Source organism: Lysinibacillus zambalensis, assembly GCF_040183165.1.
Classification (GTDB): Bacteria; Bacillota; Bacilli; order Bacillales_A; family Planococcaceae; genus Lysinibacillus; species Lysinibacillus zambalensis.
On sequence record NZ_JBEGDG010000015.1, the window covers coordinates 57,672 to 115,342 of the forward strand.

The 57,671-nt window shown below is 34.2% G+C and carries 49 protein-coding genes, 1 tRNA gene and 1 pseudogene (2 of these 51 cut by a window edge); 37 read left to right on the top strand and 14 right to left on the bottom strand.

The features are described 5' to 3' along the window. The 14 genes and pseudogenes from ABNX05_RS18005 to ABNX05_RS18065 form a co-directional block, all read right to left on the bottom strand. Positions 1-205, bottom strand: the 5' portion of a protein-coding gene (locus tag ABNX05_RS18005; protein ID WP_349660969.1) for a hypothetical protein. The gene continues 908 nt to the left of window position 1, outside the view; the window shows 205 of its 1,113 coding nt (coding positions 1-205); its start codon is at positions 203-205; the stop codon falls past the left edge of the window. 9 nt (positions 206-214) lie between these two features. Continuing rightward, complete coding sequence (locus tag ABNX05_RS18010; protein ID WP_349660970.1) at positions 215-1,879, bottom strand: DnaB-like helicase C-terminal domain-containing protein; 1,665 nt, start codon at positions 1,877-1,879, stop codon at positions 215-217. A gap of 12 nt (positions 1,880-1,891) precedes the next feature. Next, a complete protein-coding gene (locus ABNX05_RS18015) occupies positions 1,892-2,623 on the bottom strand; it encodes an RING finger protein (protein WP_349660971.1) in 732 nt (243 codons plus the stop codon). A gap of 75 nt (positions 2,624-2,698) precedes the next feature. Continuing rightward, positions 2,699-3,679 (bottom strand): ATP-binding protein, encoded by a 981-nt coding sequence (locus tag ABNX05_RS18020; RefSeq protein WP_349660972.1) that lies wholly within the window; start codon positions 3,677-3,679, stop codon positions 2,699-2,701. 138 nt (positions 3,680-3,817) lie between these two features. Further along, positions 3,818-4,798 carry a hypothetical protein gene (locus ABNX05_RS18025; RefSeq protein WP_349660973.1) on the bottom strand — a complete coding sequence of 327 codons (981 nt, stop codon included), beginning with the start codon at positions 4,796-4,798 and terminating at the stop codon, positions 3,818-3,820. 155 nt (positions 4,799-4,953) lie between these two features. Then, on the bottom strand, positions 4,954-5,469 hold the full coding sequence (locus ABNX05_RS18030) for a hypothetical protein (RefSeq protein WP_349660974.1): 516 nt from the start codon (positions 5,467-5,469) through the stop codon (positions 4,954-4,956). Positions 5,470-6,073: 604 nt separating this feature from the next. Continuing rightward, positions 6,074-6,859, bottom strand: a complete 786-nt coding sequence (locus ABNX05_RS18035) for a MarR family transcriptional regulator (protein ID WP_349660975.1) — start codon at positions 6,857-6,859, stop codon at positions 6,074-6,076. Between the two features lie 110 nt (positions 6,860-6,969). Then, a pseudogene (locus ABNX05_RS26415) lies at positions 6,970-7,083 on the bottom strand (DUF2179 domain-containing protein); the annotation flags it as partial. A 545-nt stretch (positions 7,084-7,628) separates the two neighbouring features. Further along, positions 7,629-7,898, bottom strand: a complete 270-nt coding sequence (locus tag ABNX05_RS18040; RefSeq protein WP_349660976.1) for a hypothetical protein — start codon at positions 7,896-7,898, stop codon at positions 7,629-7,631. Between the two features lie 1,048 nt (positions 7,899-8,946). Continuing rightward, entirely contained in the window at positions 8,947-9,381 is a 435-nt protein-coding gene (locus tag ABNX05_RS18045) for a hypothetical protein (RefSeq protein ID WP_349660977.1), read from the bottom strand. Positions 9,382-10,429: 1,048 nt separating this feature from the next. Further along, the gene (locus ABNX05_RS18050) at positions 10,430-10,807 is read right to left on the bottom strand and encodes a hypothetical protein (protein WP_349660978.1); all 378 of its coding nucleotides are present in this window, start codon (positions 10,805-10,807) and stop codon (positions 10,430-10,432) included. Between the two features lie 353 nt (positions 10,808-11,160). Next, entirely contained in the window at positions 11,161-12,183 is a 1,023-nt protein-coding gene (locus tag ABNX05_RS18055) for a phage lytic cycle repressor MrpR family protein (RefSeq protein ID WP_349660979.1), read from the bottom strand. A gap of 3 nt (positions 12,184-12,186) precedes the next feature. Continuing rightward, positions 12,187-13,500, bottom strand: coding sequence for a ParB N-terminal domain-containing protein (locus tag ABNX05_RS18060; RefSeq protein WP_349660980.1), 1,314 nt, complete (start codon positions 13,498-13,500; stop codon positions 12,187-12,189). Positions 13,501-15,015: 1,515 nt separating this feature from the next. Continuing rightward, positions 15,016-17,466 carry an AAA family ATPase gene (locus ABNX05_RS18065; protein WP_349660981.1) on the bottom strand — a complete coding sequence of 817 codons (2,451 nt, stop codon included), beginning with the start codon at positions 17,464-17,466 and terminating at the stop codon, positions 15,016-15,018. A gap of 275 nt (positions 17,467-17,741) precedes the next feature. Here ABNX05_RS18065 and ABNX05_RS18070 point away from each other — a divergent pair, with 275 nt between their 5' ends. From ABNX05_RS18070 to ABNX05_RS18250, 37 genes are all read left to right on the top strand, one after another. Further along, entirely contained in the window at positions 17,742-18,209 is a 468-nt protein-coding gene (locus tag ABNX05_RS18070) for a hypothetical protein (protein WP_349660982.1), read from the top strand. Positions 18,210-18,260: 51 nt separating this feature from the next. Beyond that, positions 18,261-18,626, top strand: a complete 366-nt coding sequence (locus ABNX05_RS18075; RefSeq protein ID WP_349660983.1) for a hypothetical protein — start codon at positions 18,261-18,263, stop codon at positions 18,624-18,626. A gap of 102 nt (positions 18,627-18,728) precedes the next feature. Further along, positions 18,729-19,112, top strand: a complete 384-nt coding sequence (locus ABNX05_RS18080; protein WP_349660984.1) for an HU family DNA-binding protein — start codon at positions 18,729-18,731, stop codon at positions 19,110-19,112. Positions 19,113-19,628: 516 nt separating this feature from the next. Next, a tRNA-Arg gene (locus ABNX05_RS18085) sits at positions 19,629-19,705 on the top strand. A gap of 102 nt (positions 19,706-19,807) precedes the next feature. Further along, positions 19,808-20,062 carry a hypothetical protein gene (locus ABNX05_RS18090; protein WP_349660985.1) on the top strand — a complete coding sequence of 85 codons (255 nt, stop codon included), beginning with the start codon at positions 19,808-19,810 and terminating at the stop codon, positions 20,060-20,062. A 592-nt stretch (positions 20,063-20,654) separates the two neighbouring features. Next, positions 20,655-20,909 (top strand): hypothetical protein, encoded by a 255-nt coding sequence (locus ABNX05_RS18095; RefSeq protein WP_349660986.1) that lies wholly within the window; start codon positions 20,655-20,657, stop codon positions 20,907-20,909. Then, the gene (locus tag ABNX05_RS18100; RefSeq protein WP_349660987.1) at positions 20,909-21,163 is read left to right on the top strand and encodes a YonK family protein; all 255 of its coding nucleotides are present in this window, start codon (positions 20,909-20,911) and stop codon (positions 21,161-21,163) included. The genes ABNX05_RS18095 and ABNX05_RS18100 overlap by 1 nt, the downstream gene beginning before the upstream one ends. 3 nt (positions 21,164-21,166) lie before the next feature. Further along, positions 21,167-22,351 carry a metallophosphoesterase family protein gene (locus tag ABNX05_RS18105; RefSeq protein WP_349660988.1) on the top strand — a complete coding sequence of 395 codons (1,185 nt, stop codon included), beginning with the start codon at positions 21,167-21,169 and terminating at the stop codon, positions 22,349-22,351. Positions 22,352-22,365: 14 nt separating this feature from the next. Further along, positions 22,366-22,602: a hypothetical protein gene (locus ABNX05_RS18110; RefSeq protein ID WP_349660989.1), complete on the top strand. Its 237-nt coding sequence runs from the start codon at positions 22,366-22,368 to the stop codon at positions 22,600-22,602. A gap of 261 nt (positions 22,603-22,863) precedes the next feature. Continuing rightward, positions 22,864-23,172, top strand: a complete 309-nt coding sequence (locus tag ABNX05_RS18115) for a hypothetical protein (RefSeq protein ID WP_349660990.1) — start codon at positions 22,864-22,866, stop codon at positions 23,170-23,172. 270 nt (positions 23,173-23,442) lie between these two features. Next, positions 23,443-23,694, top strand: a complete 252-nt coding sequence (locus tag ABNX05_RS18120; protein WP_349660991.1) for a hypothetical protein — start codon at positions 23,443-23,445, stop codon at positions 23,692-23,694. A gap of 98 nt (positions 23,695-23,792) precedes the next feature. Further along, the gene (locus ABNX05_RS18125; RefSeq protein WP_349660992.1) at positions 23,793-24,314 is read left to right on the top strand and encodes a hypothetical protein; all 522 of its coding nucleotides are present in this window, start codon (positions 23,793-23,795) and stop codon (positions 24,312-24,314) included. Beyond that, positions 24,314-25,069, top strand: coding sequence for a hypothetical protein (locus tag ABNX05_RS18130; RefSeq protein WP_349660993.1), 756 nt, complete (start codon positions 24,314-24,316; stop codon positions 25,067-25,069). Before ABNX05_RS18125 ends, ABNX05_RS18130 begins: the two co-directional genes overlap by 1 nt. Before the next feature lie 37 nt (positions 25,070-25,106). Further along, entirely contained in the window at positions 25,107-25,874 is a 768-nt protein-coding gene (locus tag ABNX05_RS18135) for a YomU family phage tail tube protein (RefSeq protein WP_349660994.1), read from the top strand. Positions 25,875-25,968: 94 nt separating this feature from the next. Further along, a complete protein-coding gene (locus ABNX05_RS18140; RefSeq protein WP_349660995.1) occupies positions 25,969-26,451 on the top strand; it encodes a hypothetical protein in 483 nt (160 codons plus the stop codon). A gap of 42 nt (positions 26,452-26,493) precedes the next feature. Then, positions 26,494-26,940, top strand: a complete 447-nt coding sequence (locus tag ABNX05_RS18145; protein WP_349660996.1) for a hypothetical protein — start codon at positions 26,494-26,496, stop codon at positions 26,938-26,940. 13 nt (positions 26,941-26,953) lie between these two features. Continuing rightward, positions 26,954-27,913 carry a tyrosine-type recombinase/integrase gene (locus ABNX05_RS18150; RefSeq protein WP_349660997.1) on the top strand — a complete coding sequence of 320 codons (960 nt, stop codon included), beginning with the start codon at positions 26,954-26,956 and terminating at the stop codon, positions 27,911-27,913. Next, positions 27,900-35,060, top strand: a complete 7,161-nt coding sequence (locus ABNX05_RS18155; RefSeq protein WP_349660998.1) for a phage tail tip lysozyme — start codon at positions 27,900-27,902, stop codon at positions 35,058-35,060. The genes ABNX05_RS18150 and ABNX05_RS18155 overlap by 14 nt, the downstream gene beginning before the upstream one ends. Beyond that, positions 35,061-35,663 (top strand): distal tail protein Dit, encoded by a 603-nt coding sequence (locus tag ABNX05_RS18160; protein WP_349660999.1) that lies wholly within the window; start codon positions 35,061-35,063, stop codon positions 35,661-35,663. It begins immediately after the preceding gene. After that, complete coding sequence (locus ABNX05_RS18165) at positions 35,663-36,322, top strand: hypothetical protein (protein ID WP_349661000.1); 660 nt, start codon at positions 35,663-35,665, stop codon at positions 36,320-36,322. The genes ABNX05_RS18160 and ABNX05_RS18165 overlap by 1 nt, the downstream gene beginning before the upstream one ends. An 8-nt stretch (positions 36,323-36,330) precedes the next feature. After that, entirely contained in the window at positions 36,331-36,972 is a 642-nt protein-coding gene (locus ABNX05_RS18170) for a hypothetical protein (RefSeq protein ID WP_349661001.1), read from the top strand. A gap of 15 nt (positions 36,973-36,987) precedes the next feature. Beyond that, positions 36,988-40,992, top strand: coding sequence for a phage tail protein (locus tag ABNX05_RS18175; protein WP_349661002.1), 4,005 nt, complete (start codon positions 36,988-36,990; stop codon positions 40,990-40,992). Positions 40,993-41,003: 11 nt separating this feature from the next. After that, positions 41,004-41,483: a PAAR domain-containing protein gene (locus ABNX05_RS18180; protein ID WP_349661003.1), complete on the top strand. Its 480-nt coding sequence runs from the start codon at positions 41,004-41,006 to the stop codon at positions 41,481-41,483. A gap of 15 nt (positions 41,484-41,498) precedes the next feature. Beyond that, positions 41,499-42,653, top strand: a complete 1,155-nt coding sequence (locus tag ABNX05_RS18185) for a hypothetical protein (RefSeq protein WP_349661004.1) — start codon at positions 41,499-41,501, stop codon at positions 42,651-42,653. Between the two features lie 18 nt (positions 42,654-42,671). Further along, a complete protein-coding gene (locus ABNX05_RS18190) occupies positions 42,672-43,421 on the top strand; it encodes a hypothetical protein (RefSeq protein ID WP_349661005.1) in 750 nt (249 codons plus the stop codon). A 133-nt stretch (positions 43,422-43,554) separates the two neighbouring features. Then, positions 43,555-44,148, top strand: a complete 594-nt coding sequence (locus ABNX05_RS18195; RefSeq protein WP_349661006.1) for a hypothetical protein — start codon at positions 43,555-43,557, stop codon at positions 44,146-44,148. 18 nt (positions 44,149-44,166) lie between these two features. Then, complete coding sequence (locus ABNX05_RS18200) at positions 44,167-45,894, top strand: hypothetical protein (RefSeq protein ID WP_349661007.1); 1,728 nt, start codon at positions 44,167-44,169, stop codon at positions 45,892-45,894. Positions 45,895-45,905: 11 nt separating this feature from the next. Then, complete coding sequence (locus ABNX05_RS18205; protein ID WP_349661008.1) at positions 45,906-46,532, top strand: hypothetical protein; 627 nt, start codon at positions 45,906-45,908, stop codon at positions 46,530-46,532. A gap of 4 nt (positions 46,533-46,536) precedes the next feature. Next, entirely contained in the window at positions 46,537-48,264 is a 1,728-nt protein-coding gene (locus tag ABNX05_RS18210; protein ID WP_349661009.1) for a hypothetical protein, read from the top strand. Between the two features lie 3 nt (positions 48,265-48,267). Continuing rightward, positions 48,268-49,500: a discoidin domain-containing protein gene (locus ABNX05_RS18215; RefSeq protein WP_349661010.1), complete on the top strand. Its 1,233-nt coding sequence runs from the start codon at positions 48,268-48,270 to the stop codon at positions 49,498-49,500. Between the two features lie 12 nt (positions 49,501-49,512). Continuing rightward, the gene (locus ABNX05_RS18220; RefSeq protein WP_349661011.1) at positions 49,513-51,771 is read left to right on the top strand and encodes a LamG domain-containing protein; all 2,259 of its coding nucleotides are present in this window, start codon (positions 49,513-49,515) and stop codon (positions 51,769-51,771) included. 63 nt (positions 51,772-51,834) lie between these two features. Beyond that, the gene (locus ABNX05_RS18225; protein ID WP_349661012.1) at positions 51,835-55,083 is read left to right on the top strand and encodes a DNRLRE domain-containing protein; all 3,249 of its coding nucleotides are present in this window, start codon (positions 51,835-51,837) and stop codon (positions 55,081-55,083) included. Between the two features lie 143 nt (positions 55,084-55,226). Continuing rightward, the gene (locus ABNX05_RS18230) at positions 55,227-55,667 is read left to right on the top strand and encodes a hypothetical protein (RefSeq protein ID WP_349661013.1); all 441 of its coding nucleotides are present in this window, start codon (positions 55,227-55,229) and stop codon (positions 55,665-55,667) included. A gap of 35 nt (positions 55,668-55,702) precedes the next feature. After that, positions 55,703-55,975: a hypothetical protein gene (locus ABNX05_RS18235; protein ID WP_349661014.1), complete on the top strand. Its 273-nt coding sequence runs from the start codon at positions 55,703-55,705 to the stop codon at positions 55,973-55,975. Between the two features lie 238 nt (positions 55,976-56,213). Further along, positions 56,214-56,525 carry a hypothetical protein gene (locus tag ABNX05_RS18240; RefSeq protein WP_349661015.1) on the top strand — a complete coding sequence of 104 codons (312 nt, stop codon included), beginning with the start codon at positions 56,214-56,216 and terminating at the stop codon, positions 56,523-56,525. Positions 56,526-56,765: 240 nt separating this feature from the next. Then, positions 56,766-57,530, top strand: a complete 765-nt coding sequence (locus tag ABNX05_RS18245; RefSeq protein ID WP_349661016.1) for an N-acetylmuramoyl-L-alanine amidase — start codon at positions 56,766-56,768, stop codon at positions 57,528-57,530. A 31-nt stretch (positions 57,531-57,561) separates the two neighbouring features. Further along, on the top strand, positions 57,562-57,671 hold the 5' end (the start) of the coding sequence (locus ABNX05_RS18250) for a hypothetical protein (RefSeq protein ID WP_349661017.1). It continues 178 nt past the right edge of the window; the window shows 110 of its 288 coding nt (coding positions 1-110); its start codon is at positions 57,562-57,564; its stop codon lies beyond the right edge, outside the window.

The following is a 57,671-nucleotide window of genomic DNA, read 5'->3' on the forward strand; positions in this document are numbered from 1 at the left end:
CGCAATCTGTATAACAACGAAAAATCATATCATCAATGTAGTAGTATAACTTCATCTTTCCATCTGAAATGTTATGACAAATGGTGTTAGTTATAATGTGACCTTTTTCTATGTGTGATTCAATGTGTTGAACCCCTAACTCTGTCAGAATTGTCTTAATCTCTTCAATTGTTAGCTCACTTTTTAACTTATCTTTGTCATACATTTCAATCACCTAGTCCCCAAATAAATCTCCAATGCTACTTTCATCTTGATAGCTATTAGCTTCATTTATGATAGCCATGATTTCTTCTTTATCTTCTGCATAGATGTTGAAAACAACTGTTTCTTCATTTTCATCATCTTCAAGGAACTGTTCAACCATAGTTGGTGTAATATCAGAGATAACTTCACCTTTATAGTTAGTTACAAATAGGTCCGTCATTCGTAGAGTACCTAAATTGAAATGTACCCATATGCGGATTAACTTCCACTTATTACCACGATTCTTATAGATGTTGATTGTGTGAGTAGGTTGCAAATGGAAACCTAAGTTAGCAGTCTTTTTAATCTCATCAAACAACGCCTCATCTTGAGTTGTAAGAGGAATTTGAATTGCCCCTAAGTCAAGTTTGTTGACAATAGATTTAGAGCCTTCTAATGCCGATTGGTCTAATGCACCTTGTTTCCATGTGTCATTAAGCTGAGTAGATGTACCAATCCAAACATTGTAGCGATTACAGATGTTCTTTAATCGTATTGACATGATACGCAATACTTGGTGTTCTTGAAGGTTACGTGCACCTTGTTTTGCTAGACTATCAAACATTTTTAATGTTGAATGCATATAGTCAAAACCAATATATTGTACACCATTTTTGTTTACATGTTTCTCGATTTCATGTTCAATATCATCATCATCAAAGTCAAATAATTCTTCGAACCATACAGGTGTTTGTTCTAAAACTTTGAAAGCGTGTTTTAAACGCTTAATTTCTTCGTCCGTTAGGTCATTGTTATGAACCTTATCTTCTTCAACATCAGCAATGAAACATACCGCAGGAATTTTAATTTCTTCTTCCTCTAACTCAGTTGAGATAAATAGTCCACGCCCTTTGTTGTTGGTTTTAACCCACTTACCATCAGTATAAATATCAGTTACACACATATTTAAGATGTGGGCTAATAGCGAACGAGTTTTACCCGAACCAGAGTTACCTGAAATACAGTAAAGCTTTCGCAATCGTGCGCCTCGAGAAGCTGTGTTAAGGTAACCACTTGTTAAGTTAGCGCCATAACTTAGAGCAAGTGTTTTCTTGAAGAAAATATCTCGAATGTTCTCAGATAAGTGACTGCCGATACCTTCTTTTTCAATCAAAAATTCAGACTTAATATCAATGATTTTGCTGTCAATGTGTTTCACTATGTCAACTACAGTCAATTTATTGAAGCGTTCTGACTGTTCTTCTTCTTCTTTAAGCTCAAAAACATCAACATCATAAATGTCTGAAATATCAATACCAACCTCAGTATAGTGTCTAAGCAAAGAAAACTTTTTCACTCTATTATAGTGATAATCGAAGTTATCAGGCTCATTTAGTTCCATCACTCTGTCAATATATTCGTCACCGCCATTGTCCTTATATATTCGGTGTTGGTTAGTAAATCCTTTTAGTAAATAGGCGTTAATCTCAAACTTACCAATCTTTGAGACACCTTCATGATAAAGGTCATTTATTGTTGTGAATAAAATCTTATGAAATCTCTCAGGGAAATCATTCGGTGTTAGCTTATATCCACTAGATAAACTCAACACTTCATCAGGTTCATTCAGAAGTCTAGCGAATATTGGAATATAAGCAAATTTATCTTGTAGAGCTAAGAGTGTTTTATTATTCATTTCCCATTCTCCTTACATACTGCTTAAATCATAGCGACTTACTCTATTTGCCTTAACAGGGGCAACAGCTTTGATTTTCACTGTCTTGTTGTTTATAGTGACGTTGTTAGCTGAGTTTCCTGCTTTTCTTAGTTTTTGGTGATAGCTCTTGGCTTTCTCGAAATAGAAAGGTATAAGACCTAATCCTACACCCTCTTTAGCAGGAACTTTTTCAACATCAAACATATACTTTAAGGTCACTAGCATTGCTTTGTATGAGTAACCTCGTTTATTGTGATAATCAGTTATTTGCCTTAACATAAAGCCTGTGGGAAACTCAACATTGTATTTCAAAGAAATATAATCAAGTAGTTCCTCTCGGTTTTTCTTTTGTCTTTGTATGCTCTCATAGCAAGTTTTATGATAAGTTGCTGTGCCAGTATCAAGAGCATCTACGTCAAGTGGATTGACCTTTTCTTTACACCTAGGACAGGTTCTCACCCTAACTTTCACTTCAACCTTTTCACTAGACTGGTGATATTGTTCTAAGCAACTTTGATGGACTGTTAAGCTACCACGTTTCACAATATCCTTTTCGCTTCCGAACTCTTTATTGCAGAAACTACATGTTTTCTTGTTTTTAACTCCCTTTTCTGATTCACAGGCAACATGGAAATAACCACTACTTTTTTTGATAAAACTAGATTGATCTTTCTTGTTGATTTCTTCTTTGCAAATTTTGCACTTTGGTAATACATTAGCCATAACTTACCACCTTTACAAACGACAATAGAGAGCGCCATTTCCAACACTCTCTAGAGACATATGATTACTCTATTTTTATAGTGTTTGTTTTAAATCGTAAGCAACTAAAGAAAGTTGTTCTACTTGCGATTCTGTCACATCTTTAAGAGTGCGACCTTTTCCTAAGTGTAGTTCCACAAGGTTGTTCATTGTTTTCTTCGCAACGTTAGCGCCTTGTTTTTCAACTAATTTAGCTGTAAGGTCTTTGATTTCAGTTTTTAAATCTTCAAACGATAGTTGTTCTTCCTCAGCGTATAAATTTACACCTTTTTCAACTACTGTTGTTTGACCTTTTTCAACTTCTTCTTTTTCAATAGCGTCAGCAATTGCTTTCACTAGGGCTTCATATTCAAATTTGATAACAGGTGGTGTATATTTGAAACGTGAACCTGCTTCAAATTGTTGTGTACCACGTAAGAATAATGCTGTTTTAGATTCACCTTCACGCTCGATTGACTTAGCGTAACCGATAATGTCAGCCATTGACAATACGATACCACGAGGTTGTTTTGTTAATGTTGGTACTGTTTTTGAATACTCTGTACCATCTTCTGCTGTAATCGTTTGTATTTGAGCATGTGAAATCATTACAAGACCGTAACCCATCATAGGAATAGAGCGTAATACTGTATCGAACTCGTCACGAACTAATTTATAGCCACCACCGTAAGGAATATCACCGATTTTATCAACGCCTTCACGTTGAAGAATAAACTTCTCGCATGAAGCATAAGATAAGTCTGCTGTATCTACAATAACAGTTTCAAATTTTTTTTTAACTTGAGCGTTTTCAAGTTGACGTAATACCTTCTTGAAGTCAGCCCACTTAGTAACGTTTTGCGCCATAACCCCCGCAAGTGCGTTATAACCTTTTTCAAACGCTAGTAATAAAGCTTTTGGAAATTGTGAAGCGATAGTTGTTTTACCAACCTTTGGCTCACCATAGATTACTACGATTTTTTCACGAAGGTCACGAGAAATTTGATGGGGTTGAATAGTTAATAAATCGATTGTCATTGTTCAATTCTCCATTTTCTGTTAAATTTTATTTATTAGAATGAAGTTGACAACCGCCTATTCTAAAAAAAGTGGCGATTGTCAACCTTCTTTTTAATTACAGAAATCTACGATATTATCGCATCACTTTTAGATGATTTAATCTTCACCAAATAAATCCTCTAAACTATCATCTTGTTTTTCATTTGTTTTAGCATTTGTTGGTTGAGAACCATCACCGAAGCCTGCTGTTGGTTTTAGTTTTTGATCATTTTTTTCATTCTCTTTTAGTGCTGATAAGTAACGCTCACGATTAGCTAATGCTTCTTTAAGAAGTGTAATGTCGAATACTTCTTTGTGAACACCTTCTTCATATAATGTACCGCCTGTTGCAATAAACTCACGAGTACGCTCATAAGTTACATCAGTTTTGTTTTCACCGAAACCTGATTCAATTACACGTTCGATTTTTTTAGACTTGTTAACTAAATCACCGTAAACACGCACAGAAGCACGAGATTGGAAGTTGTCAGTTAAGTAGTCTTTACCGCCTTGCGGCAATGTTTCACCTGTTACAAATGTTAATGGAATTATTTTTCCCCCATACAAAGGAACGTAAAGCTGAATTTTTAATCGACCTGTTTCATTTTCATCTTTATCTGTTTCTGCTTTAAGTGATTTCACGATTCCCTCAATATCAAACTCAGCTTTTGGCTTGAAGTCTTTTGCTTCGCCTTTGTAGCGAGTAGGTGAGTATTGACCACTAATTTTTGGGAATGATTTAACTTCACCATCATTGCCTTTGTACTCATTTAGAGTTAATTTACCTTGACATTCAATACGTGAAGGCCCACCTTCTGATACTCCTTGAGCAACGTCAGCAACAGTAACTAATTCATTCATGATAGTAGTTAAGGCTTTGTAGTTTTTGTTTACTTCGCCTTTTTGTGTAAGCTCTTTTGCGAAGTATGACACAACCTGAGTTTCTTCCTCACTGATCTTAACAGTAATGTCACCACTAATACATGTGTAAGGTTTACCTGTGTTATCTTTAAACTCCTTCTTTTCGAGTGTTGATTCTTGAGCGTAACCAACTACCTCAATTTTATTTAATGCTTCTCGTAATAATTGTTCTGCCATCTCGCAATCCCCTATCTATAAGAATAGTATTATATTACTTTTTATAAAGTAACCAGCTAGTCTAAATCCTACACTTTCATATTATATAATTATATTACTTCTATAAAGCGTATTTAATAATCTTTTGATAAATTATTATTTTTAGCAATATATTATTATTTTGGCTTTATCATTTTGCTCAGTACCTCTTGCTCGTACTTCTGCAATCCAGCGTGATTATAAATATTGTACGCCATACGAGCCATAATGTATGCGTCACGCACGTTATCTGAATGGTGTTCATAACCCCACTTCTTATACAATGGTAGAACTAAATCTTCCTTTTTTGCGTTCCCTCTATTGCTTGCAAACTTCTTTACCTGACTTGGTGTAGCATCAGAATAACCAAACTTTTCAGTGAATAGCATAGCTCTGATTAACCAACCTAGGCCATATTGGAAGTCTACTGCTTTACCCTTAGCACCGTAGGCGAAACCTTCAATAACAACTTTGTCATTTGGTTGCAAGTACGATTTAATTTGTTTTGCTATTCCAATCATTCTTGCAGGGTCTTTTGTAGCTGTTGCTCGAATTTCTTCTTCTACAACTACCTCACCGTTAGAATCAAGAATAACAAAACCTGTTTTAGTTGATGGGTCAATGCCCACGAACCTGATACTTTCTTTAGTCAAATTCCTTTTCTCCAATCAATTCTAAAATGTGTCATTTAAGACCTTCATTTCCCTTTCGATTGTTACAAGTTCCTCTGACTTCATAACTTTTTGAGCTAACCTTCTTCTTTGGTAATTACTATGTCATACATGATTTCATATGACTCAAGGTGTGTTCAGACAGTTTCAATATGCTTATCAAGTGATTTTGACACTGTGAAACGCTCTTTGATGTTATTGACAACCTACAATACTGCTTGATAGTGGCGTTCTGAAACTCCAATAGTTCTTTACTACTTCTCAAATGACACCTTTATAGTTCATATCATAGATACTAAAAATACATTTGTTATTATATATCATTTTATGCTTTTACCAAATGAAATGTTTAATATTTTAAATTTCTAGATTATACAAATTCAAATAAATTGTTTACTCGTTTTAGGAGACAATACTAAAAACATATCTTTTTTCATGGTTAGAACAACAATCATCATAAGTCCAAAACTCAGCTCTATCATTATTAGTGGCACTTTTTGGTGAGCATAAAAGAAGTTATACCTCACTTTCTGAGTAATCAATCACCCTATTTTTAAACACATTATATAATTATATTACTTTTAAATCAAGTTAAAAATGAAGACCAAATCCCACCTGTAGCACGTTGTTTAAGCCATATAGTCTTTGTTGTAGCCTTAATAGCATGGAACAACAGACCATGTAATGAATCGGCTTTACCTCGTTTATAGGCATTTATAACACTTAGAATACATTGGTAATATTCATTTGAGTAATCTTCAATTTGAATAGCCTTATCAATTTTAGATTTAGCTTTATAAATAGTACCCGCTAATTTATAAATTTCATCTGCGTCAAAGAAAGGGGCTAATACACGTTGCAATGTTTCAGGTAATTTCTTTACTAATCCTTTTTTAATTAAAGATTCCTTATCAGCTTCTTTTAAAGAAAGACCCTCTTTTTCTGTATCATTTGTTTTATTAATATTTTGAGTATTGATAAGAGTATCTTCGGGTGGACATTTGGGTTGGACATTTTCTTTAGCTGGTTGAATTACAATGATATTACTACTTTGTCGCTTGTCACCTGTAGCTCGTTTTGTTTTAAACTTCTTCACAACATTCAATTCTACTAATTTAGAAATAGCTCTTTGAACCGTCTTATAGCTTATTTCTAGGCTCTCTGCGATTCTTTTCTGACAAAGATAGCTCACCCCTACATATTTGCAAGACCACTGTGAAATGAAGTCTAGAACAGCATATGTTGATTTAGTTAATTGCTCCTTATTTAAGCGCTTATGCGCCTTTACGGCCTTATTCATTTCTTCTTTGGATCGGAATAATTGTAAAGATTCATATGTATCTTGTGTGTGTTGTAGTGTAATTATTGTCATGTTGAATAGCCCCTAATCATCTATTAATTAAAAGGGTAGAAAAGCCCACCTTTAATGAATATCTCTTTTAGTGAAATTACCACCTTTTACTTCTGCAACGACTGTGATTCTTATAAAGAATCACTATCAAACTCTTTGATTACTGTTTTAATTTTAGTCTCTTCCATTCTAGTGATTACACAAGTTAACATCTGCATTGATTCATTTGAGTAGCCACCACAAGTTTCTGATAAAGTTAGGTTCGTCCTAAACGAGCTCGATAACCTAAAGTCCTTTTACAAAAGTAGTATTGAGCAGTAGTCCAAAGACCAAATGCTCAAAAGAATATTAATAACCCATGCTGTAATTATCATATTGCCTATTTCATTTTTCCTCTAAATGAACAATTGCTAGCTATTGAGAATCCCATTCGGTAATCTCCCCACCTTATCTACATGAAAGACCGACATCCTTGTCATTACAGATAAAAGAGCCAATGATATAACTCTTTTCTTGGAATCCATTAATAATTACCTCTTGTTTAGGTAGCTCAATAAATTTTGATAAACATAATCATATTCACTGTTCCATGTTCTCTAACAATCCAACACTTGAGCCTCCGCTACTAAGAATAGGCTTTTTAACGTATGAGCTATTATCTAAGTTGAATGGGAATTGGTGCGTTGTATGTTGGTGTTACAAACTAGAAACAATTTCTGCTTCCTCAGGTGTTCGATCACTACTTATGTAATTTCCATAAAACAGCAAATGTGCCACAAGTCTTAATAGTTCAACTCCTACTTTTTACCCTTTTCATTCTCGTAAATATCAAGAACTTATAAGGATAAGCAGGCATGTTAAGAATATCTATCTTATAATTGCTAGGTTCATAAGCACCTCCACTCACTTCGATAGTCAATACACATATAATTGATATCATCTTTTTAATGAAGTCAACTTGGGCGTATCCCCAAACATCTTGACTGATAATTGAAACTAGCTTTTGTTTTGATAGACTTTCATTTTCTGCATTTTCATTTTTTACGATTTCATTATTCATAAAGAATGTTTCCAATACTAAGAGTGGTGTAACGTTGTTTAATTCAATTTTCTTTGATCAATATTAGTAACAATGACGTCAAAGCGACTTAATACTGTATCAAAGCTCAAGTAATCTAATTTAAGGAAGGGAACTAGCATACTAGAATAACCTGCTTTACTATTTCATCTTGATTTAGTGTTGGAACATACACCTTAACCTATAGCTTCTCTGAAACGTATTTGATTTCCTCAATACGTTCCTTTGACATAGTTAAAGCTTTATATATGCCATACTCAAGTTCAGGTAGCTCAATGAAGAAACCGGAATGCTCTAAAAGAACAGCTTTCTACGCTCGTAATACTTAGCTACCACCCTTCTATGAACTTGCGTTAGTTTTAAAGCTATTATTGGTTGTATTGTTTGACTTGTAATCAGTTGAGCTAGTCATAGCGTTATGAGAGCTATATGTATAGTCATTCAAGAAAAGGAACAAAGCTTGTACCACTTTTTTGAGCTACCGCCACCTTTACATTCACATTTAAATGAACCATCTCTCTGAAGATCATTTACCTTACACTTGTTAGCTACAGGACTGTATTCAATCTGCCGCAACCCACTTTGATTCACTTGTCGCCTAATATTTAAGTTGTATCAGGTTCACTCATAAGCTAACAAGGCCCCTTGTCAAAAACCCTGCTCCTGCTATGCATGCATGCTTCATCTTTTTCCTTGTCACGCATTATCCTAAATTAACAATAATATTATTATATTATTTTTGAAAACTAGATAAGAATATTACATGTCATTATATTTCTTATATAACGAGAAATCAAGAAATTTTTAATAGTTTATTCGAACCAATCTTTTTCTATTTGTCTAATTCCCAACTGGTCATTGTGGATTTACGATTAATAGTACTTATGATTTTCTTAATATTTTTAACTAGGATTCACATTGCACCGTAAGCCTACCATTTATATACATCATCTTCTGTTGGCATTGAATAATCCAAAAGAACATCTATAGCTATATCTATCAATGCTCTCCAAAAAACGCATACACTGTTTCATCTTCGAAGTGGTTCTGAAATTTTTTCAGTATTCATATAAAAATTTTCAAATAAATATTCATAAGATATTATATCATTACTTATATTGTAGCTTTCTTGAAGTTGATTTACAATCTCTTCTCTTTTATTTGCCAGAGCTCTTTTTGTTTTACTTCTTAGATTGCTCTGCTCTAGTTCATAGGCTATCTTTGTTGCCCTTGACTTGACCACTAGTTGTTTTAAATTAAAGCAATTGACTGCTTCTCCTAAAAAGCTGTTGACTTGTTTTCCATATATTACTACTTCATTTATTAAAGATTGAAATTGACTCTCAGTGTAATTAAAACCACGATTAGTTATTATCATTTTTTTTATATATTCTTCAATTTCTTCATCTATCAAGTCTTTCTGATAGCTATGAAGACTTTCATATAAAAACATCATTTTATCCATTACCTTTCATTTCTTTCTTATATAAGGGTTCTAGGCATAGACGTGGTAGTCCGTTCACAAGTCTATCCCTAGTAACACCTATATAGCTTATGACTTTTAGCTCACTGCTTGTGTTATGTTGCTATAGGTCATATGAATTGATAGATACTAATATTTCCGAACTGAAGCGGATATTCTAAGTATCTAAACATTATTAATATACGCAAAACCGAATGTATGTTCTATTTAAAGCAATTTTTTTGCCATTACCTTTAACTTCAACTGTGTAGTTTACAGATAAGTTGTTGATAATAGCAGTTTCTAGTTTCTTTTTATTACGTTGTTTTTTGTTTGTTGTCCTATCCTTCGCAAGTAAAATTGCTATTTTATCAGAAATGTAGTCAGCACTTCTGAGTAGTTTAAACCTATTTTTGTGAAAACAAAAAAATACCTTACACAACATTTCTGTTAGTGCAAGGTATTTTTAGAAAATAAGATAAACACACATCTGTTACAATACCTTGTACTATGTTTTGGCCAATATGAAATTGATATGAATAACGTCTGAAAAACTGTCTCGATGCTACATTGGTGTGTTTGATTTCAACACCCTCAACTTATGTAGGTGTACTTCCACTCCAACTTTTAAAAAACCTCGTCTTAAAATGAAATGAGTTCGATGTTACATACGGATTACTTTAAGATATTTTATTCACTTCAGTTTGAGGTGCTGTTTAATTTCAACTTGCAACCAATGTACATAGGCATAGTACGAAAACATACCACTTAGAATGAATGTTAGATGGTCTAAATGTTTATCGCAATTTTGTTTATCATAATGGCAACTGACTCAAAAATAACTGTTTTAAAGATCTTAATGTCTTTGCATGATTCTTTAGTACTACCCTAATATCTATGCACCGCTTTTATACAAAACGATTGTATAGGCTATAAGAGGATTTTTCTGTGATACACGAGTAGTGTTAAAACACTAACATCTTTTATAAATCACAAAATAACTGACTCACCATAAAGATTAATTAGTCATTTTGCTACTTTTTTTGCAAGCTTAATCGAGCAACGCTTCAAGTGTATTTGGATTGTATAAGATAGTGTCAAAGTCAGACAGTTCCACTACTTCAACAACACTCAATGATTCAAGAAACTTAAACTCAAATAATTCACCGTTATCACTTTCAAAATGAACACTTTGTAATTTTTCAAATACTTCTTTTTCTTTTTTAAAAGCTTTCATGTCTCCAAAAATCAAGTCAACATAGAACTCGCCATTGTCTTGTTCTTTATTTTCAATTGGATAACTATGGAAGTTTCCCTCTGTAGTTAATAAAATAAGCATTTGAGAATATTCAAATTGCTCCATCAACTCGTCAAATTTCTTACTTGCATGTGTTTTCATCATTAATCGAATACTAATAGGATGTGCCATTGTTTAGTTTTTCCCCCAACGATATGTTTTATTTTCTCTTTTGAAGGTATATGTAACTATTACTAGAAACGCTTGCCCTATTAGTTACTTTTGACAACATAGTCAATTATAACATCTTGATAGAACATAAACAAGGGCTTCTGTGTCAAAAAGCTATACTAGTAGTAGTCATTTTATCACATATACGCTTGTCGACTTTTAAATATTATTATATTACTTATATAAATATTTAACAACCGACAACCAAATATGTTAAAATTAACAATTGATCGTCGTTTTTTAAGTGTAGTTATAATTTAATATCAAATGTTTTAGTGACACTGTGGAAGCACAATGCCACTAAAAAGAATGTATTAATCAGAATATTCAACACCTTCTAGCTCACTATATAGTTTCCCTAATTGCTCATTAAATATTTTTCTTTTTAAATCAGTGATATTTCTATAATAGTCTTTCCCATTTGATGTTGCCATAATAGTATCGTAATGCTCTCCAATAGTTAAAAGCTCCGTTTTTCCTAGCTTTCCACTTTGTTTGAACAAAGTAAATGCCATATACATCATACCACTTTGAACAATGTCTTCCGCAGTTAAATAGATGTTACCAAAGAACTCTTTAAAGAATACAAACTTTCTAGTGATGAAATGTCTGTCTAATACATTACCGCCCTGTCTTCCTTTTTTTGCTTTCTTAAAAATATATTCATATTCATTAAAAGGGGTTTCTATGATTTCATCTTGATTGTTTGTTCTATATGCTGTTTGTTCATCTGCCAAAATAAGTAATTTGTAAAGATCTTCGCTTATTCTTACTCGTCTAATTTCTTTAGTTCCTTCGTCATATACGTCTGCAACATAGTAGTCTTCTGAGTCTTTTTCCTCTATCACTTGAAGATTTTCTCTTTTTAATGTTAATAATTCACTAAATGATTTACCTTTGATTCCCTCAAATAAAGCTAGTAACAATGCTTGGTCAGTGTAGTTATTTAATTCATCTAACATGAACATTAATTCCTTTTTGCTGTAGCGCTTGTTTTTCTCCTTTGCTACTACCTCACTTGCAAGCTCTGAATAGCTTTCAAACTCATAAAAAGGGCTTGTAGTTGTCATATAATCAATATATCGTTTATAAGTATTAATATGATTGATAGCACTAGTTATTGTTGAACACTCAGCGCTTAATAACATTTCTTTTATTTCTGCCCCTGTCATTTCTGACATATCTTTATTTGCTTGAAATTCAAAAGGTGCTACTTTTAGAAATTGCCAATAAATTGTTAACTGACTATCAACTGATTCATATTGATTAATAAATGCCTTTTTTTCTTCACCGTTATATAATTTATCAAATTTTAAAACATTGTTTTGAATTTTCATTATCTATTTCCCCTTTAGCTCAATATCATCAAATAGCTTTATTATGGACTTTTCAATTTTATTAGACACCTTACCGTTTACAACTATTCCATAGTCTTTAAAAATCTTATTTTCCCTATTGAAGTCTATACCACTCAAAATATGATTGAGATTGCTTAAAGGTATGTTGTGTTCTTTCATTCGCTTTGCTAATTTTATGTGTCCTATGAACATCTTGTTATAAAACATTAAGTTACCATTGTCTAGTTGTTCTAAATCTTCTTGGAAGTAACCAAATAAGTAAGTAAAGTACTCCGATAAGTATTTGTAAATTCCAAGTGCTTCGAGTTTATTTTTCATGTTAAAAGTACTGTCAATTGCATTGGATATTATAGCGTAGCTCACTAGTTCATTTGTGCCTTTTCCTAGTCTATCTCTTGACGTTATTCTATCCTTCAATTCGCTATCTATGCGCAATTGTTGAACTACAAAGTCAGCGTATCTACTTGCTTCGAGTTCCTGTATCCTGCTCTTAGGAATAGGGTTAGCTTTTGCTAATTGACTCTGATAGTTCTGAGCCTGTTTCGTTGTAAAATTAAAAAGAAGTCCAATAAAGTTAAAATCCAAATCTTTATTCACTGAGTAAGCTCTTAAACAAGAAATCGTTCTGTGCATACCATCTAATATATCCAAACGTGTTCCGTCTGTTATTGTTAGAGTTCTTTCTTTGCTATTATAGATTAATTCTTCACTCTCATTAGAACTACCGAGACTGGCATTATACACAATATTTGTAGGAACTAACGTACCGTTTAATAAGTGCTTCGTAATTTCTTTGACACTATTCTGATTGATAAAAGGGGCTTTGATAACTCTGTCTTTCCTTTTTACAAATTTCGGTTGCCTTTGAACTTCAAAATTATAATTCAGTTTATTACTATTATACAGTCTTGCTATGAATTTATAATCAATTGGAAAAACATAACTACCTTGACCAATCATTGTTACATCATCTATCACAATTGGATAATCTATATAATCATTTTGCTTTGTGTTATAAAAAACTCTAATATCGTTCAATTCATTTTTATTAAATGTTTTATTAAGGTCAAGACTCTCAATACCAAATTTTAAAAATATTTGTTCACCTATTAGTGCTATTGCTCTTATATCTATTTCATCAAGTGTGTCAATATCATTAAAGTATCTTTGAAGTTCCCCTTTATTAATACCATATATCGCTAATTGACTTTCTACTTCCCTTCTAGTTTTATTGTTTTCATGTATTTTATGAATGTTATCTTTAACTGATTGGATAAAGTCATTGTAAGCACTCACAACAATATGTCTCCCTTCATGCTATATAATGCATTTCTAAAAACCATTATATCATAACATATTATTAAGTTACTCACAATAACTATTTCTAATTAGAATGGGCTGGTATACGCTTATTTTGAATCTTTTCAGTTTATTTTTTCAATCCATTTTTAATCACCTTCCCCTACTCTACTCACTAAAATATATTCAGATTAACAACATCTCAGTCGCACCCACATGACATTATTACCATTAATGTGAATATATACATTTAATACTATTTTAATTTTTTTATTCAACATAAACCTTTTTCAGTATACTTCATAGTAGTTATAAACCTAATTTTTAATATATTTACTGCATCTTAGGAGGTTTGGTTATAAACGCTAATTCTGGTAAACCTTTTTAGGAAACTTGTTTTATTGCTGTTATATACAGTAGTTGATGTGAATGAATAATGTCTATCAAAAACAGTACCAAAGAAATTTTATATGTCAATTAAATTATTTCTATAAGTATTTTCATTTCTGTGCTCCTTTGTTTTAAGAAATTGTTCAATTAAAATTGCACTGCTACTATTAGTCATTCTAATAGCATTTTTAACAACCATTTATACACAACACCGAAATATTATTATATAACCTTTAAAATGTACTATATTTTGATATGAGAGTTATTTAATAATGTTGTTTCTTCAAAAGTTTTTGATTCGTTCATCTGATTCACAACCACATTCGCAATTTTCTTATCCTTCTATCTATATAAATTTTTAAATAGGCATTATTTATCACAATATCAGCATTAAAACAAATTCTTGTAGTTGAGATGGTTCTTGTGCGTCTATGTTTGTAATCAAACTTATTCTCAACTTCTGTGTAATATATACTAACTGCTTAATCACCTAGCTTCTTCACTCGGCACTTTAGATCTCCTTAAACATAGAACCCATAAAAGCCAATCTCAGGACATAACACACAGCCAGTAAAATCAAGTATATTAATCGAAAGCAAATTACCCCTAGAATACCTTACCCTCACGAATATATTGTAAAAGCGGTCTCTTACACATAGTGACCATTAAACTTAGCTAAAAAATCTTGTGCTATTTCATCGCCTAGGTTTGACAAAGTTGTAACTTCGCTTCCCTTATGTTGCTGATTGGAAAATCACGAGTAGTAAATGCTAAATCAATCTAATAACCCCTTTTTCTTGCTTATATATTCCATCCGCTTCTCTGTTTGATATACAACTAAAGGCGAAATTCTTATGCCTATTTCCTTTCAACTACCCTGTTACTAGTAGTTCACCAAACAATTCAAAAGTGTTAATATCTATGTTTATGAAGTTGTCTCTGTTGTCCTTCTTGAAGTAGTTGTTAAACAAGTCTTTGTCTATTAGCATAAATCATTCTCTCCTTAAAACTTAAAAAGTGATGTTTAGGTACAGTATTACATTTATCTTTTATATATAATTATATCACTTTTAATTTATTAATATCAATAACCTAAACAGATGATTGCACCTGAACGTGACCTTATTGCAACTTAGCGACTTGCTTAATTACTGTTTCTAAATCTCCTTTAGCTTTGTGTAATTCTCTAATCATATCACCTAAAAATGTTTGACGGTTTCCACTAGCGTCTGTTCCGATTGCTTTAACTAAAGCAGATGATTGTACAAGGAATACACATTTCTTTGAAGCACGAGTGATTGCTGTATATACCCACTGTCTACATAAAAGTGAATATGCAGAGTAATCTAATATAACTACTACGTTTTTGATAGTTGAACCTTGTATGCGGTGACAAGTTACAGTATAAGCTAGTTCCAAACTATCTAGTTCTGACTGTTGGTAAACTTTAATTCCTAGTCCCTCAAAGTTAATCATCAAGCATTGAACTATTTTGTTTGTGTTATAGTCCATTTTCTCAAACACATCTACAATTATCCCCATGGTACCATTGAATAAATCACCAGTGTTTGATGTTGGAATACTATCATAAAACTCAATTCTTTCCTCGTCAGTTTCCAATGTTGATAAGTGTTCCTGAATCTCATTTTCAGTTAACTCTTGGTCTCGCACATTATAATAATGCTCTAAATCATCATAGTAGCTGATTTCGTAGCTATTGCCCTTTACAATAACCTTATCACCCTCTCGGAAGTCATAACCATTGTGAGACACAAATGGCTTCTCTAGGTCATTAAAGACTGATTGAGCTAGATTATTGATTGCTTTTGCTGACATAGCGCCCCGCTCTTTCATAGCCACAACAACTTGGAAGTCCATTAGGTCTTTAGGTGTTTTGATATTCTTTGCTTGACCTCTTAAAACTCTCTCAACGTTTTCGGGCATATCTTCTTTGTTTTGATAGTTGACCATAATCATGTCTTCGTTCTTTCCAAACTTTGTCATGCCCTCTTGGTTAGCAGAGCAAACTTGAACACCTTCACGAATCTTTGTAGCTAGCTCAATGATTCCAGAATCTTGGGCTTGACGGTGAACTTGATTTAACTCAATAGTTTTGAAGTATTGTGTTTGAAGTAAATCACGAAGCACATCCCCATGCCCAATACCTGAAAGCTGACCACTATCCCCTACTAAAATTACCTTAGCACCATCTTGAACTTTAGATAACATTTGGCTAAACAGTCCTGCATCTACCATTGAACTTTCATCAATGATGATTACATCATAGAATGATTTACCATCACCGATTTCGTCATCATCTGACTTCTTAATACCAATTCCAAACGTGCGGTGAATTGTTGCAGAGTCAATATCTTTCGATAAAAGAACCTGTGAAGCTTTGCCACTCAATGCACATGCTTTATAAGTAAGGCCTAAAGAGTTTAATACCTCAACAATCCCTTTGACTACAGTGGTCTTACCTGTGCCACCTTTACCATTTATAATAAACACACCGTGCAGAACACTCTCACAAATAGCATTTTTTTGCTCCTCAGTATATTTTACATCTAGCGCCGCCTCAGCGTCTTTGATTGCTTCATCAACATCAAAGCCAATTGGTGCTTCATATCTAGTAGCAAGTCTCAGTAAATTTCGTAATATGTTGCGCTCATTGTTGTACATAAGAATAGAAGAAATTCTCTTATCCTCCTGTTGCCAATAGAAGTTTTTCTTACCATCCTCTGACTTCATATATTTGCGAATATATGTGCCATTAACATCAAGTTCCTTGATAGCTTGTTCTAGGAACTCCCGCTCATTGACCCATGAATGCCCTTGATTAGCAAGTTCATCAAAGTAGTATTCTGAGTAAGCCTTAATACGTTTTGCACCAAACTTATCTTCCCCACGCATGAGAGCTACGTTGTCAATTCTTTTGAAGCTTAAACCTGAAACTATACATAGATAATATAAAGATTCTTTTGCTTTATATAGCGCAATTGTAGAATTTCCAAACTTCTCTACAATCTTATTCAACATTCTCCCTGATGGGTTCAAGTCAGCAAGTTCCGAAATTAAAGCTCCTAAGTCTTTGTTTCGCTTGATTTCTCTCTTAATCTTTAGAGCTGTAGCTTCCCCGAAACCCTTTATTGTAGTTATATCAATTATATTATCTCTAATATCATCTACAATCATATTGTTAGGAAAGGCTTCAATAATCAGCTTTGATTGATACTCTGATAGAACAGCTTGTAAGAAGCGCTGTTGTGCTTCTACTGTGTCAAGTGCTTCTACATGAATACGAATAATCTCATAGAACTCACCATACTTAGCGTCTGTCTGCAAATCCGATACTTCAATGTCGTACTCTTGCCCCACATTCATAGCCATTGGAATGTAACCTCTAATAACAAAGTTGTTATAGCGATTCAGCTCAGGTTCGAAGTCATCCTCTATCTTAGTTGGTGCAACGCTCACAATGCCCCACATGCTTTCTTCCTTATAGTACAGCACCTTTGCAACCTTAACTTTTAGGCGGTTAGTATTTTGGTGTAAAATGTTCGGCAATTTCATCCCTGCTTTCTCCTGAATATACTTAAACGCAACCTTTTATGACACTCTTTTATTTTATATCATTACATTACTTATATATATATATTTATATTAAAAACATATATAATTAAAAAATAATATATTTTTCAAAAAACACATCCAAAAATTACGAAATAATATATAATGACTAAAGCCGAAATCAACTGCAAAAGGTTGGTGAAAGTTACATTATATAGGAAGGAATATTTAGCATGGCACACATTACTAGTAAGGACTTAATGTTTCAACCCTTCGTCATGAATGACATTGGCGTAGTTGAGCTTTTAATAGAGTTTAGATACAAATATGATGATAACCTTTTCTTAGGCGGCGGAAGCACACTTGACGTTACAGGGGTTAAAGCTGTTAATCAAGAAGTGATAGCGACTTATGCTTCATTGGATAGACTAATCAATCAATGTAACTTCACGGATCAACAGTTACTTCTTATTAAAATGGTTGAAAAAGGCTACACCCATAGAGAAATCAGTGAAGCCATAGGCATCGAGAATCAGAATGTCAAGAAGGCGCTCAAGACCGTTTACAAAGCAGTCGTGAAAGAGAATGAGCGTCAATGGCGTAGAGTAATCTACACAAGCACTCTAGGTTTAAAAACAAAACAATGTAATAAGTGCGGTGAACACCTACCTGCAACAAACGAGTTCTATAGTGACAATAAATCAGCAAAAGATCGGTTACTTTCCATCTGTAAAACATGTCGCTAAAACAGCTGTACAAAAAAGTATTGCAAATGTCACTTCCCACCGCCTTAAAGAATGAGAGGGTTAATTAATAAATTGAAAATTTTACTACCACACCTAACAGTGAACTTAGATAGTTCACAAAATTTTGCACAACGCAAGCAAGTCATTGAACACCTTCTTAACGAAGAAATTGAATTTTTAGCTCAGACAATGACATTGGAAGAATATTTATTGTTTACTTGGGAAAAGCAAAACACTAAAGTAATTTTGGATATGTTCGCTTACTACCTCACTAAAGAAGAAAAGAACCTAGAAGTCTTATCTCATAAGAAAGTAAAGGAAATTAGCAAAGGGTCAGAACGCTATAGTAATTTCTCTTGTCTATCTGAAGAAGATAAGGAACAACTAGGAATCACTACTAATAGTAGTGAAGATTAACTTACATTATAAATAACATAATAATATACAGGATTATTAATTAGATGCCCAAAGGCGGTAAAATCCATTTTATTTTTCAGAGAAAAAGGAGCTTATATCAAAATGGCTAAATTAGGTCGTACAGATTTTATTACAGGAATCTTAGCTGAGGAACTACAAGCTACACTACCAACGATGCGTGTATCAAAAGCGTTAGCTAAAGAAATCTTAGAAGGTGACACAGATAGCGTAGAAATCCAAATAACAAAAGATTTCGGAACAGCAGTTCTTGATTCAGTAGAAAAAGCGTATGTTCGTGCTATCGTTGAAAGTCAAGTTAATATTGGTCTTGGTACTTTAGGTCAGTTCAAGGTTGAAGTAAAACCTGAGCGTACTTACCGTAACCCTCAAGATGGTTCACCAGTGGTTAAACCAACTCACTTGGCTACTAAGTTTGCTGTTTCTAAAACTTTCAAAGAAGTATTAGAAAAAACAGTTATTAACTAATTCAGTAAATGATCGGTGTGATACTGTGTGAATTTCACCTTTTTTATTCGGATTTTATTAAAAAATCACTATTTTCAAATCATTTTGATAAAATAGTTCGTTAAAGTAATATAATAATATAATATGAAAATATGCAAGGTGAGTCACTTACCTATTTAAGCTACTGCTAATAAACTTATTGATCGCAAGGTGTTATTCCTACCTCTATAACATCTTGCGAACACATGAGTAAGATAATAACTAAACTTACAAACAAAGCAAACACATAAATTAGGATAAAGTAAACACCTGAGACACAATTAGTAAGTGTTTTCTCTCAAAACTTGTTCAAAGCATTTTTAGAGAGCGTTACTCCCAATCAAATACTACAACAACAACTAAAAGAACTTTCGGTGCTACCTACCCTTCGCAAGATAAAGTGAGAAGTTCTTTTAGATTTCATAACTTAAACCTCCTTAGAATCAAAGTTTGAGCGTAGTTCTTCCCTTACTACGCTCAATGCTGAAAATCAAATATGCGTCATTAGCTCAATGGATTAGAGCAACAGGTTTCTACCCTGTCGGTTGGGAGTTCGAATCTCTCATGGCGCGCCAATAATATTTTGGGGCATTTGACGTGAACTACGCCACTCGATTTTCTTTCGAGTATTTAGAGTTCCGAATACCCCTACGCCCTACAAAAAAAAGGATGAAACTATGAATTATTATATTTTAACATATGAAACTAACAACGAACTAGTTAATGAATCTTACTTGTATTCTAAGGAATCTGACGATAGTATAGATAACCGTTGGAAGGAAAGAGCATTTGAAATAGCGTTGGATAGGTATTTCGATATTTATGATGGAGAAGCAGAGAATCTAGAGATTTTTGCTTCAAACACAGCAATATCGAAAGATGATTACACAATGTATAGAATAGATGGTTTAAAAAAATTAGAGTATCTATAAAAAGGTTTATCGTATCATTGCATGTTCGACAACTGCCTAATCAGCCAGCAAGAGTGATTCGGTATTTCATCTTGTCTAATAGGCAAGCCTCCGTGAGTTCAATACCCACCTCCACTACGCGCTCGATTAGACAGTGACATTACATCTTCTTTTTAATCTAGAAACAACAGTTCGATTCTGTTCCTGAGCTTAATCTTATGAAGCTACTAATTGCTTAAGAGAATAGAATACAATTCTATTATTCGCAGGTTAAAATCCTGTAGGTTGCTCTATGGAAGTTGGGCAGAATGTAAATCTGTTGCGAAAGCATAGTAGGTTCGAATCGTATCATCCTTCATGCAGACACAGCAAACTTAAAACAATCTAAAGAATCAATATTATTCTGTAAGGTGAATGTGTCTAATACACACCTGAATATTAAGACAATCAATTCACTATTAGAAAGGCGTAACTATTCTGATAGTGTTTTTTGTTGTAATTGGGGCTTAATTTAGTAATAAAACGGTGGATTCCTAATCCAAAGTCATTGGTTCAATCCCACTAGCCCCTACCATAAAATATTGAATGTACTAGAGAAAAGGAGAAATGAGAAATGTTACACATTAGAAAAATTAAGACTATGTATGGTCTTAGATATGCAGTAGTTGACTTATTCACACACTACGCAGTAAAGCTTGATAAATTTGGCAAGTCTGTGAAGAAAAATGGAAAAGTTGAATATGATAAAAAGCAAACTTATCACGCTGTAGATTACAGTGGTGGCGTTGCTATCTTCCCTGTTACATCAAATGGCTTATTACAAGCGAAAGCTGTTCAAAAGTCAGTTAAAGCAGGTGCTAAGAAATAATGGCAAAGTGCTCTAACTCAGTACAACTAAAAGGTAAACTTGATATTGATTGGACTTCAGGAGAGTTAATCGTAACTGAATCTATTAAAGATGGCGATTTCAAATATAGCCTAAATAAATTACTTGAAGAATTTAACGGTAAAAACATCACTCTTTCTATCAAAGAAGAAGTTTCAATCGCGACTATTAGCAAGTTCAATGTATCTTCTGAAACAGATGGAGAACAAGAAGAAGACTTATTTAAGGAAGATTAATAGATGAACACTAACCAACTTCCTAATGAAATCGTTGAAGAATACAAGTATCGAATCTGTGAGAACAAAAAGCTTCTTGGTCTTACATGGGAAGGTATTAGTGAACTTCTTAACAAAGAGCTTAATCTTAATTTCGGTGAATCATATTATCGCAAATGGTATAAAGCATTCAAACAAGGTAGAGATTACGCTATTAAGCAGAGCGCTAATACCTCTGGAGAACTAGAAGAATTAAACGACAAAATTAAAGAGCTTGAGATTGCTAAAATGCAAGTTCAAGACCAAAAGCGTGAATACAAACAATTCTTACGCCACGAAGCAAGGTTGGATAACTTGCTTAAAAAGCTGATTGACTCTATTAAAGATGAAATCAACAACGCTAGACCTCTTAACTACAAGAAAGCAGATGTTAAATTTAATGGTGACACATCTCTTACTTTAATGTTATCAGACCTTCACAAAGGAATGGTAACAGATAACCATTGGAACACATTTAATGAAAAAGTGTTCTATGAACGCATTGAACAAACAATTAATGAAATTATAGCTTATCAAGAGTTAACAGGAGCTAGAGAGCTTCATATCATGCAATTAGGTGATTTAATTGAGGGCAATCTACACCGCCTTACTAAGATTGGTGAAACAGAAACCGCAGTCGAGCAAACTAAGTCAGTTGCAGAAGCTTTGGCTAGACTTGTTGCTATTCTAGCAAACTACTTTGAAAAAGTTAAAGTTTACAGTGTCAAAGGTAATCATGACAGAACTTCTTCTCGCAAAGAGGAAGAAATTAAGACTGAGAGTTTCCATGATTTTGTCACATGGTATATGGGAGCTCGTTTAGAAAACATGTCCAACGTTACTATGATGGACAACAAGTATGACAGCGAAATCATAGTAGCAACAATCTTAGGTAGAACTTACTTCGGTGTTCATGGTCACTTAGACAACTATAGCAAAGTGATTCAAGACCTAACAATGATGATTCAAAAGTTCCCTACTGCTGTTTTCGCAGGTCATATTCACAAGAATTTCGAGAATGAGATTCATGGCGTAGACCTAATAGTAAATGGTGGTTTCGCGGGAACGAACAACTATTCAAAAGACAGTCGCCTACTATCTAAGGCACACCAAAAACTACTATGGCTTGATAGAAATGGTCGTAAAGCTACATTCTATATCAAGTATTAAGGAGCACGATAACAATGGAAGAAACAAAATGTCAAGTATGTACAACATATGAGGCTTTCGAAAAACTAATTGAAATTGGCACTGAACCAAAGCAATCCTTTCATATTGCTGTATCACAACTAATTGCAAGCGCGTTAGAAACAGCTATTGAGGAAGCTTATGACGAAGGTTATGAAGTAGGCTTCAAAGAAGCTTCTAATGATATAGCTGAAATCGTTGGATCATATGCGAAAGCGGTAAAAGAAGCGTAAGTTACAAAAACTACTGCTAGATTTTAAAAAACGACTAGAAATTAATCATAATGATTTAATCGTTTTCGTTTAGCAACAACAAATTTAGTTTTAATCTCCAAGTCGCACTAGCGAAAAGTTTGAATGGGCTAAATTTAGCGTTGTTCAATACATTACTTTAGCTGAGCTAATTTCAATGAAATTAACTCACCCCCGCTTCTTAAGGACTCATATAGCGTTGCTTATGTAAAAGAATTATTTAATATCAAAGGATAACACACAATGATTGCAAAATTAGATTATTTAAACTATATGCACTCATTAAAAGGCTCTATCTTTAAGATTTTGCCACTATATGAGGAAGGTGTTTCTACGCTACCTGACCACATTAATTCAGTTATTTTTGAGGTTCATAACGTAAAAGAAATCACACCTGAATATGATGGCGCATGGATTGTTCAAACTCATGCTATTCTTAATGGATTGCTTAAAGAGTGTATTAAAGAGGACAATAAACCATTCATTAAAAGCAAAGTGTTTGGAACTATTGACACGATTGAAAAACAAATTAAAAAACTAGAACAGGAATGATGTAATGTTCAGCGCTTGTAGAAAAAGGGTTCGAGCTAATGATAACACAATTAAAGACTTGTAAAATTCCACAAAAAGACAAATGGTGAACTATATCTTAGATTCTCCTTCCCTATCTTATGTTTTTATTGATATGCAGGAACTTTACCAATCCCTAGTATCGTAAATGACATTAGATCTTTTTATGGGCGTAGATTCTTTTTTTTCCTTATTTGGTTACATGTTGGCGATTATTTCACATACAGAGGTTTCACTTACCTTGTTACAAACATGGTTGATAATAAAATATATCCTCAGTTAGTCAGTGAACTTTATAACACTGAGTTCCCTATTAAAACGAAAGAAATAAAAATCAAGGTAGTTACTGACGCTGTTGGTAGACCAATCTATAAAAAAGAAAAAGTAGTTATTAAAAAGCCTTGTTTATTGACTGACAAGATTTACTCTCAGGCTGATAACTCTCTAATTCCCATCCTAATGGTTCAGTTATTGTATAACTACATTAGAAAATCACATTCCTGAAATTAACTCAACTGTAACCACATATCAAAATAAGTATCAAGTTGCTGTATTAACGGTATTGGTTACATTGAAGTCCAACTGCAAAGGATTCCAATAACATGATTAAACAAAGTTCAACAGTAGAGTTCTTCTCAAACATATATCAAATTTTAATCACCGATGAAGAACTAATGAGATTATTAAAATATGAGCCTAAAGGATATGACACTCAAGAAAACTATCATCCCGATCCACTTGACTCTGAGTTACCAAACTTAGTTAACATTGAAAGTGATGATTATTGGAAACTAGTTGATGAGAGAGTCGTTTTAGGCGAAAAAAACTCTAACCTAATAGAAAATAAACTATGCAAGATTTATATTTACGAAGGTAGACGTAGACCTGTAATTGAAAGCTATCTAGTAGCACAACAAGAGGTTAACATCGACATTTTTATTCATGAATCATTTGACAGAGATTTAAGAATATCACGAATATCTGACAGGATTAATGAGCTGATAGCATTAGAGCGTATTGCAGGCTTTGGTAAGCTCGAATACAAATCAGGCAACCCTCGTGAAGCCCCAACACATTATAGACGCTTCTTACATCAATACACAATGAATGTGAGTAAGAAATAATGCACCACATTGAAAATCTAGACTACGATAAGAATTTATTTATTTTCGGTGAAACAGTAGATACAAAATTTGGTTCTATCAGATTTTTAACCTATCGAGAATATCTTAGTCATGCTGCTGAGATAAATCTTATCGCTCAAAACTCTCTACACATCTACTACAACTATAGGAATCAACTAAAAGAAGCTATGGCAGATGAATCAAGTCTAAAAGCCTTAATGGAAATCAAGGAAGCAGACCTATTAGAGATTGTTCTTAGTACACGACAGTTGTTAAATGCTTATTTGAGGATTTTTCAATTAGTGTTTGATGGAAATGAAGAAATACAATACGAAATAATCTTTGAATCTAGTGAGAGTTTTCACTTTGTTAGAAGATTGATTATGGATATGAATGTAATCACAGAAGACAAGGTTTCTCCTAACGAAGAAATTCAAAGAGCTATTGAACGCTCTAGAAGATTTAAACAACAATCCTCGCAGGAGCAGACATTTGTTGATATTGTTACTTCTATTGTCGCAAGTACAAGTAACAGTTTTGATGATGTATGTAGAATGAACATTTTTCAAGTTTACGCTATTTATGCTCGTGTTGGAGCTATCTATAACTATCAGACATCTACCCTTTTTGCCACAGTTGCAGAGAAGGTAAACATTGAATCTTGGAATAAGCATATTGACTTATTCAAATTAGAAGATGATGTAATATCTAAGAATGAATTTGACAAGAAATTTGGTGGGCTACTTCAAATGTAGCTCATACACAATATAAATAAATGGAGGAATTTACTCAATGGGTAAAATCGTAATTCAAGACACAGCAGATGTAACAATCACTGACCTAGAAACAGGTAAAGTGGTACTAAACGCGGAAGCGCAGTTAGCAGGTATCAAAGGCTCTATCTCAGAAGAAGACCTTAAAGGCGGTATCGGTAACAAAAAACTTTACAAAATTCGTACTGACAAAGCAATTGATTTAGCAATGCGTTCAGCAGTAGCTGATATTGAGTATTGGGCAATGACTCAAGGTGTAGCTGTAGAAGAAAACGGTAAAGGTCAATTCACAGCAAATACTAAAGGTATTGTTGTTGTAGACAGCGCCACTTCTACAAACGAAATCGTATTACCTGATGGTGCTATCGTAGGAACTAAAGCACAAGTTGAACTACCTGATGGTACGCAAGAGACTTTAAATGTTATTGTTTCTTCAACAGACAAAACTAAGAAAGCTGTTGAATTAGCAGGAGCTAAAGGCACTTTCAAAGCAGGACAAGAGTTACATGTATTCTATCAAGAGGAAGTAGAAGGTCAAAGAATTTCTATTGATTCTACTAAGTTCGCAGGAAAATACAGAGTAGAAATGAAAACAATTGCTTATGACTTAGATACTGCAAAAGTAAAAGCAGATATTCTATTTGATTTCCCTGAAACAATCCCTAGTGGTGAGTTTGACATTTCATTAGAGAACGGTAATGTTTACACACCTGAAATCAATTTCGCAGTAATTAACCCTAAGGGTGCTGATGAAATGGGTTCAATCCTGCTTAAACCACGTAAATAAGAAAAATAATAATATGTTATAAAAACCAGGGCGAGAGGTCAACCTCTCCCCTTTTTATTTCTAAACTATTAACCGATAAAAAGGAGATTTTACCATGACAGCAAAAAGACAGTCACCAATTAAATTAAAAGATATTCTAGCAGAATCTAAGAAAGTAGATGTAATGTCTACGTTCCTAGTTGACCCTGAGACTAAAAAAACAGTTAAGTATAACGAATACTTTGACCGCACTCAAGTTGAGAAGCTAACTCTTGAGCTATTCAACGATATGCAGTACGCAATCGAAAAAGAATACAGTTTCTTTGAAAGTGATGAACAACTAATTAAATATGAGCTATTGCTTATTATTAAATACTTCTCTCACTTTAAAAATGAAATCGGTGACACGTTCGAAGAAAAGATTATGGCAATGGAAGCATTAATGAAGATTGGTTTATTTGACCTATTCTTCGATGAAATTTTTGACCAAAATCAAGTTGGAGAAGTAATTGAACGTGTAAACAAGGTTGCTGAAAAAGCTGTATTGGCTCAAGAAGCAATTAATGAAACATTAGAAACAAAAGGAGATTTTAAATAAGTTAGGGTGATGTAATTGCCTACATTCAGTAATATCAAGGATTTGGAAAAATATGTTCAAGGTAAAGTGAAGGACACCATTAAAAGCCCACAAGTTCTAAACGTGTTTAGACACGCAATGGTAGATTCTGTTTACACAGAAGTAAATGACTATTATGACCCACACGCTTATGAGCGTAGTTATGATGTTGGCGGTCTTTCTGACGCTAGAAATATGGTATTTACAAAACATAAGCTTAATGGAAATACCTTCGCTTCTGACTTTGAAAACCTCACTAGTGATTCAATGGATGGCTATTTTATTTCAGAGCTAATCGAAAATGGTAGTGATATACAGCACACCTCTAGCAATTCTGAGAATGGTTGGTTTAACCCTGATGAAAAATGGGCTGAACCTAGACCATTTGCAAAAGCAACAGCAGAAAAGCTAGATAAAACTACTTATAACAAACACCTTAAAAATGTTTTAGAGCAAGGTATCAACAATTGAAGGAGGTGAGAAAATGGCAATTAAAATACCTCCTGTAACTACTGAAGAATGGCTTGAATGTAATGAGTGGAATAGAAAGATTGTTGATAAGTTCTTGAAACAACAACATCTATCAGATAAAACACTTAAACAATATACAAGCGCATTAAAAATCTTTGTGAGATATGTTAAAGATGAATTTGACAACCGCCCTATCCACAAATTAAAAGCAAGACACGCTTTAGATTATCAGAATCACTTGATGTCATTAGAGTTATCTTCTAATGCTGTTAAGTTCAAACGCTCAGCAGTAAGTTCACTTTGTAACTATATTGAACTTTACTATGGCGAAGACTACCCTGAATTTAGAAATATCTTCAACAAGGCTATTCCTTCCCCTCCTAAACAGCTTGTGAGAGAAAAGAATATTGTAGCGAAAGAAGATATTGACAGGCTTATTGCGGAGCTTGAAAAAGAAGGTGAGTATCAAATGATTGCTTACTTCTTATTAAGCTACAGCACAGGCGCACGTAGAGCGGAAATTGCTCAGATGAAAAAAGAGTTCTTTGATATGCCTAAGGTAAAGAACAAAGACTTCTACGCAACACCTCATGTTCGTGGTAAAGGTAAAGGTAAGGTTGGTAAACCGATCAAACTGATGTATAGCGAAGAAGCTAGACAAGCTATTTTAAAATGGCTTGAAATTCGTGGTGAAGACGATAACCCATATGTTTTCGTTCGTAAGTTTAAGAATGGTGAAACAAAAGAACTTAGTCCTGACGCTTTCAATGCGTGGTTTACTAATAAGTTCAATTATATCTTAGGATATAAACTAACACCCCACGCACTTAGACGCTCAAGAGCGACACACTTAGTAGTTGAAGAAGGAAAAGACATTAATAAAGCTAAGGTGCTTTTAAATCACATCTCTACTGAAACAACATCCATCTATGTTATAAAAGATGATTCAGATGAACTAGATGATATTTTCTAATACTTTGAATTATATCCCTACCCTATTTCGGTTAGGGGTTTACTTGAGGGTTTTAGACTGCAACAAAATAGTTGCACAACGACGAATAAAGAAGGAGCTAAACATTTTGAGTATTACAAATAACGAAGTAAAGTTTTTGGTTTCGTTAGATATTGATAAAGATAAATCCAAAAAAAGGATTGATACATTCTTATCTAAAGAAATGAAAGATAAAACACTAACTTTTGATGTAAATGTTGGTGCATCTAATAAAAACATCAAAACATTTTTAGACAAGCATAAAAATAAAAACATTAACCTTAGTTTTGATGTTGCAGTTGGACAAAGTAAAGCAAACATTCAAACTTTCCTAAACAACCAAAAACAAGCTAAGAAATCTTTGATTTTCTATGTTAATGAACAAGCAACACAAACTACAGTCAAGAGTGCTTTAAAGAAAATTGAGGTGCAACCACTTCAGATTTCTTTTGGTGTGAATTATCAACAATCTAAAGCAAATATTAACAAATTTATAGAGACTGTTAAAGTAAACCAAAAACCTATTGAGCTTATTCTAGAAAAAAAAGCTAGTGTCGAAAACATTAATAAAAGCCTAGAACAAATTATTTTTGCTAAGGCAAAAGTAAAACTAGAACTTGCTAAAGGCGCATTTAATCATATTAAAAACACTGTTGAAGAGAAAGAACTACAAGGTCTTAAAACTGTTATGGAGCTTGACGTTGAAAAAACGAAGCTACGCATTTCAGAACAGATTAATAAAATGTCTTTACCGAAGTTCAAAATTGATGTTGTCGCAAATGTTACACCTGTCGTTAGCTCAAAAGCAGTACAAGCCACTGTTAAAGAAGCCCCTTCCAATGTAAAAGAAATACCGTCACCTCCTACTGACTTTAATGGAACTATTGGAGCACTTAAAGAACTCCGCTCTATTCTTGTAGATATAAATACTAAAGTGACTGACTTGAAAAAAAATATGTCTGAGGATACCAGTTTGGGAAAACAACTCTCAGACGACGGAGCTAAAATTTTAGAGATTCGCGAAGCAATTACTTCAACAAAAGAAGCATACGCAAATTTTAAAGGTGCAAACAACGAAGCAACAGAAGCATCGAACAAAGGATCTAAAGCTGCTAATTTATTATCTTTTGCTTTTGGTGGTCTTGGTGCTGCTGGTATGGTAGCAGGCGCTGCTATTCAGTTTTTTACTGCTAGGTCTGAGGAAGCTAAAAAAGCTAAGGAAGAACTTATCGCTAAAAATGAGCAAGAGGTAAAGTCATTTGCAGACAATGAAAGAGCTATTGATAGCTTATTATCAAAATATAGTACACTTTCAGCAGAAAGCAAAGGACAACAACTAGATTCTCAAAAGTATAAAGAATTACTTGTTACTCAAAATGAACTAGGTAAACTACTTCCTAACTTAGTTAAAGGTGAAGATGAATATGGTAATAAAATTCTAGTTTCTTCTATGCAAGCAGAAACTAAAGTTGACATTCTAAAACAAGAGCTTGAGGTTCAAAAACTACTTAATGCTGAAAAGGCAAAAAAAGGACAAGAAGAAGCCGAAGAGACAGCCAGAGACACTATCAAAGACGCCAATAAAGACAAAAAAGCAAACCTAAAAAGTGCTGGCCAATATGTCTACACAATGGATTTAGTAAGTAAAAACTACATGGAACTTAGGGATGAACTGACTAAGGGCATAAATCTTGAAGGAGAATGGTACAGTAGTAAATCTGTAAAAAGTATTGATGATGTAAGACTAGCAATTGAAAGAACAAAAGAAGCTTTAGCTAAAAAGACTGAGTTAAATCTTACTGATGGTGCTATTCGTGACTTAGAGAATTCTAAAGAAGGATTAGAACAAATCTATTTTGAGCTTCTACAAAGTCAAAAAGATGTTATGTCAGGTTTAAATGTATTAAAAACAGGATATACAAAAGACCTAGAAGATACCATTAAATTGACGGGAGACTTCTCTAAAGAAGGTCAAGAAGTATTTGAAGATGTTGCTAACAGTGTTATCAACTTAGCTGAAACTGAGTCTGATTTAGATGAATTCAATGAAGCTATAACTATGGCTTTAGGTAAAAAAGACGCTGACATTGAGAAAAACTTTACTGAATTAGCAGATGCTATTTCTGAAATGAAAAAAAGTGGTATTACTGATGCTGAAGAACTTGAGAAAAAGTATGGTGAATCATTCAATACTATAAAGGGAAGTATCCTAAAAGCACTAAAAGATTCAGGTATTAAAGAAGGTACTGCTCTTTATGAAACATATGAAAAAACTCTTGATAATTTCATAGAATCTAAACTTAACGAAGAAAAAGCGATTAAAGATATCATGGAAACTCAAGGTAAAGGGCGCAAAGAAGCTGAGGAATATTTCAAAACTCATAACGAAGGCGCAGAAGGACTTGCCGATGCTATAGACCCTATGGTGGAGTACGCACAGAAAATCAAAAGTTTCAGCTCTCTAGGAGAGGAAATGCTAGGTGTCACTGGTAAACAAATATCAGAGACAAACGAGTTGGCAGGTATTTATAAATACCTTTCGAGCGTAACTAATAGAACAGCAGATGAAGAGGCTAAACTAGAAGAAGCTATGAAAAATCTCAAGGCTCTCTACCCTCATCTTGTTAAAAATGGTGAGATTAGAATTGAAAGCATAGAGGCTGAGAATAAGATGAATAAGATTCTCACTGAATCTTATACAAACTTGTCAGATGGAAAGTTTAACTCAGAAGAAGAATCAACTTATTATTCTGCTGTTGGTGCAAAAGCTCGTATTGAAAACCTTCAATTAGAGCTAGAAGCTATAGAAAAAGCTAAAAAAACCTATGAAGCAAGCGCACTAGCTATGGGGAAATCTAATAAAATAGCTTCATTAGCTTTGAAAGCCGCCGCAACTATAATGGAAGCTAAAAGAAATGAGAAAAAAGCTCAACTAGAAGAAGAAATAGCGAAATTGAACACAGGAATCAATTCTTTAAGTGCCTCTAATGATAAATACTCTAAATCTAGTGATAAAGCCAGTGAATCAACAGATAATTACTCTAAATCTAGTGATAAAGCTAGTGATTCTTCAAGCAAAGCTACTAAAGAGCAATCAGAACTAGAGAAAATCACTAACAAATATACTCTAACACTTAATAAGCTTAATACTGCTTTAAAAGAGGTTCAAGCTAGACAAAAGAAATATCCTACTTACTCTAAGCAGTACAGACAGGCTCTCTTAGATGAAAATAGATTAATTCAACAGCAAATTGATTTAAACAATCAAAAAGCGAAAGATTTATCCGGTGTTCAAGGTTCTAGTGGTTCAAGCTATACTACTAGTATTGTTAAGCCTAAAGGATTTCAAGGTACAATTACCTCTACTTGGGCTTCACGTTCAGACAATCACAAAGGTATTGATATTGATGGAGCAATTGGTGATTTATTACAATCCAATGTTAAAGGTAAAGTAGCAGCAAAAGGCAAAGACAATGTTTCAGGTAACTATGTTTATGTTATGGATTCTAATGGTCTTAAACACTTCTATGCTCACTTAGATAGTATTGCTGTTGCAATCGGTGACGTTGTTGATGTTGGTACTAAGCTTGGTACTATCGGTAACACAGGTAATGTTGTTAAAGGTAAAGGTGGAGATGGTTCTCACCTTCACTATGGCGTTAAACAAGGTAACACTTGGATTGACCCAACTAGCTACGCTCAAAGCGCTCGTGGTGGCGTACAATCGTACAGTCAAACAAAAGCTAGTTCAGGTGGTTCAGCACAAGCTACTGTTTGGAACTACTTCAAGTCTAAAGGTCTTAGCGATAGTGCTGTTGCAGGTATTATGGGGAATATTCAACAAGAATCTAACTATAGTTCAAATGCAGGCAGAAACGCTCAAGGTAGTGCCTACGGTATCGCACAATGGCGAGGTAGTAGACTATCAGAGCTAAACTCTTATGCAAAAAGCAAAGGTACTAACGCAAGCGATTTAAACACACAACTTGAATTCATGTGGAAAGAGCTTCAAGGCAAGGAAAAACAAGCCCTACACTCGTTAAACAGAACACTATCTGCTACAGAACATGCTTCAAACTTCAATACTCTTTATGAGCGTAGTGGAGAAAAAGCAGGTAGCAAAGGTCACAACAACAGAGTGAACTATGCCCAAAGTGCTTACAACACTTATGCAGGCAAAGGTGGCACTGTAAGCTCAGGCGGTGGCTCAGGCAACGATGAACACGCTGATGCTCTAAATCAAATTGAAGCTCTTAAACAAGAGAATATGGCTCTTGCAGAACAAGCTCAAGAGAACTATTACAAAGGAATTAAGTCAACACTTGAGGAATACCAACGTAATAGAAGTATTGAAGACTTGGGAATTGCTAAACAAGAAGAATTACAGAAAAACATGCTTGAGTATAACAAAGAGTATGAAAACAGCGTTAACAAACAATATACTGCGGAACAACGAAAGTTAAAAAGCTATCAAGCTGAATACGCATATATCCAAAAAATGTATAACGCAGGTGGACTAACTCTTGCTCAACAAGACGAGTTGATTGATAGAAGATATGAATTACAACAACAAATGTTGGAATCTCAAAATCAAATCAAAGCATACTACAACGAGGTTATCAGTGGAAGACTAGCAAGCTTCGACCATAAAAGAGATGGTTTTGCGAAAACTCTTGAGTGGGAAGAAGTTAAGATTCAAGCGCTTGATAAAACTAGCACACGCTATACTAAAACACTTGAAATCATGGCTAACACTCGTAAAGGTCAGCTAAACTCTATGAAAGCAGAGCTTGACTATGTAAACAAAATGTTAAGCAAAGGCAATCTTACAATTGAAATGTATCAGGAGCTTACACAAAGAGCTGATTCATTGAAGAAAGAGCTAGTTGAAGTTAATCAGGCTTTACACCAATTGAACTATGAATTGGTTCAAGCAGTTGCAATTCCTCATGACCTTAAAATTGATGATATTGATTTTGAAATCGCTTATTCTCAATCACTTCGAGGGACACTTGAAGAAGGCTCAGGTGACTATAAAAAAGGGCTTGAGTTTGAATTAGAAAAGCTTAAAGAAAAACTTGGAGAAGTTGAGCAAAAAGGCTTAGATATTCAAAAAGCAATGAAAGGTCAAGATTTAGGAGTAGAAAAACTTCAAGAACTTGAAGAACAGCTTGAGGACAATGCTCTTGCCTACGTTGAAGTTAAGAACGCAATTAAAGACACTGAGCAAGCCATTAAAGACTTTTCAAAATCAATTGATGAACAGATTGCGGAAAAGCGTAAAGACCTTGCAGACCAGCTAATAGATGCCTTAAAAGACGCTATAAACGAAGCTAAAGACATTCAACTTGACGCTCTTGATAAGCTTATTAAAGCTGAGGAAGAACGCCATGATAAGGTTATCAAACAATATGATGATGAACTAGAAGCATACACAAAAATCATTGATGCTAAACGCAGAGAGATTGATGATGCTGATAGAGATAGAAGTCATGGGAACAAACTTGATGAACTTAACACTCAAAAACAAGACTTGCAAAACAAACTAAATCTTCTATCCAACGTAAACACTTACGAAGGTATAAAAGAAAAAGAAGACCTTCAAAAACAAATCGCAGAAATTGAAAAACAAATTGCAGAAGAAAAATATCAGTATGAGAAAGAGCTTCGTGAGCAACAGCTTGACGATATGCTTGAAGAAAAAACTGAGAATATTGAAGACCTAAAGGAAAAAGAAGACAAACACTCAGAAGATGTTCTAAAGTCTCTTAACAAACAAAAAGAATATTGGGAAAAACATTATCAAGACTTACTTAATGATGAAGCTGAATGGGAACGACTTAGAAAGCTTATGGCAGAAGGTCATTATGAAGAAATGATAGCAGAATACGATAAATATATTGGCATGTTAAGGGCTAGTTTACCTGACCTTGAAGATAGATTCGATGGTACATGGGAAGCTGTAGGTACTTCCCTTCGTGAGAATGTAATAGATAAAATGGAAACTCTTAAAGATAAAATTAAAGAAGTACAAGAGGAAATCCAAAAGTTAAATGATATGAAGAATACGGTTACAGGAGATTGGGGAAGCAAAATTCCTGATACTGACCAAACAGCAGAAAACGCTAATAAAGGCGAAAGCCTTAGTGAAGCTGATATGAAAGTTATTTTAGCTAAGTTCATGAATGAAAAAATCGCAGGCTCTCTTGACCCAACAAAAGACGCTGTTAGAATCAAAAACATCAAGGATAAAGCTAGTAAGCTTGCTAGTGAAGGTAGAAGCGAAGGTTCTACTTACAATGCTAACCAATCATTAGGCTCTATTTTTGATTCAATGTCAAGTAGTCAAATCAGCGATATTGGTAAATACTTCCAAAACAACTCTGATGCTAGTGGTTTCATGACTCAAGAGTATTTAGATTACATCAAAGAGTTTGGTAAAACAGCGTCAGCAGGAAAAGTTTTATCTCATGGTGATAAACAAGTTATGCTTGCAAAATACATGAGAGAAACACTTCTTCCTCAGGCAAATAGCCAAGCTAAAAAGGATGCTCTAAAAGGAACTTCTGATAAAATTGCACAGTCAGGAAGAAATAACCTTTCGTTAGTTTCAGCAAGCACAAGCTATGACCAAGCTTTCAGTAAGCTATCAGGAAAACAACAAGCAGAGCTAGGTCAGTATATGTTGGACAACGCAGGTGTTGTTAGTTACCCTGAGTTACGTTCTATCTTAACAGGATATGCTGATAACCTAAGACGCAATTCTACTAATGACTTTACTGGCGCTGACACAGGCGGTATGACTACGAGCTTTGGTTCTACAGGTGGTACAGATGGTAAAGGTGGAAAACTAGCCCTTCTTCACCAAAATGAGCTTATATTCAACCCTGTTGACACACAACGCATGTTACGCATTTCTTCAATTATGGACAATGTAATGCGAACTATCAACGGTGCAATTGCTCTACCTACCCTACCTAAGATTCAACCTAATGACACACCAACAACAGCAGATAACTCAACTGTTGTTCACATCAATATCGAGAGAATGAACGGTACTCAAAGTGATGTTGATAATCTTGCTAAACAAATCCAAAACAGACTATTAAGAGAGAAAGGAAAACGATAAATGAAACAGTCGATACATTTTATGTACGATGGTGTTTCTTCACAGGATATGGGAGTTTTCATTGCTTGGAACGATGATGGTCTTTTCGAAGACAACTTCCTACCTGAAAGAAAAATCATTGAGAAAAAAATAGCAAATCGTGAAAAACCTTACTTTCAGAGAGTGGAACATGAACCACTCTCTTTTAGTTTGTCCTTTGCTATTGCAGATTGGGAAAACAAAGATACGCTAAGAAAATTAGCACGTTGGTTCTTCCAACCTCATTATAAACCCCTAGTATTTGATTCAAACCCCAACAGAGTATTCTATGCCATGTTTGAGGGTGAACCTCAGATATTCCACAATGGGTTGAATGAGGGCTATATAGAATTAGACATTAGATGTGATTCTCCATACAGCTATTCATTTGAACAAACCAAAGAGAATATTGAGCTTCGTGATGTTAATGATGGCGAAAGTGTTGTATTAGATAGTTCAAACTTCTTCTTAGGAGATAACAGCAATAACATTCAATTTACAACTAATGGGTTAACCATTAACACTACACTTTCAACATGGGGAATAGTCTATGCAACTACTGACCATTGGGGAGGAATAACATAATGGAAAAAACAAAAGGTGGACTAGAACTAGATATTACCACTAATTCAACTTTTGAAAATGATGATATTAAAGAAACAATCGTCAATTACGGTAAAAACTTTTCTACTATTGAAAAGTATCTAACAGATTCACTTGAATCACCTGAGGATATTGCCACAGGACAAATAACAGAAAATGGTAAAATCATTTGGAACAAAAACCCTGTAATCGGTGGCTATATTGGTTGGGTAAATGTTCGTGAAGGAAAACATGCTCCTACTTGGAAGCCTAAAATTAGTTACACTGTAGGTCAAGAAATTAAAGCAAAACCTGATAATGGTAACATCTATCGCTGTGTAACAGCAGGAAAAAGTATGGTTAACTCCCCTACTTTCCTAGTTGGTACTGGCGTTGAGTTCTATGACGCTAACGGCAACAAATGGTTTCCTGACTACAACTATCAAGTAAACGATGTTGTCTTTGCTACAAACGGTAGTAGGATATTCTACTACATTTGTGAGACAGCAGGTATTACCAATTCAACTGAGCCTGTTTGGTCAGGTGTTCAATCAGGTACAACAATCATTGATGGCTCTGTAGTTTGGAGAAAAGAAACAACAGTCAAGTGGAAACAAGTAGGCGACTCCTCAAATTTCAGACCTTTCGGAAAAGTTGAGTAGGTGATTATATGGTTAATTGGTCAAGACTAGGTGTTCCTAGAGGGGTTTACATCTCCCCTGCTTTCTTTGTTTCAAATACATTAGACAAGTATATTGCAAACATTAAAGAGACACTAATCAATGTACACAATCAAACGGTAGAATACTACTACAGAGTTTCCTACAATCAAGTTGAATGGACTGATTGGGAAAGATTATTTACAACTTCTTATGACTTCTTAGACAACTATACTTTGGCAGGCTTATATATTCAACTTCAAATAGTAATGGTAGCTGATAATGAAGCTGTAAAGCCTTATTTACAAAAGTTGGAAATTGATTTAAAGCCATATGGTTTTGTAGAAAACACAGGTGACTTACCTATCAAGCCTAAGATATGGATAAGAAAGAAAAACGGTAAAGGTAATATAGCAATCATTAACTTTACAACAGGTCAGAGAGTTGAGTTCAAAGACCTTAATAACAGCGAAGAAATTTATGTTGATTGTGAGAATGAAGAAATTGTTTCAAGCAATCAAGTAAACGGTGTTTACAGGTATGATTCACATAATGATGAATACCTAGAACTAGTGCGAGGAAGCAATTATATTACATCTGAGGGTGACTTTGACCTCGACATTAGACACAAAGCAATACTACTACAAGAATAGCAGGAGGAATGAATAGTGAAGAAAATAGGTGAAATTGATTATGACCTAAAATTACCTAAAAAAAGGCTATTTTTATGCAAGCCAAACAAAAGCACCATAGCTAAAATCAATGAAGCCTATGATGTACAATACTATACCAAGTTAAGTACAGTAAATGAGCTTTCATTCAAAATTCCAACAATCATTATCAAAGATGATGTTCCTATGGAGAACCCTAATATCGAGAGAATCAAGCACCGATATATTTTCAAATATGTGGTTGGTGGAATGACTGAGTATTTTCTTTTCAATGAATCTAACAAAACATATGGTGAAGAAGATTATATTGAATATAGAGCCTATTCATTAGGTGTTCAGTTAAGCGACAAAAACATAAGAGAATTTGAAAAAATAGGTAACTTACAAGAAGTTGCTGAAAGTGTTCTTGATGATGTTTACGGTAGCTTACAGGAAGTTCCAATAAAGCGTTGGAAAATTGGTTATGTTGACAGTTACTTCACTACTTCCGAAACTGCTAAAAGAAAATACAATGTATCTTCAATGTCTCTATTAGAAGTAATCTATGATATGGCTACTAAGTGGAACGCTGTAATCAAGTGGAATACTGAGGATTTAGTTGTTGATTTCTTTAGACCTGAGAATGTTGGATTGAACAAAGGCTTCTACATTCGTGATGGTAAATACTTAGAGAGCTTTGACTTATCAGTTGATAGTAGCTCAACAGTTACTAGATTGAGAGCTTTTGGCTCAGATGGATTAACTTTCAGAAGAATAAACCCACTTGGAGAAGACTATATACAGGACTTCTCTTTTTATATGTACCCATTTGAATATGATAAAAACACACAAAAAGTAATCAAAAGTTCTGACTACATGAGTAACAATCTATGTATTGCGCTCACAAAGTATGAAGACTTAATGAAAAGCTTAGAGAGTGATTATGAAATCATATCTAAAAAACTAGAAGCTCTACAAGAGATTTATACAATTGAAACTGATAGACTTTCAAAAATCACTGTAGAAAGAATCTTGATAGAAAATGAGCGTGATGTTCTTCTAGCTGAGTTCCAAACAGACAAAAGCCATTGGGGTACTAATGGATTTAATGATAGTGGTACAAAAGAAGGAACTCAAGCTCATACTGAGATAATCGAAAGATTAAGAGCTAAAGAAGCTGAGGAATCTGCTCAACAAGCAGTAGTTGAAAATTCTAGGCTCAATGTTGAAGATGTAGAACATGAGAAACAAGTTCACTTAGATAAGCTTAAACCTTCTATAAATTTCACTAATGATGAATGGGCTGAATTACAGAACTTTATCATTGTGCAAGAGTATACTAATGACTCTATCACAAGAGAAGAAGATTTATTAAAAGAATCTAAGACAGTGTTTAAGCAAAATCAAGAGCCAAAAATCAAGTTAACTGTAAGCCTAATAGACTTCCTATCTGTCGTAGAATGTCAAAACGATTGGGATAAATTAGGTCTAGGTGACTCTATTAAAATTCGATACGACAGGCTCAAAGTTAACATCCTTGCTAAAATCATTGAGATTAACTATGACTTTGAAAGCTTCGCAATCACTTTAACTATTGCAAACGAGAAAGACCTTAAAGATGGTAGTGACAAGCTAATGGACTTGCTAAACAAAGCAGACCTTACTTCTACTATCGTAGGCATGGATAAAGATGGTTGGAATCTTTCTAAAGAAAACAACGGTAAGATTAATGACCTAATCAACAATAAGTGGGATAGCTTAAAACAAGCTGTATTAGCAGGTTATGACCAAACAATCACAATTTCAGAGCGTGGTATTATCGTTAAGGCACTTGACGACCCTCAGAGTTGGCTAGTAATTCAAAATGGATTCTTAGCAATCACTAATGACAATGGTAATACATGGAAACACGCAATCTCTAAAGATGGTATTTGGGGAGAGTATATTTTCGGTAAAATTATCTCAGGTGTTAACTTGTATATCGAAGATGAATCAGGCGCTTGGAAAACTCAAGGCTCACGTACAACTATCTATAACGCAGATGGTAAAGAAGTTATGTGGCTTGGTCTTGTATCTGATAATCTAAGGGATGAATTTGATAACATTATTCGTCAAGAACAAGGCGAGTGTTTTGGTCTTAAATCATGGAATGATGCTTCTAAGGTTGAAATCACTGATTGCACAGGTATCGCAATCTCAAGATGGAAAGATGGAGATTGGGAAAAAGTATTTTGGGCTAACACTGATGGTACTCTATACACTAAACACATGGTAGCAGAAGGAATTAAAATAGTAAATGATACTGGCGACCTTATTATGGATGCTGAAAACAACATCTTCAACATTGGTATCTTTAATCAAATTGTTGCAGATGGTAAGCTTACTACTCTTGAAAAACTTCAAATTGCTACAGAGCTACACAAAATCCACGCTGACTATAAAGCTCTATTAACTCATGCTGAAAAGTATATCAAGAGTGATAGAGACAATAATGTTGACTTTGAAGGTGCTTGGGATGGTACAAAATTTCCAACTCAATATGTAGCTTCTGATTTATACAGCACACAACCTCTTACTGATGCTTATACAGCACTAGTTAACTATCTGTCTCAGTTCATTCCTATCACTGAAAAAGGTATTGAAAGAACTAAGAATCTAGAAATTGACCATGACAATCCTCTTATGGAAACAACAAGTGATATTGCTGATAGAGGTTATTTCATTCAAGTGTTCAGAGACTACCACAATCAGTCACAAAAACTTAAAGAGCTTATTCAAGACTCAATATTCTACTCAGGTATTAACATGGGTAAATACTACAACAACCTTATCATGGATAAGTATGGCTTTGTTGCTGTTCGTAATGATGGTAGGTATCGTGCTTACCTTAATGCCACTAATGGTCTTGCCCTTCAAAAATGGGAAAAAGGTAAATGGGTTAGTAAGTTATTTGCAACATTAGGCGACCCTATGTGGGAAGATGGTACTTTATTTGCAGAAGGTCTTGTAACTCACAATTTAAGAATTGTTGATGCTAACATGAACGATAAAATCAAATTTGATTGGTATGATGGTATCACTATTTATGGTGATAACAACGGTGCTATTATCTATCTTAACGGTAATGATGGTATTAAAATCACAGTCAATGGAGATAGAAAGTTTTGGGTTGGTTTGGATGGAAGACTTTATGCAAAAGACATTACTACTCACAACTTAAAGATTGTTGATGGTAACTTAGGTGAAAAAATTACTTTTGACCATGAAAAAGGTATCTCAATCTTTGGTAAAAGCGCTGACATATTCTTAAACGCTAATGACGCTATTAGGATTAAAACTAAGAGTGGTGAAGATAGATTTTGGGTTGATACCAATGGTTCAATGTTTGCTAAAAAGCTATACATCATGGGTGATGATACTGAAATGATTAAAGATATTGATGGTTCATATATCTCTGATTTAACTGTAAACAGTCTGAAAACATTAGGTAGAGGAAATACCAAACAAGATATTATCCACATTGCCAAAAACTTCATGAAGTTCAATACTTTCTTCTCAGGCGCAGAAAAAACAAAGCTAGAGTTCACTTATGAAGGCTCAGGAGATACTTCTTATCCTGTTGCTATATTTGGTGCAGGTAATGGTAGAAGTTATGGTAGTGGTTCTGAGCAAGCTAAAATTTATAAAGATAATAGCAAGTTTGCTATTGAATATGATGCCCCTAATGGTGTAATGACTAAATTCTATTTCAACCAATCAGACACAGATGATTCAGGACAAGCAGTTTACTTTGAATCCAAAGGTGGAGTTCGCTTCCACTCTGATAAAAAGTTCGTTGCAAAAACTGATTTATATGAGTTCTTTAGGGTTGTTAAAGGTCAAGATGCTAAAATGCAATTTGGTCAATACTCATGGATTTCTATTGAAAATGACAATCTAATGATTCGCTTTGATACTAATAACTACATCAAGATTTCAGCAAGTGGTGTAGAAGTTAAAGGAACTAAGATTAGCTTAAACTAGGAGGGCTTCGTATGGCAAAGATAGCTTTAAATGACTCTACAATAACTGATACTACTGCATCTGACCATATCACATATAAGGTATATGAATATCAGGGGCAAACCCCTGATTACTGTGTATCTTGGGACAATGAAGGATATTGTACTCGTTGGGATTCTGATGATATTTATGAATGGGTTGACCATACAACATCTGCAACAGTAAAAGGAAAAGCAGTTTCAACAGTAACAAATGTAACAATTCAAGGTAAAGCCCCTATTGTGCAAGGTGATAAAACAGCAGAGAATGACTCATACAACCTCCCTAGTGGTGGCGTATACGTTAGTGGTTCTCACACTAGCGCTCAAGGCTCTGTAACAGTTGGAAACAGCAACAATGTATTTATCAATGGAAAATCTGTTGCCACTGATAGCTCTACTGTCACAACACACGCAGGAACTAGTTCTAAAATTAATGGTGGAACTAGTTCTACTGTAACAATAGGTTCATAGAAAGAAGGTGATAATTTGACAGTAAAACAACCTGTAAACTATTTAGATTTTAATAATCCTATTCATATAGTTTGGCGAAAAGGAACACCTAATGACCCATTCGTTGATAGATTAGACATTACTCGTGTAGTAAATCAACGTGTGGCTCTATTGGAAATTCCTGATGAACTATATCGAGTAAGGATTCCAAACATGTTCGAGATAAATTATGAAAAATTTATCAAGAGTACGTTAGGAAAAAATGAGTTCTACTGTGATTACACAAATGGATTCATCTACTTTCATGCAGACAAAGAAGCTGAGACAGTTTCTATTGTGTATAAAGGTAGAGGTGTCATTCTGTACCCTTCTAATAGAATTATTCACTATGATGGCACAGACAGCACAGAAACACTATTCAAAATCATTGAGGATTCAAAGACTCAGATTCAAGAGTTAATCGGTCAAACAGCAAACTTTGAAGAAGTTTTAGAGAACATGATTGTCGCTACTAACTTAACTAAAGAAGCTACCGACATTGTTCTCAACACAAATGATAAAACTCTACAATACATTGAGCTTATCAAAGATGCCTATGAGACTACTGTGTTGATTTATCAACCTTATGTACAAACACAAGCTGATATAGCGAAGAAGTACCCCAACCCTAAAGTTGGTTGGACAGTACAAGTCTATGACTCAGGTATTCGCTATCGTTTCAATGGCAAAGAATGGATTCCTATTGACAACTTAGGTGGTAACATTCCTGTTGCTACAGAAAACTATGATGGTCTTATGTCCAAAAAAGACTTTGTTAAATTGAAAGAAATCAGTGTTGATACTGACACAAGAACAATTGTTTTTATCATACCTCAGGAGATTCTACAAGGTGTGCAAGACCCACATGTTGTGTTTCCCCATAGTGGGAAAATCCTAGAGGTTAAGGCTTATGTTTCAAAGACAGGGACAAAGCCTACTAATATTGAGGTACAGAAATCAAGTGATTTCGTGAATTGGAAATCTATCACAGGAAGCCCTATCCTCATAGCACCAAACAAATTTAAAGATAATGGTTATCACACACTTACTGAAACAGTAGTTTCAGAAGGTGATGTGTTTAGGTTACGAGCTGTTGATTATGGTATTGACACTTATAACCTAACAGTAAATATAAAAATCACAATTAACTAGGAAGAAGGAATTTAAATTATGGCAAACGCACCTATCGTATCTTGGTATCAAACAAACAATGACAAAGCAAATGAAGTAAAAAACACAGTAAACTACGGAACTGTTGACGCTGACTCAGAATCACTTCAATTCACATTCTACATTTGGAACAATCGTGGTGGTACAGAAGATTGCTCTAAAATGGAAGAAGTAGTATTCACAACTCGTGACCGAGAAGGTGGTACAGGTGATACTACAGGGGCAATTGTAGAAGCAGTTCGAGACAACTGGTTCAACGTTCGTGTAGACTCTCTAAGTGAATCTGCGTTCACACCTGTAGGTAAAGGTGGAGTTGGTACTGCTAACCCATCGGGAACTAAAGCATTAGGTACAACAGGCACTACTACTAACCCTAAAGGCGCTACTGCTACTGTATGGTCAGCAGGTGCTTCTTACGTGCTTGGTACTTATGTAAGACCAACTACTGCTAACGGTTATGTATACAAAGTAACTCAAGCAGGTATGACAGACTCTACTCAACCAATTTGGACAACTGTTGAAGGTAACACTTTGATTGACGGTTCTATTGAATACGAAGTTATTCGTATCGAACAAACACCTGCTACACAAGAAATCTTAGGTTTCGCTAATAACACATTAGATAACGGTTCTAACGCCAACCTAGCAGGTGGTAACTTCTGCCAAGTAACTGTTTACGCAGATGTACCTATCTCAGCGTCAGCAGGTAAGAACTTACTTGTGCAACGTGTTTCTTACCGTTATGTATAAGATTTTCTAAAAGTAGCATAATGATATACAACTGAATAAAAGAAGGATTTCACATGGCAAGGGGTTCACTCTCCTTGTCATTTATTATGAAAAAAAATGAGAGAAATATCTCAATACAATGAGGAGAATTAATATGTTATTTCAAAATTCAGGAAACTTAAAAGCAATCGAACTACCTTTCAATTGGAACGCTGATTATACAGATGGGACTTATTTATCTGAATATGATTTACAAACACAAAAGAAAAATGACTTCTACAAAATCAAACGTGAGAATGTTGTGCGCTTTGGTGTGTTTGGTCAAAATATGAAGTTTTTCTTTGAAATTGATGGTTCATTCAACTTAGCAGGAAAACGTTATGAGATTGAATACCACCTAGAAAATGGAGAGGTTTTACCCTTAACTAGAAACTTCTTTAAGAAAGACTTAATCACTTACAAACAAGCTTTCACAGACCTTAATGGAATTGAGGGTGTTCAACGCTCTGATGTAGCTTCAATTAACTTTGGTTACAAAACAAATTTTGTAAAAGATGAATTAAACATGTTCTTCCAACCTATTGTAGTTTTACCTGTTGGTCAAGCACCATTCATCGAAGTGAAAATCACTACTAGCACAGACCTTAATGGTCATTTAGTATTCAAAAATCGTGGTGTAGAAGTTGAAAGATTCGAAGCCCCACTAAAAGCTCACAACTCAGGTCAAATTAACTGGAATATCAAATAGCATAAGGAGGAATCACCAATGAAACGATTTTGGCTCGAATTGAAAGATAAAGTAATCAAAATTGATAATACAAATAAAAAGATTATTACTATTTCTAACATTGGTTTAGAGACAGAGTACCTTATTCAAGAAGGTACTTACACACCACAGGAATTAGCAAGAAAAGTAGCGTTGGTTCTTGAAGCAAAATATGGTGAAGAAAACAATGATACCAAAAAAGATTTCTTGGTGTTGTTCCTTGAGGAAAATATAGTTTTCGTTAGAGGAAGTTTTCTTGATTATATCACGAATGGTATTGAACAAATTGACAATGCCAATGAGACTATTAATGGCGCAGAAGCCTACTTAAAGCTATATATTCCTGATGGAACAAAAGATGTGAATGTAAGCAGAATACCTCCTAATTGGACAATTGCACTTCAAAGTGATGGAACATATAAGTATCGCTATGTAAATGACAAAGAAGTCATTGATGGAACTTTAGAAGAACTATCAGACATGGCAAATGTTTATAAGGTATATGACCGATTAAAGGACAGCAACTTCTACAAATATCATACTCACTTTTTTGATGGTGATTTAGCTATGGTTAATGCAAAGTTTGTTGTTAAAACAAATGCAGGAAAAATACTAGATTTACAAGATAAGCTCGATATAAACACTAAGTCAATCCTTGATGTAACAACTGATGGAAGATATTTATATTTCTTCAACAAGGATAGAGATTCAGGTCTTTATGACTTATTGGTTAGAGACAGTGTTAGTGGAGAAGTTAGTGTCTTTGCAGAAAACAAGGATATTAGTGGTGTAACTCAACCTGTAATCATCTGTAAGCATGGTGTAAACAAAGACAAGCGTATTGCAATTGTAAGCAACGTAGATGTTACACCTTCGATAAACAAACATTTATTAGAAGTTTTTGACTTAACAAATGGAAATAGATTAGAGCAAAAGAATGTTTACAGTTATGACGTTCAAGGTGGTAGTGCTGAATATGCCCTCTCCCCTGATTTTAACAAACTTTTCTATTTCGATAATTCTCTAACTTACTTGTATGTTAAAACTGTTGGTGCTTACTCAGACGATAGAACAATCAATTTTAACACTATTTACGCTTCTATTGGTGGAACAAATCGTAGAGCATACATTTTAGGTTTAAGTCCTGATGGCTCAAAAGCAATCTATTACATTCCTAAAACAAATGGAAACCATAGAGTAGTACACATGAACATGCTTAGTGAAGTAGCTGACTACTACTATGAATCAACTGATTACAACTTAAACAGATATGATATGCGTAAGTATATTGATGATAGTAGCTTTATTGTCGCAGGGAAAATTTCATTGCGTAGCAACAGTAGACAACACTACGCTTTCATTCACTACACTGTCAATTGGGAAACTAGAACAATACTAGAGCGTTGCCTATATGTTACAGAAGGAACAGCTTATACAAATGAACCCACATGGACTAATGGTTTTGATGTAAGTCCTGATAACACTAAGATATATGGTTCAGTATTATCAATTAACTCAGGTTCAACAAGCTATAACACAGGTGGAATTTTTGAGTATGACTTCCCCTTCAAAGGTGCGTTCTCAGGAATTGCAAGAGTAAATTTCCCATATCAAGAGTATCGTGTAATACCAACAAAAGCTATCAATATGCCTTATGGTTTAGCTGTAGATAGAAACAATATAATAACTTACAGCACACAAGACAAAATTAACAAAAAAATATTATAGGAAGTGATTGAATGTCAATTGTAGGTGGAAATGTAGAAATCAAGGACTTTATCATTGATTTCACCTCTCCTAATGGAAACTTTAATAAAACCTCTTATGATGGTAGCTTACATTTAAAGGTTTCTAAAGTGGATAATTCAGGAAAACCTATTTATGAAGAAGAAGGAGTCTATTACTCAGATATTATTGACCTTAAAGATAAGTTCAAAAAGTTCGATAAGGTAGTAGCTACCTTCACAAACAGTGGTGTTAACCAACCTTCTTCTTTCACTATAGAAACTCGCTCAGGCGCAAGTGCTTATACATTGGGTGAATGGGTTGCAGTTGCCCCAACAACTAACGAAATCAAGTCAACAATTAATAGATTTATTCAAGTTAGATTTATCTTCAAATCAGGATATGAGTATGAAGATGAGGTTTTATCAGATTTTAATAGTGAAAATGACGCTTTGTTATTCAATGGTAACACTAGCCTTATTGACACAACAAATGGTTTATCACTAAAAAGAAATCACAAAATCAAAGTAGCCAAAACATTTGATTGGCAAGGAATTGGAACTTTGGGTACTTATGTATTCAAAGAATCTGAGTGGAGAAGATTCGATTCATTCAGACTTTTCCACGAAAGCGAGGTTTAATAAAATGGCTTATTTTGGACAAGATGTAATCCCTTCGGAAGAAGGGTTCAAAAGATACTCTCCTAATACAGATGCAATTCAATTAATCAAATCAACAAATAGCTTATCAACATTCAACAACTACTCTTTTAGAACAAAAGGTACTTCGACACTAAGGCTGATTATAAGAAAAAGTCTTTATGATGATTTCGAAACAGACCAAAATGTTTTCGGTATCTCTCCTTTCCAAACTTACAATTTAGGGTATGACGGTAGTAAAAGGTCTTTTAGAACTAAGAAAATAACACACAGCCAATCAATTTGGTCTTATTTTACAGTTGATGTTTCTGTTCCTTCTACCTTGAAGTTCAAATGGCAAGTTGCGTCAGAGAATACTCGTGATATTTTCCATTTTTCAGTTAATGGTACTACGATATTTACCTCAGGTAATAGTCCTACGTGGCATGATTATTCACGAGATTTACCTGTTGGAAAACACAAAATTGGTTTCGGATTCTCAAAAGACCATTCTGTTGATACAGGATATGACGGTGGACTTGTAGATAATCTTGAAATAGTCCCTAAAGGTAGCAGTAGTAGTAGTTATATAAACCTAAGTGGCTCTAAGGTAACAATTGACGGTGTGACAGTAAGAGACATTGAAAAGTATATTAACACATCTGCTTCAACAGATGCTTTCTACGTTGTAGATATTACAGGTCTTAACCCTGTTGTTGGTAACAAGATTGTGATTTCAGGCTTGAACTTAGGCTATGTTTATGCAGTAGAGGTTGATAATTCAAAAGGTGGAGCATTAATTCACCACAATGATGAAGTTTTTAGTGTTACTGATTTAATGAAAGGTAAAATGCTTAGATGTAGATACGTTGCTAGTTCTAATGCTGTTGGTACTTTCTCTTTACTAGGTCAAGAAGACTATAGAGGTGGCTACAGAACAGATTTTATAGACCGCACAGTATCAACCCCCACCCCTAATGGAAACTTCTATTTCATTATGGTAGACACAAATGAAGAAACAGGTCAACCTATTCTGATGGCAGATAGGGTTATTCAACATTCTATCTCCTATAACACACTAAAAAGCGCAGGGGCAATGAGTGGTCGTGGTATCGTAAATAGGTCAATGGGCGAAAGAAAGGTCTATATATCAGCACCTACAGGCTTCCCCACTATTGCAGAAGTAAAAGATAGTGAAGGCAATGTTGTGAAACCTGAGCAGAAATCACAATGGCAAAAACTAGAAGACTATGTTAAAACAGTAGACTATAATCACTTAGTTGATGGACTTGAACAAGTTTGGAATAGTAATACTACTTTTTCTATAACTCAATCTTTATATAGTGCTTCTAACTATTATGCTAGAAAAATTGGCACATATACAAACTACGTTATTACAGCTACAACAAACTCGTCTGGTTTCAGACCTTTACTAGAGATTTCAGCTTACAATAAGCTTCTAATATTTAACGATGGTGCTTATAAAACATGTGAGCTTGTTGATGGTGTGCCTAGATGGAGAAATGTAACTACACTACAACCTACTGTAGCTCAGTTCTCTAAGGATGGGATATACAATTTTCAAATACTAGACAGAGTTGACGCTGTTGTTCACAATACCCTAACACTTAGACAAGACCTTGTTGGTAGTGGTTTTAGTGAAAACAGTAAGATTTACGCAAAAAGAATTGACTTAGAAACTCTAAGAAATATTAAAAAAATGGAGGTGGACTAATAAATGATTAAGTCCATAAGATTCACAGTAGTTAGGGCAAGCTCATACTACGTTTTAGGTGGGGTAAGGCTATATGACTTAAATGGGCTTATTCTTCCTATTAAGTTCACTAACAACTATGATGCAGGAGCTACAGCTTATTTTCACATAGAGAATAAACACTACAACAGTGGGAAAGCAACTACTACAAATGTCTATAGCGCCACAAGCTACGCTGTAGATAATGCATTTGATACTTCAACATACACTGAGACAGATTCCACTAGAAACAACTATTGGCTATCAGGTTCAGCTAACTATGTTGATTTAAGTTTTGATAATCCAATTGCTTTAAGTAAAATTGATTTAAGACCTTATTGTGGTGATGGGGCTTCAAGAAAAATAAACTCTGTCACAATTGCTCTTACTATGTATAATGGTGAAGTTGTTACAAAAACATTTGACACAAGCTCATATATCGAAAATGAAAAAATGACAATTGACCTACTAGCAATGCTAGAAGAATCAGGAAAATCATACAACGAGCTATTCCTTATGAAAAATATCTCAACTAATAAAATATATTCTACTGATGTGTTTAGACAAGAATATCTTGTTAAAATGACTTCCAATACAGTTGATGCTTACGGTGGAAATATCACTGTTTCTGCTAGTAGTGTTTATAGCGTAAACTATCTAGCATGGAAAGCTTTTCGTAGAGGAGCAGGTGATAGTTATGGTTGGGTTTCCCTAAATGGAAAAACCACTAATCAATGGCTTCAAATTGACTATGGAGAAAGAAAATATGTCAATTGGGTAAGACTTACATCAAGAAACTATAACCAACCTACCGAACACCTGAAAAGCTTTGATATTTTAGGTTCTTATGATGGTGTAAATTGGAAGGTTGTAGGAGAGTTCAGGGATGTTCCTTCTTGGGGGCAATCTGAGACAAGAGAATATAAGCTACAATTCCCTAAGGACTACCGATACTATAGAGTCAGTGTAATTGCTAATCAAGGGTATAGTAATTATGTTACTATTGGTGATGTTGTGTTTGGCTATACCTCTATTGTTGAGCTTGATAATCTAAATGAAGAAAACTATAAGAAGTATGGTTCTTCTGAAATTAGAGACTTTAATATGCCACTAGGTTCTATTATTAAACCTATTCACAAGGAACAGATACAAAACAACAATGTTGCTTCGGTCACATTGGGTGAAAGACCCAAATCAATTAAACTAATAAAAAGATAAGAAGGTGAAAATATGAGAACTATACAAGTACCTAACTTCAATGGCACATCTAGCATGTTCCTCCCTTATACTTTGTACTATGGCTTTGACTTTACTTTTGAATTTTGGGTAAAACCAAATGACGCTACTACTCCTGTGGACTTCACATCTTTCTTTATGAGAGGTAATGCAAGCACAGCTAACGGTGTTATGGTATTTGATGGAAAGGTAAACTATCGAAGCAATCAAAGCAGTAATCAAGGTACTATAATTGAGGAATATAATAGCGTTAACTATCCACCTAATGAGTGGACACATGTTGCAGTTGTAGTTAGAAAAAATACTCAGTTAAGCTACTACAGAAACTTTGAGTTAGTTGGTACTTTCTCACTTCCTGTTTGGTCATCTTCTACTGCTAACCCTATTAGTATTGGTGATTGGAGCAATAACTATGGCTCACAATTCAACGGAGCTATCGCACTCCCTCGACTTTGGTTTACAGCTAGAACAGAAAAAGAAATCAGAGACAACGCTAGGAGACACATAGTATTCAACACTGTGGAGCAACCTGACTTAGCATTAGATTTCAATGGTGTTAGCTATACTAATGAAACCTATACTCTTGAGGACTTCGAAGTATACGAAGATGGCAGAGGATATTTCGAGAATGATAGTGTCCTTTACTCGATTGAAGGAAAAGATACATTGGTTATCCTTCCTAACAACAGTGATAAAACACTTCAAAACTATGGTTTGCAACTAGATAAAGAATACCCATTAAACCAAAAGTTCACAAAGAAAAAAACTGTAAACTATAACACCATTACAGGAGTTTATACAGAAGTCACATTAACACTACCTGAGTTTTATATTTATGATTACATAGGTAACAAACCTAATCTAAAATACAAATCTGAGATTACTGATTATGATGTATTGGCTTCATATATTGCCAATGAATCATTTGATTACTATGATTTATTCGGTAGTACAATGGAACTTACTTATTTCGAAAAGAACACATCAAATGAAACTCAAAAAGATGTTAAGCTTGCAACTACTCAATCACCTTTGGATAAATTATCAGGCGACATTAAGTTCTTGCTTTGGTCTGACGAAGAAAGAGTTGACTTTGTTGATAACATCATGGTTACTAAAGCTGTTCCTAAGAATCAGTTCCTAACGACTGTTCAAAACAAAAGACTTTACGGTTATTTGAAAGAAATTATCGTTAAGGACTTATCTAAAGACTATACTAACTCAGTTAAATTTGTTATCAGTGATGAAAAGAAAGAAAGTTGGTACTATTGGAACGAAGACTTAAATGAGTTCTCTCTTATCACAAACTTCTCTTTAGATGCTGTTAGACAGCATGGTATGTCTTATGATTCTATTTCTCGAATGACTGATAGAGATTGGACAAAATGGCGTAGAGAATATCTAAACCTTGGTATCTTGTTATATGACAACGATAGAGAAACAATGATTTCAAACATTGATAAAATCACATATCGTGAATATATTCCTAGACACTCAACTAAGATTAGTAGCGCTAAAGTACAAATCCTAAATACTACACCTCAAGTTGACTTAGATATGAATGGTTCAACTGTTGTTGGTACATTCCTTGATGCTGATGGTGGTAAGTTTAAGTACAGAATCCTTATAAACAACATTCCTTACTATCCTAGCAACGGTAATTTCACAGAGTTCTTAGATTCAGGCTATCAAATCAATAAGACAATTGATAGTAAATTCGTTCATATTGATAGTAATAACCAAATCAAAGTAGAGTTCAAAGACCAATTCGATACACTTCAATATTGGTCAACTACTTTCATTGGTACTTACACAGGATTGATGTTCAAAGATGTGTATAATAGCTACTACTCAACAGACATAGGTGAGATACTACAGTATCTTGATTTCGGTGTAATTATCGCAGGTCAAACTACTCTTGACTATGAGATTAAATTGAAAAACCAATATGGCTATGATGTTGAAAATGTCTCATTAGTCACTCAACATATGGGTGATATTCCTTTAGGTATGGAGATTCAATATAGCTATACCAATGCACCATTCACGCCTTTGGAAAGACTAGAGTGGGCAAAAATTGAAAACAATGAAGAAAAAACATTCTTTGTTCGAATCAAAACAGTTTTAGAAGCAACACCTAATGCCAATGGCTTATTCCACACAACAGTTAAAGCAGATAAAGTTGGTGGGTATTATGACCAAGAAGATGAAATTGAAATCGGTGAGACAACAAAGGATGGAAAAGTAGACTAACAGTTATAACCAACTGTGTACAAGGTAAAATTCACAATACAATGTGATTGGAGAGAAAAATAAATGAAGGATAACTTCGATTTAGAAACAGACATTGAAACTAGAGTTGAGGGTAGCGACACTACCCCTTCTCAGTTAAAAGTAAAATCACAAAATATTTACAGTAAAGATTCAGATATTACACCTGCTTTCAATGTTGAGAATGGTATTGAAACAGTTATTTCTAGTTCTGTTGAAAGTGAGGATTCAGTTGATACATCAATCACACCTTCTCTTTCTAAGAATGAAGAAATAGAAATTTCAGTAGCCTCTTCCCTATTCGGTGAAGAAACTGTTGATTTAGAAATCAATGCAGTTTATAGCGATACTAACAATATTGATTCTGATATCTCACCTAGAGTCTCTAATGAAATTGACAAAGAAACAGAATTAGAAGTCTCACTAGAAGATGAGTCATGTGTATTCGTTGAAATTATTGTATCACAATTTATAAGCAGTACAATTGATACTTCATTAACAGCTAGACTTGAAGATGAAGAAAATATTGACACTGAGTTAGATATTGTTTACGCAGATAAAATTGAAGTTGACAAAGAGCTTTGTGTTAGAGTTTCAGATGAATCAACAACTTTAGCTGAGATTGTTGCTAACACTGAGAGAGAAAGAGATATTTTAGTTGAAATTTCAGCTTCACACAATAAAGAAAGTAAAATTAATACAGAAATAAATTCTATTTATGGTAACAAATCAACAGTTGATGCTTTCTTAGAAATTTATTTCGGGGCTTTACGTGACCTTGATTTAGATACTGAGATTGTGGCTAGACATAATGACACAAGCAAAAAATTAGTTGAAATCACTTCTCGTGTACTAGAGGAAGCTGAGAAACAAGCAGAAATCACACCTCGTTTCTACGATTCTATTCAAAGTGACGCTGAGTTATTTGTTGTAGCATATGGTCAATCAGAAGTTTTAAGTGAAGCATATGTTAGAGCTATTGGCAATGGTGATGTAAACACTGTATTAGCTGTAGAAGTTGATGGTATGCACCAACGCAAAGCTTATGTTGGTGTTTGGGGTTATGATGAAACTCAAATAGAAACTGAGTTCGTTACTAGAGCAATTGACCACTTCCAAACTGATAGTGAAATGTACATTCGTGCATTAGAACAATCAAAAACTAAGGCTGTTGTAGGTGTATGGGGCTATATTGAAGATGATGCTTTACTAGCTGAAATTGAGGTTAGAGTTGGTGGAGAACATAGTATAGATACTTATATCTATGGTCGTGCCTACAAAAGAAATGATGTAAGAACTTCTGTATCATCAAGAGTAGGTGGAGAACACCTAAGGAATAGTGAGATTAGGATTACTTATCCTGATGACCATAAAGTAGACGCTTATATTTATGTTAGATATTTCAAGCATAACGATATTCCAACATCTATTACTGTAAATCCAAACAACAAAATGACTTTGAAATACATCTTATTTGCAGTAGGTACTTCTGCTCCTGAGACTGAATTAGAAGTTAAGCAATATGGCAAATCAGAGTTATTAACTGAAATCTACTCTCGTGCAGTTGCAGTTGATAAGCGTGATGTAGAAATCTTCGCTATCTATAGAGGTAACAGTGATAAATTGGTATCTATTCAACCAATTATCTATAACTTCATGCCTACTGAGATTACTGTTAGACCTCACAATAGAATGTATTCTATTTATGAGATTCAACAACCTCCTGTCGTAAGAAAAATTTTCTCCCCTACTCAAGACTCATTTACTCGTAGTGGTACTCTATATCAATCAATCAACTATGGATTCAATAGTAGTATGATTGCAGGTAAGAGCAAATATACGAATGAAACTTGGCGTTCATTCGTACAGTTTGACCTATCTTGGGTGAACCCTTCATATGTGCTTAAAGGTTCATATTTAAGACTATACTACTTAGGTGCTGTACCTGAAAGTCTTAAATTAGAAATTCTTAATGCTAAAGAAGAATGGCAAGAAGGAAGTATTACTGACCTTAATAGACCTACACCAATCCAACTAATCTCTAATGAGTTTACGGTGAACACAACTCAAAGATATATTGAATTTAATGTACTTGATGTTGTTAAGCAATGGATTAATTTGTCTCTTATCAACAATGGTTTTGTTATTCGTGTAGCTAATGAGATCGTTGATGGTTCATTAACATTTAGAACTCGTGAATCTGCTAACCCTCCTGAGCTAGTTGTAGATTACTATGATTCTCGTATATTCTCTCATGGTCGAAGCCAACTACCAACTGAAATCTTTGCTTATAAACGTAAAAACAGTGATAAGAAAACTGAAATTACAGTTGATTCTACATTCACTAACAAAGATATTCCAATTGAAATTAGAATCCACCAATTAGATGTTCCATTTGATGAAGATATTAATACTGAAATTACTGTCAATGCTTTTAAACGTCAGGCAGAATTAGAAGTTGCTCGTGTTGGTGAGCTTAAAGAGCTTGCTGAAATAACTGTATACTATCACACAGATAGCCCAACAGACAAAGTGCTTGTTGAAATTGATGCAAATAGATACTTAATTAAAACTGAAGTCACACCTGTCTTTACTGTAGGTGATAATCACAATGATGTTAATGGTAAATCAGTACCTAAGATACCTATTGAAATCAAAGCTATACGTGAAGGTTTCAACATTGAAATTTCTGTCCCTACTCGTGACAAAAAAGAAGTTGACGCTGAGATTGAGGTTAATGAAATCTCTATACGAACAATTGACGTTGAAATCTTAGTAGTTAAACACACTTGGTATGCTGAGGTTAGTTGTAGAAAACCTTTAAATAAAGACCTTAACACTGAATTAACTGTATCTCACGCTAAGAGACATATCGAGGTATTAGTACCATTCAAGAAAGATATTCGAGTAGAGATTGATGTAGTCGTTAAGTCTGATGTAGTTACTACTATCTACGTTGCAAGACCTGATGTACTAACAGAAGTCGAAGCTAGACAGTTAACTCAGAGTGATATGCCAACTGAAATCTATGTATTCAACTACAGATATATTCCTACTGAGATTGACGCTAAGAGTGTTAGTCAGGTATTAACTGAGATTGACATTAAGAAAGTGTCACAAGTTGATACTGAAATTACTGTCACTAAGAAAGTTGTATCTACTCAAATCACAGTACCTTACTATGGTGGTATTGAGAGGTATGCTGAAATCTTACCTAGAATCTTAATGGTAGACAACGTATATGTAGCAATTCAGGTTGGTGGCAAAGGTGGCGCATATGCGTTCATCATTTAAGCCTTATTATTTACTGTAAAATAAATTTTAAATAATTTTAAAATATCCTTCATAAAAGTAATATAATAATATAAAATACATTATAGAGGGTGCTATGTGCGATAGCTGTACCCTCTATTTGAATTGGAAAGGAATTAATAAACATGATTTTAGTATTTAAAAACTATGAGCTTAAAGCTTTTGGAGATTTCCTATATGAGCTTTCATTAAAAGGAAAGGACTCTCGTATGCGTTCTCGTTTCATTAGTATCTTAGAAACTCAGTTGCAATTAATTTCTACTGAGCGTGATATTCTATTACAAGATTACGCTAAGAAAGATGAAAATGGAGAGCCTATTCGTGACAAAGACGAAGAAGGTCAAGAGTTCGTTATCCTTGAAGATAGTTTCTCGTTTAACCTTGAAGTATCTAAACTAATGGGTGAGGAATTTATTATTGAAGTCAAAAACGAGAAAGTTGAAATGGTTAAAACTATTCAACGTATTGTATTTTATGTTGACAAAGAGTTTTCAGGTCTTGAAGCAGAGCGTTATAATCGCTTCTGTGATATTTTAGAATCAGTCTCTTTTGAAGAAAATGTTTAAAAGTAATATAATTATATGTCTAAGTAGGCGTAAAAATGTCATTGCTAGTAAAGTATCTCGCCTACCCTGACAAAATTGATGAAGTTCGGGTTGAGCTTGGCTCTCTTGAACAATATCAAATTATTAAAGCTGTAGAAAAAGTTCCTTCGGTTGAGGTTGACGAACCTCAAGGGCTACCAAAGGAATTTGAAATATTATTTAAGATTGTTGATAGCACAGCTCCTAGTGTAATCTCTCACTGCATGTCACGAGAAGATTTAGGAGATTACATCAATATTCTTAAACAAGTTTTAGCTCAAACAAAATAAAAAGACAAAGGACGATTGCCACATGAAATTAGTAGTAGACAAAAACTTAGTAAACAACACCTAAGAAGTAATGCTTTAAATTCAAGACATTACACCTGAGGACAAAGAACAATTCCATGATTTCGGTGAACAAACATTCAATATTGGCGGTAAGCTTTACGAAACTATTGAAGTTGAAAAAGAAGTAGGCATTGCTGAAACACCTAAAGTTGAGATTGTTAAAATACCTAAAACTGAAATGAAGTTAGTTGATGTTACTGACCCAATTTCAGGTACTACAACACAAGAAATGCAAGAAGTTCCTGTGTTAGACGCTGACGGTAAACAAGTGTATGAAGATGTTGAAAAACCTGTACTAGACAATGGTGGTAAACCTGTGATGGAGAAACACCCTATCATTGGAAAAGTTCAAGAGGAAGTTTTGCTTGCAGAATTAGATAATATCTATCACAAATTCCCATCTGAGTTCCCTATCAAGCGCACATTCACAGCTTTAGAGTTTGGCGATATAACTAAAAAGAATGCTTCTGTGGTTAATCCACGCTGTTGACATTGCTGAGAAAGAGTTCGGTAGTAAAACAGGAAGCTTAAAGCTTTCATACGTGTACAAAATGTTTCTTGGTAAATACGGAATACTCAGCATGTTTATGTCTCAAGCAATCTTCGAGAGCCTTGTTAATAAAGCCTTAAACACTATGGAAAAAACATTTAAAGTAGCACTCAATGAGTTACCTAAGTAATTATGTCACTTTTTTAAAATTCAAAAAATATCAATCGGAGGTGATTTTATATGTTAGAAATAAAACAAATGCCAGTAAGCTTTGCTAAGTATTCTATCAAAGCACCATACAAATTGAACCCCGAGTATATCACAGTTCACAACACAGCTAATGACGCACCTGCTATGAATGAAGCACGTTATCACAATAGTAATAACAATCAAGTTTCATTCCACTATGCTGTAGACGATAAAGAAATTATTCAAGTCGTTCCCACTAATAGAAACGCATGGCATTGTGGTGATGGACAAGGAAACGGTAATCGTAAATCTATTGGTGTTGAAATCTGCTACTCTAAGAGTGGTGGTGCTAAGTATGATAAAGCTGAGGAAAATGCTGTTGAGCTTGTAGCTTATCTATTAATGAAACATGGTCTAGGGATTGACAAGGTTCGCAAACACCAAGATTGGTCAGGTAAATACTGCCCACATAGAATTCTAGACAGAGGAACTTGGAAGGACTTCTTGAATCGTGTCGAGAAGTCTCTTAACAAGCTTCAAGGCAAATGTGAGTCTAATACACAACCTGCTAAAAACGAGCTGTACAGAATCAAGTCAGGCACGTTTAACACGAAGCTAGAAGCTGAGAACGCTAAAGCTAAGGTTGCTCAAAACAAGCTTGCCAACATTGATTACATCACAATCCATGAAGACAAAGGTAAGTTCTACTTCCAAACAGGTACTTATACTGACAAGGTGACTGCTGAGAAGTACCTTCAAAAAATGAAAGTTCTAAAGATTATTTGGGTTGGCACAGTCATCAAGACTCAAAAATAATATAATAATATCGAAAGGTATGAGAGGTTAAATGTCAAGACACTCAACAACAGGTTATTTAAGCTCAAATGGTTTTGAAGCAACAACTAAACCAATGCAAGAAATCATTCCTCCACCACCTTCTAATTGGTCTATTGGTTA

What these genes read in the sequence shown, in the direction of transcription:
- ABNX05_RS18230 (WP_349661013.1), top strand. Translation starts at nt 55,227, where the DNA reads ATGATTTTAGTATTTAAAAACTATGAGCTTAAAGCTTTTGGAGATTTC.
- ABNX05_RS18065 (WP_349660981.1), bottom strand. Translation starts at nt 17,466, where the DNA reads ATGAAATTGCCGAACATTTTACACCAAAATACTAACCGCCTAAAAGTT.
- ABNX05_RS18095 (WP_349660986.1), top strand. Translation starts at nt 20,655, where the DNA reads ATGTTACACATTAGAAAAATTAAGACTATGTATGGTCTTAGATATGCA.
- ABNX05_RS18080 (WP_349660984.1), top strand. Translation starts at nt 18,729, where the DNA reads ATGGCTAAATTAGGTCGTACAGATTTTATTACAGGAATCTTAGCTGAG.
- ABNX05_RS18015 (WP_349660971.1), bottom strand. Translation starts at nt 2,623, where the DNA reads ATGGCTAATGTATTACCAAAGTGCAAAATTTGCAAAGAAGAAATCAAC.
- ABNX05_RS18170 (WP_349661001.1), top strand. Translation starts at nt 36,331, where the DNA reads ATGGTTAATTGGTCAAGACTAGGTGTTCCTAGAGGGGTTTACATCTCC.
- ABNX05_RS18225 (WP_349661012.1), top strand. Translation starts at nt 51,835, where the DNA reads ATGAAGGATAACTTCGATTTAGAAACAGACATTGAAACTAGAGTTGAG.
- ABNX05_RS18205 (WP_349661008.1), top strand. Translation starts at nt 45,906, where the DNA reads ATGTCAATTGTAGGTGGAAATGTAGAAATCAAGGACTTTATCATTGAT.
- ABNX05_RS18190 (WP_349661005.1), top strand. Translation starts at nt 42,672, where the DNA reads ATGGCAAACGCACCTATCGTATCTTGGTATCAAACAAACAATGACAAA.
- ABNX05_RS18075 (WP_349660983.1), top strand. Translation starts at nt 18,261, where the DNA reads ATGAGAGGGTTAATTAATAAATTGAAAATTTTACTACCACACCTAACA.
- ABNX05_RS18050 (WP_349660978.1), bottom strand. Translation starts at nt 10,807, where the DNA reads ATGGCACATCCTATTAGTATTCGATTAATGATGAAAACACATGCAAGT.
- ABNX05_RS18100 (WP_349660987.1), top strand. Translation starts at nt 20,909, where the DNA reads ATGGCAAAGTGCTCTAACTCAGTACAACTAAAAGGTAAACTTGATATT.
- ABNX05_RS18160 (WP_349660999.1), top strand. Translation starts at nt 35,061, where the DNA reads ATGAAACAGTCGATACATTTTATGTACGATGGTGTTTCTTCACAGGAT.
- ABNX05_RS18240 (WP_349661015.1), top strand. Translation starts at nt 56,214, where the DNA reads ATGAAGTTAGTTGATGTTACTGACCCAATTTCAGGTACTACAACACAA.
- ABNX05_RS18040 (WP_349660976.1), bottom strand. Translation starts at nt 7,898, where the DNA reads ATGAATAATGAAATCGTAAAAAATGAAAATGCAGAAAATGAAAGTCTA.
- ABNX05_RS18165 (WP_349661000.1), top strand. Translation starts at nt 35,663, where the DNA reads ATGGAAAAAACAAAAGGTGGACTAGAACTAGATATTACCACTAATTCA.
- ABNX05_RS18215 (WP_349661010.1), top strand. Translation starts at nt 48,268, where the DNA reads ATGATTAAGTCCATAAGATTCACAGTAGTTAGGGCAAGCTCATACTAC.
- ABNX05_RS18025 (WP_349660973.1), bottom strand. Translation starts at nt 4,798, where the DNA reads ATGGCAGAACAATTATTACGAGAAGCATTAAATAAAATTGAGGTAGTT.
- ABNX05_RS18220 (WP_349661011.1), top strand. Translation starts at nt 49,513, where the DNA reads ATGAGAACTATACAAGTACCTAACTTCAATGGCACATCTAGCATGTTC.
- ABNX05_RS18020 (WP_349660972.1), bottom strand. Translation starts at nt 3,679, where the DNA reads ATGACAATCGATTTATTAACTATTCAACCCCATCAAATTTCTCGTGAC.
- ABNX05_RS18110 (WP_349660989.1), top strand. Translation starts at nt 22,366, where the DNA reads ATGGAAGAAACAAAATGTCAAGTATGTACAACATATGAGGCTTTCGAA.
- ABNX05_RS18090 (WP_349660985.1), top strand. Translation starts at nt 19,808, where the DNA reads ATGAATTATTATATTTTAACATATGAAACTAACAACGAACTAGTTAAT.
- ABNX05_RS18180 (WP_349661003.1), top strand. Translation starts at nt 41,004, where the DNA reads ATGGCAAAGATAGCTTTAAATGACTCTACAATAACTGATACTACTGCA.
- ABNX05_RS18105 (WP_349660988.1), top strand. Translation starts at nt 21,167, where the DNA reads ATGAACACTAACCAACTTCCTAATGAAATCGTTGAAGAATACAAGTAT.
- ABNX05_RS18210 (WP_349661009.1), top strand. Translation starts at nt 46,537, where the DNA reads ATGGCTTATTTTGGACAAGATGTAATCCCTTCGGAAGAAGGGTTCAAA.
- ABNX05_RS18130 (WP_349660993.1), top strand. Translation starts at nt 24,314, where the DNA reads ATGCACCACATTGAAAATCTAGACTACGATAAGAATTTATTTATTTTC.
- ABNX05_RS18235 (WP_349661014.1), top strand. Translation starts at nt 55,703, where the DNA reads ATGTCATTGCTAGTAAAGTATCTCGCCTACCCTGACAAAATTGATGAA.
- ABNX05_RS18135 (WP_349660994.1), top strand. Translation starts at nt 25,107, where the DNA reads ATGGGTAAAATCGTAATTCAAGACACAGCAGATGTAACAATCACTGAC.
- ABNX05_RS18150 (WP_349660997.1), top strand. Translation starts at nt 26,954, where the DNA reads ATGGCAATTAAAATACCTCCTGTAACTACTGAAGAATGGCTTGAATGT.
- ABNX05_RS18035 (WP_349660975.1), bottom strand. Translation starts at nt 6,859, where the DNA reads ATGACAATAATTACACTACAACACACACAAGATACATATGAATCTTTA.
- ABNX05_RS18140 (WP_349660995.1), top strand. Translation starts at nt 25,969, where the DNA reads ATGACAGCAAAAAGACAGTCACCAATTAAATTAAAAGATATTCTAGCA.
- ABNX05_RS18125 (WP_349660992.1), top strand. Translation starts at nt 23,793, where the DNA reads ATGATTAAACAAAGTTCAACAGTAGAGTTCTTCTCAAACATATATCAA.
- ABNX05_RS18200 (WP_349661007.1), top strand. Translation starts at nt 44,167, where the DNA reads ATGAAACGATTTTGGCTCGAATTGAAAGATAAAGTAATCAAAATTGAT.
- ABNX05_RS18045 (WP_349660977.1), bottom strand. Translation starts at nt 9,381, where the DNA reads ATGGATAAAATGATGTTTTTATATGAAAGTCTTCATAGCTATCAGAAA.
- ABNX05_RS18120 (WP_349660991.1), top strand. Translation starts at nt 23,443, where the DNA reads ATGGTTGATAATAAAATATATCCTCAGTTAGTCAGTGAACTTTATAAC.
- ABNX05_RS18245 (WP_349661016.1), top strand. Translation starts at nt 56,766, where the DNA reads ATGTTAGAAATAAAACAAATGCCAGTAAGCTTTGCTAAGTATTCTATC.
- ABNX05_RS18010 (WP_349660970.1), bottom strand. Translation starts at nt 1,879, where the DNA reads ATGAATAATAAAACACTCTTAGCTCTACAAGATAAATTTGCTTATATT.
- ABNX05_RS18155 (WP_349660998.1), top strand. Translation starts at nt 27,900, where the DNA reads ATGATATTTTCTAATACTTTGAATTATATCCCTACCCTATTTCGGTTA.
- ABNX05_RS18055 (WP_349660979.1), bottom strand. Translation starts at nt 12,183, where the DNA reads ATGAAAATTCAAAACAATGTTTTAAAATTTGATAAATTATATAACGGT.
- ABNX05_RS18115 (WP_349660990.1), top strand. Translation starts at nt 22,864, where the DNA reads ATGATTGCAAAATTAGATTATTTAAACTATATGCACTCATTAAAAGGC.
- ABNX05_RS18195 (WP_349661006.1), top strand. Translation starts at nt 43,555, where the DNA reads ATGTTATTTCAAAATTCAGGAAACTTAAAAGCAATCGAACTACCTTTC.
- ABNX05_RS18070 (WP_349660982.1), top strand. Translation starts at nt 17,742, where the DNA reads ATGAATGACATTGGCGTAGTTGAGCTTTTAATAGAGTTTAGATACAAA.